This window comes from Exiguobacterium sp. FD-YE-25-4 (assembly GCF_057004685.1).
Map to the genome: position 1 here is coordinate 57,672 of NZ_JBXSGP010000002.1, position 45,167 is coordinate 102,838.

The following is a 45,167-nucleotide window of genomic DNA, read 5'->3' on the forward strand; positions in this document are numbered from 1 at the left end:
ACCGATAATCAATAAGTGAATCCAGAAGAATTTTCGAATTTGGCGGTAGTGGAAAATCCACACTGACTCGATTCGTTATCAGAATACTTTTAAAAGGAGAATCCAAAATGGACTTCCATCGTCCCCCCATCACTTTTGTCAGTCACGTTCACCTTAAAGTGTTAGATATTGAGCGCTCATTACGTTTTTATCAGGATGTCATCGGTTTTAAGATTTACGAGAGATCGTCAAAGGCTGCGAAGTTGACTGCAGATGGTACGACTGTGCTGCTATCAATCGAACAGCCAGAAGGAGTGACCCCACTATCTCGTCGTACGACAGGATTGTATCACCTAGCCCTTCTATTGCCTAATCGCTTTGACTTAGGAAGAGTTATCAAACATCTTTTAAAGCAAGGATATCCATTACAAGGAGCCGCGGACCATTTAGTCAGCGAAGCCCTCTATTTGGCGGATCCGGATGGGAACGGAATTGAGATTTATTCTGATCGTGACCCATCAAAATGGGTTTGGAGAAATAATGAAGTCGTCATGCCTTCAGAACCCTTAGAGGCTGATGAGCTGCTAGAGGCCGCGTCGGAATCAACGTGGGATGGTTTGCCGACCGCCACACTACTCGGTCATATACATTTACATGTCAATGATATGAGCAAGAATCTAGACTTCTATGTGAAGGGGCTGGGCTTCGAGGTCGTCAGCCGTTATGGTGAGCAAGCGAGTTTCATCTCTGATGGTAAATATCATCATCACATCGCTTTGAATACATGGAATGGTGTGGGTGCTCCACCCCCTATGAAAGAGAGTGTCGGGTTAAAATCCTATACGATCAACTTCTCTTCCAAAGAAAAGAGAGATGGCGTTGTTTCTCAATTAAAAGCTATCGGAGCAATGGTAAGTACGGAACTCGAAAAGTTTGTTACCACTGACCCCTCAGGAAATCGCATTTACTTGTCTTACTGATTAAGTTTGTTGATTGGATTGGAGTCTTGAATGGTCCTTCTTTCTTTTTCAAATGTTAAATCTTATCAGGTTATGTTGGAAACGCTAGCTTTGTGCTAGCGTTTTTTTGCATTACGATTTTAGGAGAACACGAGATAGCTCTACCACGTATTCTTGATTCGAAAGAGAAAATGCCACGTATTGTCATAAATAGAGGAGATTTTTACGATCAATTATTATTGCCATCTCTTTTATTTACTATTCCGACAGTTAAAAATCGAACTCTTTGTCTCCGGAACAAACACGAAGACTACTTCTTGAACGCATAAAAAGGTTCACCTTGCATATATTGCCCTTTATAACATGAACGCAGTGTATCACCAGCTGATTCTCGACGTTCTCCCAGAATGTGAGCACCTATCTGGTTGAAACATCTGGGTACGTCATCAAGAAAACAAGAATCAAATGTCAGTAGTAAGTATTCTCTTTTTTACACCAACAATATTAATTGTCTTTCTTACTTGATTCGTACCTTTTATGATTTCCTTTCCTTAAATATTCATCTATTCAATCTCAATTCTCTTATTCCAGACTTTATTGTTTCTGTAGAAATAATTTTTGCAATACGTACGTCAATTCTCTCTAAAGCGTTTATTATGCGTTTCCTATAAAATAGAGTTACTTATGTTGAAAGGAATGAGTTCAATGGGCAGAGACAAAAAAGAAGACATGAAGCAATCTGGTCGTGAATTTGCTCTGGATACTTTTTTGACCGTAGGAAGCGAAATAAGTGCGGAGGTAGCTAAGAAGTCTATCGCAAGTGCGGCAGGAGATTTAGCTGTAGATGCGGCGAGCTCATTTATCCCCGGGGTATCAGGAGCCGTTCAAGGCTATAAACGTGCTCGCTTCGAAAGAAACATGATACGTGTCGCTGAAAAGTTAAATTTAAAAGTGGAATCCATTCAGTTGAATCTAGATTCTAAAACCAGTGAACAAAAAGAACAGATTGATAGGCTGTTTCAATATGTAATAGACTCGGCGATGGACGAGCAACAAGAAGAAAAAATCAAGTACATGGTCAATGGATTTGTACAAATCACGAAACACGATTTTGTATCAGAAGACTTTGTCTTAACCTATTACGACGTGTTGAAAGAATTACGAATAATCGACATTTCGGTCTTACGGCTAATGAATTCGACTCGTTTCTGGTACCAAGAGGGTTCTAGAGAGACATTTCACGATGTCATGGAGAGACATGGGATATCCTATGAGCAGTACGAAGCAGTAAGAAGAAATTTGCTTCGGATTGGTTTATTGACAACTCGCACAGATCTAAATGTCGTTGATGATCTCAAAGAAATCTCCAAGACATTCAAAGATATTTTTACATACCTTGAAAAACTTTCAAATCCTAAGTCCAATCGTTTACCAAAATTAAAAGAACCTAAATTTAAATCTAAGGAGCAGTTCGAAATCTCAAGGTTTGGTAAAGATTTTATTGATTTCTTTTTTGAAATGAATCAGAACGAAGAGGAAGAACCTTTGTTGTGATAAGTGTTTTTATAAAGTCCGGCTTCTATCCAGACTCTTTTTTACTACCCTCAAAAAAGATGATGAATGCTTTCGTGTCTGCTTGTTTGAAATTTATATTGGATAAATCAAATGAATATGTAAGATGCTGATAGTTTTCATCATCACGTGCACAGATATTTCATTAAAAAGAGATGATTCAAGAATATACATGAATCATCTCTCCTTTGGTACATCGTTTCAAGACAGGTATTTATTTAACATACTGATTTGAAATGCACGAAGATTATCGGAAAAGTATCTATAGTTTAGAGAAGCCGCAGCTAAAATAATGACTTGTATCACAATACCGATGAAAAACAACAATGGCTCTTCGCCTGTGATCAAACTACGAACTAACAAGAAGAAGACAAGGATTAGTGACCCTGTCGCACTTACAAACAATGTCCCTACCCCATGGACAGTGCTCAGCAAATGTCTATATCGCCCTTCTAAATAAGCCCGGACCCCCTCATCCTGTTCCAACAACATAGAATGCCACACGTGCTCAAGATAGTAGTAATCCTTATTTCTATTCTTGTAGAGAGTACCAAAGGTCGCGTCTGGAGAAAATTTGTCCCCAAGCTCGGTTCTAAATTTGTTCAAACTGTCTTTTGTTCTAATACTCCAAAAACAGACAAAATAGATTTGATAAATCAGATATCCTAAAGGCACCCCTGCAACTACCAAAGATATCAGCAACGGAACATTTTTTACGAATTCGGAGTAATTATTTTGCGTGAATGAAAAATAAAAGAATAACCAAAATATGAACACCCACCCGGGAATCCCCCACCTGATCAAATATTTTGTTTCAAAATTCATTTAATCACCCTCCCTTTCTTCTTATTAGAGTATCATGTTTCAGTCGTGACACTGCTAATTAGAAATTTAATTTCAGGTCGATGTTTCTATATGTCTTTTCTACATCCACTTCTTATTTCAGACATCATTTTAATTTTAGTCCCTTTCTAAAAAAAGTGTGCGCCGGCGCACACTTCTTCTCATGTCATTGTGTCATCATCTCTTTAAGTGTTCTGTGTCAGTTTACTTGTCCTAGAAACCTTATTAGATTTAAGTGCTAAAAAAAATACAGACAAGTGCTCATTTTTTTGCACCTTGTCTGTATTTTAAAATTGAGCTAACTGGCTTCCAGAGATCAGATTGAATATCTTTAGCACGAGCGTTTCAAGACGGTTGGTCAACTTCTTGGTTGTTTTCATTAATCCGAACAAAGAAGAAATAGAGTGAAATGAACAAGAGACCAGACCCACTAAAAAGCATCAGGGTGGTAATAGGTAACGATTTTGATAAAAATCCAGCAATCAGGGCTCCTAAAGGTATCGTTGAAACCAAAAAACTATCGATAATGGAGGACACTCTTCCTAGCATCTCGCTCGAAATAGAAATTTGTATATAAGTAATGAAATAAACGTTCATGACCCCGAAAGGTATAAAGGCCAGACCGAATAAGATTATTGAGATCCAACTGTTATTAATCAAAATCGCCAATATCCATAATATAAAGCTGAAAAACGGTAAAATCGACATCACATGTTTCAAAGGGAATTTTGATAATTTATATGAAGAAATAGAACCTAACAATGCACCGAAACTCATCGCAAGAAGAAACAGACCATACGCATTCAAGTCAATTTTAAACTCGGCAAATGCCGGTAAAACTGAAGCAGTTATACCTGACATAAAATTCAATACTAAAAATGGAAGACAGATGAATATGATGTGAGGATTCAACATATGTCGAAACCCATCCATCAAATCAGCCTTGTAGTTCCTCTGTTCTTTTACCCCTGAATCGTTAACCTTCAATTCGTTTTGAATTCGCGAGAAGAATAATGCGGCTACCAAGAACATTATCGCATTGAAAATATAAATAGAGTCGACACTCATGAATAGAATAACAAAACCAAAGACACCCCTCATGGACATTGTTATTATCATCTGAGTCGAAGAGACGAACGAATTGAACTTAGGAATTTCTTCCTTTCCCATGAGCATAGGTACAATCGAGATTTCAGACGTTCCTTGAATATTACCGATAAAAGAAACTAATCCAATCACAAACAATATCAACCATACATTTTCATATTGAAAATACAATGCAACTGATATGAATCCCATTAATAGGAACTGCACGAATTGAGAGTATGTAAGGATTTTTGTTTTATCATGATATTCTACCCATGGTCCAAAAAGAAAGTTCAATGTCTTAGGAATCATAGTGAAAGCTGTAGCTAGTCCTGTATAAAAAGTGCTGTTGGTAAGATAGTAAATATGCCAAATAACGGCTATCTGATAGATGCTATCCCCCAGAGTGGAAGTAATCCTTCCACCGAGAAGCATCTTAGTATTTTTATTAATGATAGTCCCCTCCTTATTACAAATCGTTCAGATGAAGTTCTACACTCTTTAGTACTTTTGAAATCAAGTTCTCATCATAGCTTTGCTCAAACAAAGATTCACATACCTCTTCAATCGTAATTTCATTTTTCAAGAACAGATTTTTTAAACGGTAATCCAAAGTATCCAAGTCCCCTTTGTAAGACTCGTATAAGTGAATCGCAAATGAGAAAGCAATAGATTTTTGAATAGTATCTAAAAATCCAACAGCAAACGGGCTATAGATTAATACATTAAGTTTAGAGAACTCACTGTTCTTAAAACGAGTGTTCGGAAGGAGATTGTCTTCATCTCTGTGAATTTCTATAAACCTTGTAATATCTATAGGTCGACCTTCTTTAATCTCATCGATTAATCTCGACTCTGAAGAATACGTGGCGAACGATGAGATAATAAACTGATTTAGTCTATACACGTACTGAAATCTGAATGCATCGAGCTCTACGTCGTTTAAATGATTCGTACTCATTATCAATCTTCCGGTTAAAATTTCAGTGAAATGAGCTAATGTCTCATTTAAAAATACGTTACTTTTACTGTAAAAATCGGTTTTATAATAGCGATTAAAATATGAGTGTCCAATCTCATGTATTAAAAGCTGAAAATCATATAGGGAAGATATCGTTTTCATTTTGATGACAGTTTGATTATGTTCAGGAAAATAAAAAGACGTGGCACCGACCTTTTCTTGCTCTATCACTAAGTTATCACGATCTAATGCTTTTATATGTCTTTTAAAATTTATGCCCATTCTACTCTTTGTGCTTAAGTCCTTCATAACGCTAATCAACAAATCAATTGACTTTGTCTTATTAATATTAACTTCGTAATCCTTGCTAAGATAAAACAGATAATCATAATCATTTAAAGTATTTGGAAACAATCGTCCCCAAATACCTTGACCAAGAACTTCATAATTGGAAAGCATTCTTTTCTCAAATATGTTAATATGCTGTGCATTGATACCGTGTATTTGTTCGTATTCATTTTCATAGTAGTTTTGATTAATATATTCTTGTTTGATCGCTAAGATTGCGTCTAATAACTTATCAGACTCTCTATAAATTGTTTGATAAATTTTATTTTGCATTTTTAAACGTTCCTTATAATCAGGTTCAAAGTTGATTCGTTCAAGCAATTCAAATAATTCTTCTACCTCTTTTATGCCTTGTTTTACGACTTGATAGTGATCAATTAAATCCTCCAAACGATTTTCATCTTCATCAGAAAGCATTTTGATGATACTCTCAAGCTCACTATTGATTTCTTCAAGTGAAAGATATAACTCTGGAAAGGCGTTCATGATTTCAGAAACCCTGTGTAGAGAAACAATCTGATTTTCAGTTTCAGCGATTTGCTCAGTACTCATAATATTGTGTTTGATATGTTTCAACTCCTGCAGTACATCTTCCTCATCAATAAACTCTAAATCAGGTAAATGATCCTTAGACTGCAACGGGTAACTAAACGTGTATTCCCTCTTTCTGATCGAGGTACCGTTCGAAACAAACGCGAGCAAGTGCTCGACACATAGTGTTGCACTTATTGAACTATGGACTATCAATCCTTTGTTATTTGTAATAAATGAGAACGAATCTTTAAATAGTTTCTCTAAATAACCCTTGTCTTCCTGTCCTTTTAAGAAAATCGAGCTAACTGTGGAGCCTGTATATCCGTTTAATATATATGGCACGTGGAAATCTAGGCAGTACTCAAAGATTGTTTGATGAACCGACTGCTCAGCACCATCGAAACACGAATAGACAAAGCCAATGTCATTTTGGGCTATTAGGTTTTTGATGATTTCTAAGTTACTATCGTCAATTTCTGAAGTAATAGCGGTAATTTTAGTAGATGAATCATCGTAATTAATCTTATTAGCAATCACATCTACTTTTGACAGACCAATGTCCATTTTAGTGAAAATAAATTGAGAGTTAATATTATGTGATTCTACAGTGTCTTTATCAATAATATATATATTTGCAACATTGTATTTGGAGAGCATAGAACATAAGGTAGAACCGACAGTACCTGCACCGATTATTAGGACGTTCATGTCCTTAAGTCTTTTATAGTCTTTAAGACCGAATGAATATGTATTAAAAAAATTATAATATCTTCTTTCTGGATGCGACTGATTGATGACCTCATCATCCGTGATTAAAAATCGGTTATCTCGTAAATAATCGATAATATTATCCAAATCTTCTTTACTATATCCGTGTTTCGCTCTCCATTCTTTTAAAACGTTTGCGACATCTTCTTTTGTGAATATATTCAATAGCTCCCACAATGCTGCTATGTTATCAGAATACAACTCTTTTCTAACTCCATCGTTGTATTCAATGAACTCGTCTCTCTTTATTAGAGACATTGACTCATTTGTAACCATCTTATTCCCTCCATCAAATGAATTCTCACAAATCAAATAGTCTCTACTTTCCTCTTTGAAAAGTAGTTCAAAAAATAAAAATAAAAGAAAGCATCGTATAGTCAATGCTTTCTTTTATTTCATTTTTCAGCAGTTTTTTAGACAGATATGTTGGTCGCTGTTCTGGGTCGTCTTTTTAACTTTTGTCGAGAGTTTCATAATCGTTTCCCCCTTCCTATCCTGCAAACAATCGTTCAAAGAATATTAGCAATTTGTTAAACAAATGTGCTGATCACTATTTTGAGTCGTTTTTTTGACTTTAGTCGTGAGTTTCATAGGTTGTTTCTCCTTCCTATTAGATATTCAACATTTCTTTCTAATTAGCACTTTGTCAAACAGATGTGCTGATCACTGTTCTGGGTCGTCTTTTTAACTTTTGTCGATAGTTTCATGGGGTAATCCTCCTTTTCTTATTTTTATTGTTTAGGAATACAAAATGATAAACTGAATCCCTGTAACCAGCATACTACGTACCGAAAAGTCTGTTAATTTTGAAAATACACACTATTATTTAGACTTTTCGACCCGTAAATCATCGTGTTTATTAAAGAAGTTTGCCTATAATTCAATAGATGATTATTGAAGGAACTTTTTTACCATGTTTCCGCACGAAAGTTGAGGCTATTTCAAAACTATCTTTTACTTGCACGTTTGAATTCAAAAGTAGTGATCAAATATTGCTATTTGGCCATATTTAAAGGCATTCATATATACTAATAGACAATTTACTGATATTTATTTGATAGATTAATTCAATAATGAAGAAAATCTTGAGGGTTGTTTGCTTACACCTAAGCTAGAAATGAAAATCTTTATTCTTAATTTAGGTAAATAAGACCAAAAGAGTTCTCTCTTCAATAATATGGTAATATATGAATACAAGACATTATCTATAAAGAACTACTAATTGTCTCTGTACAATGGTCACAATCGCCACATCCAATAATCAAAATTCTTATGACCTAACATGATTTATATGAGTGAAACGGGGGATTAAATTGAGATTAGGCAATAGGATAAAAATAATTCGAGAGCAGAAAGGACTATCCGGGGCAGACTTTTGTCATGGAATCGTGTCACCTTCCCACTTGAGTAATATCGAAAACAATAGGTATAAACCTTCTTATGATACAATTTTACTAATGGCAGATAGATTGGAGGTGCCAAGAGACTATTTTCTAAAAATTGACGAAGAGGATTATGACCTAACAAGTTTGCTATCAGATTTAGAAAATTTATTGGAAAGCGGAGAAACAAAAAGAGTTACTCTTTTCTTAAATGAAAACGCTAGTCGCTTCAACTTCATTCCTTCCTTGAAACAAGAGTTTCAATTTGAATTAGCGAGATTTTACTTCTACATAAACACAAATCAGTTAATTGAAGCTAAGCGATTGTACAAGGAGAAAATTTCGTTGTTCGAGGTAGACTCCAATCTCTTAAATATCTCTTTGTTAGAAAAGTATAACCACGTCTCAGGTCTATATTATTACTACATAGACGATTACTCAGAGAGTTTAAACTACTTTAAAACCATATTGAAGACGAGTAAAGATCTTGATTTAACTGCTAGAATCTCTTTTAATATTGCGTTAAATCTAATTCAACTCCATCGTTATCGGGAGGCGCTTGAGTATGCAAAAAAAGCAAACCAAATTTATTTGCAGCAGCATACCTGGTTGAAAACCGGAGACACCTATAACTTGATGGCTTATCTGTACAGAGAAATAGGCAAATTGGATAAAGCTGAACTGATGGTTTCTAAAGGATTTGATATTATTGGTACTGGTTCAGAACTATTACAAGCGAGACTTCATCATAATTTAGCCCTGATTTATAAGGATAAAAAACTATTAGAAGAGTCAATAAATAATATTGAGAAAAGTATCCATCTAAAGCAAAAGAATAATAATATTGATATTTATATATCTTATAACTTAAAACATACTATTCTTCTCGAACAAGAAAACTTAATTGAATTAATGAAATCTCTTGATGAATCATTCAAATACATTAAGACCAATAGGGAAAAAGCCTTATCCCTTTTTATACAATCAAAAGCCCATTTTTTATTATCTGATTTTGAAGTGTATGAATCGAAGATTAAAAAGAGCATCAGTTTGTTTCGATCTGATAAAGACTGGAAGTATATCTATCAGGCATCTGACCACTATTCCAACTTTTTGGAGAGCAAAAATAAATACAAAAATGCACTTTATTATCAGAAACTAGCTTCGAATTCATTATTAAACATATACCAGGAGGAAGTTACATGAAAAAACTAATCTCTGTTTTCTTAATATTTTCCTTATTCATCTCAGTTGGGCCGATTTATGGCACCACGTCAGAAGGAGATCCGGGTAGGCCACACAGCATGACTAATCTGTAAGATGATATGGTGAATCAATCACACAAGGTTCTCAAACCGATCTTCCAGTTACATTGGAAGGTCGGTTTTATTACATATTTCTTAAATACATAGATCAAATTACTAAGACTATGTGCTTAAATCTAACTTCTTTATTTACCGCAAAAGTGTGCGCCGGCGCACACTTTTGCGGTATTTGAAATAATTCAAAACTTTTAGTATTAGTTCTGCTTTGTATGCTATATTTATTCTTAGAAGAGGTGATCAATATGGAGACTCAATCAACCTCCAATGGCCGCTCGCAACAACTCATCATTTCTCAAGCGGTCACGGCTATTCAAAGGCATCGTATGGAGGAGATTCTCCACAGCGTGTCTATCTTTGATATCCAGGAATTCGTCACGACACTTTATCAAGAGCACTATCAATTCGAAAATTTAGAGGCTTCTTATAAGAAGATACGTTATCATTCATTCAACAAGCTAAAGAAGCGATGGGTGCAGGCTGCCATCCGAAACTACGAAGAGGGGCGTGGCCCGAAGAAAGAATTGCGTGCCCGGTTCGAGATGATTACCGCATATCATCATTTGGTCGGCCCTGAAGCCTTCCTGAAAGAGTTTCACGTGAAAACCATCGAAGGTTATATGCAACAATGCATCCTAGAGTTGAAAGAATGGGCTGAGAATCCGAATCTGTTAATCCATACGTATCCTTACTGGTCCCAAAAGACGGTGAATCAGAAGAAGACCTCACTCAAGACGGATGTTTTGATGATCCTGTGGGAGGTCGCCAAAGAGGTCGATCTCAACCAACCGACTGCGCACCACTCTCCGACGCTCGCCGTCGATATTCCGTTCTTCGGTATGTCCGACCGCATCAAGAACCAGACAGACCTGTTGGATGAAAAACTGAACGAAGCTTCGCAGCTGAATCTCGAGCTTCAAAACTATGACACGGTAATCCCGAAATACAAGAAGGGGATTCCCGACCATCTCTCGGTCCTCGTCAGCAAAGAATTCATCCAAGAATTGAACGGGAAAGTGCCTGATCTCGACTCGAAAGATTTCGAGGCCTTCACAGAGATTCTGGCGTATCGGGACATGACGTTCCAGACAAGCCGTAAAATCATCTTCCCGCTCTCGCAGCTCGTCAAGAAGCTGTATGCGAACGATAGTGGGAAAAGCTACGATTTGACGACGCAACGTCTCATGAAGCTCGGTTATTATCGGGTCGCAGGACACAACGAGGACGGGGACTTCTTCATCCGTGGCCTGTTCTCCTCGGTGACCATTAAAAATGCGACGACATTAGCCGAGAGCCAGGTCATCGTCACGGTCAGTGAGGAGATCTACGACGACCTGTTGAAACAACAGATTGTCAGCATCTACGGGGAACAGATCGAACAGTTGAAAGGCAGTTTTGCCTATCATCTGGCCTTCGTCCTACAAAAAGAGCGGATGAGCTCCATTCAGACAGGGGAGCAGCAACCGGTGCGAAGGCATTGGCGTCAGTTCACCTATTCGATTCGATTCAACAAGGTCCGAAAGGCCGACAACCTGAAAGAGCTTGAGTTGAATCTGGATCGGATCAAGGAACATGATTTCATCCTGAAGGACTGGCACCGTTCCGGCGATTATTACTTCTTTACCTTCTATCCGTTGGAGTCTTGGGAATTGCCAGGTCATGTGGACACGTTACTGTTATAACTGTTATCGCGCAGAACCCAGTCTATCTGGGTTCTTTTTTAATTATTCTACTTCATTGTTTCACATGAATCACGACGATTCGAACTTGAAAGTGAGGTTGGAACCAACACGTCCAATCATGTCGAGTATCGTCGGACATCCTGAATTATATCTTCTCTTGTACCGTACCAAACTTACACTTTCCTTTCATTCTTCTTAAAAATGGCGCACGTTTAAATCTAAGTTCTCTAAATTTTCATCTTAAAATCCGATAGATATTCAATCAAATCGCCTTTCTTGGTGAATATGACTTTCCTTTATATCAGATTTAAACGATTTTGGTAACAGATGACCGTACCAAACTTGCACTTTTTGTTTTTTGGTAACAGATGACCGTACTGAAAGTGCATTTTCTTATTTTGGTCACGAAACACCGTACCGAAACTACATTTTTATCGATTCATCGCCCTTTAGAAAATAAATTTTTGAGACTCTTTTTGCCTTTTTGGTAACAGATAACCGTACTGAAACTACATTTCCTTCTCTTTTGGTAACAAACGACCGTACCAAACTTACACTTTTGCTTTTTTGGTAACAAAACACCGTACCGAAACTACACTTTTCTCCTTTCCATCTAAAAAAATCTACTCCATTTTCTATAGGAATGGCACTATAAAGCGGATGAATCAGTTTTGGTAACAAATGACCGTACTGAAAACGCATATTTTTCTCGGTCCAAAATGGCTTTATATCAACGTATTTTTCATTTTGGTAACAAAATGCCGTACTGAAAACGCACTTTGACACTATCTTGAAAGAGCTGGATACTGAAACTAGCATATTTTAGGATAGGGGAGGTGTAGGAGAGATGATGGAGACGAATCGACATATTTTGATTGCAAATAAACTATTGGTCGCGATGAGCGGATTGACCCGCTGGACGAAACGCCCAGATCACTATCGTTATGAGCAGCATCATTATAACATCCCGGCCTGTTTCACGGCCTTCAAATGGACCAAGTCTCGGATCCGTCATATCCTCTCCATTCTCGCCTACGCTGACGACCAAGGGAAGATGGAATTTGTAGAAGACAACACGCTTGCGGATTTTGCCTGCACGTCGGTCCGCTCCCTACATAACAACTTGAAGACCTTTGAACAGAATGGTCTCATGACGGTCGTCCGTCACTTCCCAGGAGTGATCTCAATCCAATTGACGGATTACCTTGAAAACTATCGTGATTTGTTTATAGACGGTACTGTGGTCGGTTCGAAGACCGGGTATACGTCTGTTTGGCACGGTCTCTTGTCCGAACTGATCGCACTCGATAATGTGAACACGTTGCGACTCGCGCTACGGACAATCGTCCAGGTCGAAAAAGACGTCCACGTCCAGTCAAATGAACAGGCCATCCTGACCTACGATGAGATCAAAGGATTCCTTCCTAAATACTGTGGCCATAAGCTCGCCATCCAAAAGATGATGTCTGGTCTCAAATTCCTTCAAGTGTCGCTTGTTGAAGACAGTAAGCGTTTCTTAAATATGATCAAACAGAACATCTCGCTCAAGAAACGAGTCCAAGACGTGACGCGACCGCTCTTACTTGAAGTCCAGCTATCGGCTGCGCAAGACAGTAAGCAGATCAAAGAGAAAGACCGCACTGAAGTTCAGCTCGTTTGGTTCGAGTTGCGCAAGCGAGTAGGGGAGTTCTTCGACTTTGACACTCTCAAGGTCAACCGTGATTCACTCTTCTCGATGAGCGATACATTCGGGGCCGAGACATTCAAACGGGTCGTCGAAGAGTTAAAACAGGCATTCCTACACCATCGTGAGGACTTGGTCCACTCGAGCACCCATAAGCTGTTCTTTGAGGAGCCAATTTTCTATCTCCATCAACGACTAAAAGAGAACCAGGCAAAATTGGCTATCGCATGATGGTCTATTTGCCATGTTCATTTTTGAAAATATATATGAAAACGACCCATTCTTTCAGGTATTCCCTTCTGTTTGTATTGTTTCCCATTCGTTCTAAGTCATTATTGCATACTGAATCTGCATTTTTTTACTTTTAGGAAAAAAATCAAACCAAGCAGTTAAGTAATCAAGGATTTGCTGAATTAAATCCTTTCTTGTTTTTTAATTCTCAAATCAGCGTTGAAAAAAAATGAACCTTTGTGAACGAAACAATGGCCCTTTTGAAATATCTCTTTTCACTTAAATCGTCAGAAGGATTGGTATGACTGGCTTGAGCGACCCTCTTCTTTTTCTAATTCTATTAATCTTTATTTAACTCTCACTAATCTATTTATATTTTTTTAACTCAGAAGAATATGGTTTTATCTCTTCTTCTATTATTTAAATCATGTCCAGATGTGCCACGTATTTCTTTTATAGAAAAGATCTACAAATATGAATGACGTTCGCAACAGGAACTTTGTATAAATACTTAGGCAAAAAATTTCCCTGTATACAATTCGACGTCGAAACGTATACAGAGACATTTTAGATTCAAGAATCGTATACAAATCCAAAACGTCGTTGTATACATTTTTATATTGGAATTATCATTGTCTTTGCTGTTTTTGTGTTGAATGCAAAGAGTGAATGTGACATGATATGAAAGAGAAAGGGGAGAGAAGATGAACATACTCACGTTTTACATATCGAAAGGTGGATCAGGCAAGACGACCTGTTCTTTGAATATGGCTTACGCATTGGGTGAGCTGGGACAACGAGTCCTCATCATTGATTTGGATCCCCAAGGCTCACTCAGTAAGTTGATGTTAAAAGAATCTGACACGATCAAGTATATGACGATGTTTGATGTACATACACGGAATCTCGATATCCGAGAAGTCCTGTTTGATGATGAAACGTATCACGTGAGTCTTCTCCCTTCGAATGAACGAAATGCGAGGTTGATCAATTTGATCTCCGAGCAAGACAAGCTCTTCCTATTAAAGGACATGATTGCACCACTCGAGGATGAATTTGATTGGATCATCTTAGATTCGGTCCCATCAATCAACGAGCTCTCGAAAGTCGTCCTTTCGACGTCAAACATGACAGTTATTCCGTTCATGCCGAAGAAGCTCGTGTTCGATCAACTTGCGAGTACGGTAAGGACCGTACAAAAAGTGAAGAAGTTCTATAATCCGGCCCTCGTCATCACGGGAATTCTTCCTGTCGCCATGGATGCTTCGTTAAAGGCAGATAAAGAATACTATGAAGCAATGGAACTCATCGCGAAGGAAGAGGAAATAGAGATCCTTCCGATGATCAAACGATCCACATTCATTGAGAAAGCTGCCGATAGTGGCAAGAGTGTCATCCAGTACCGCTCGAAGGAATCGAAGGGACTCGCCGAGCCGTTTCGACTATTGGCCAAACAAGTCGTTCAACAGGCAGGTGGGACGTCATGAAGGCACGGAACCGAAACATTCATAAAATTAAGCCGAGTGAGCAGCATCCGTATCAGAGCGGTTTGACGAATATCAGCGCGCTCGTTCAAAAACTTCCGGTGTCGAAAGAAGTCGAAGATCTCGTCCATGAAATCAACGAACTCTCAAAAGTTCAAACGATTTCTGTATTCGAGATCGGGAAGCGTCTCGTCATCGCCCGTTCTGAGATGCATGACAAAAAAGAATGGATTGGTTTCCTCGAAGCCGTTTCGATGTCGAGTTCTCTTGCATCCCGGTATATCAAAGCCTATGAGACGTTACATCCACTTGAAGCATCACTTGCGAGCTTGCCGGCTTCCAAGCTGTTTGAATTGATGTATCTCGACAATGTCGAGGAAGTCGTCGAACACGGACTCTATATCGACGGCGAGTCTCGAGGTATCGACGAATTGACGGTCAAACAAATCCGCGAGGCCCGTAAAACACGTGAACCTGTATCGAAGGTCAAAGTCAGCCCGTTTCAAAAAACGAAGAAACCATCTGCAGTTCTTTCGGCACGAATCCCGTCGGATCTGTCCGATCAGTTCCAACAGTATGCGCATGCACAAAACCGGAGTGTGAGTGAGCTGTTGACGGAAATCATCGAGCGGACCGTGAACGACAATACCATCGACGTCACAGACGAGAAGCGAGGAGACGAATCATGAAAAAAATCGCATTGTACAATCGAAAGGGCGGCGTCGGGAAGTCGACGACCACCATCAATTTGGCTCATGCCTATGCACGTGACGGATTACGTGTCCTCGTCATTGACGCGGATGACCAGGCCTCTTCGACGAACGGGCTCGGTCTGACAAACGATTATGAAGGCAAGGTGTTACTAGATTGCCTGCTTGAAGAGAATGATCCATTCTATACACCGATCGAACAGGTCATCGTGACATGCGAGTATGAGACGGGAACGGTCTATCTTGTTCCAACGAGACGCTCAGCCTCACCGAGTGACCTGACGAGCCAGATCGGGTACGAGTATCGACTTAGCGAAGAGCTCGCCAAGATTGATGAGCTGTTTGACATCTGTCTGATCGATTGTCCAGGATCGACTTCTGCCCTTAACCCTTATGCCCGCTGCGCACTCGTCGCACAGGATCGCATCGTGATGCCTGTACAGATGCAGAAGTTCTCAATGGATGCCGTCTATTCGGCACCAGAAGAATTGGAAGAGATGAAACGATTCCGGGAAGACATTCATATTGCTGCCTTCATCCCAACGATGGTGAGTGCCCGCTCGAAAGGGGATGTCACGACAGTCGAAGAACTCGAAGAACTTGGGAAAGAGGTCGGTATTCCGGTTTTGACGACGATTCCTTATGCGGTGAAGGTTCAGACGTTGCAGCGAGAGTCTCGTCCTGTCATTGATCACAAAAGCCCGGCAACCGATGCCTATCTACAACTTGCTGAGGAGGTACTTGCCTTATGACACGCAATCGAAAGAAGCATACACCTAAGATTTCGACGTTCAGTGCCAATCTTCCGGTAATCCATAAGCAACACGTGGCAGATACACGGACGGAACAAGTCGAAGCGGTAAAAGAGTTCTCTGCGACGACGACCGTGTCGAACCCTTATCAGGCCCTGCCGGCGACAGGACTGTCACGTATCATCACGAAACAGCTGCCGGAGGACATGGATGGAATCGTTCAGTACTACAACCACATCGACTCTATCCAAGCGACCAGTTTTATTGAAAAGTGTCGCATTCTTGCTCATGCGAACAGCCTATTCCGTGATCCCGAGACAAGAAAAGAATTTCAAAAAGAACAAGGAATGTGGAAAGACTTCTTAAATAAGATTGGGATGTCACATCCTCAAGTCAGTCGCTTCGTCTCTTTTTGGAACACATTTGGTCCGAACATCTTAGAGAGGACGCTCGAGCAAGATTTTAGTGCAACGAAACTTGCTGAGTTGTTGTCGTGGCCAGAAGATCCGAAGCTCGCGCTACTCGAGAATAAAAAATACTATACTGCTTCAGGAGATAAGACCGTGTACGAGATGACACGTGAAGAACTCCGTGAAGTAAAACGCATGTTGATCGATCGTCAAGAGCAACGTGTTATCGGAGTAGAGTCTACAAGAACTAAGTCGACAAAAGTCCAAATTCGCTTTGCTGATTTAACTGATCCTTTATATGTCGGGTTGACTCAAGTCGCTAAGAAAGAGCATGTCTCTGAAGATGAAATCATTAAACGGGCCTTGGACCAGTACCTAAAGGGTTACCAAGATTAAATGTTAAACAATTTAATTTCTATATTTTTTAAAGAGTTAGGAAAAGATTACAAACTCCCTTATTTGGAGTTATTTACTTTCGTTGTAATGATGATTATCTTTTTCTACCTTTTTTCAACATTGAAAAAATACTTCGATATGAAAGAAGAACGAAATTTGACTGCATACAATGATCAATTGGATGCTCTATTTTCTGTACATCGAAGTCTTAACAAGGACACTATGGATAGAGAAGAATTAAATGACGCGTTATATAAACTGAGTCAAGTCGGGGACAGTCAAATTGCCACAAAGTCATTCTATTGGATTAATGAGAAAAGTATTAACTATCAAGACGTGATGTCTGTTATTAACATAGAAATCAGACGCCTACATAATCTAAAAGGTAGTAGTACTGTTCCAGGAGGTTTTCTAAGAGATCTAGAAGACCTGTATCGGCTGACTCTCAGCTTTGTTCGTCCTGCACTTTTTGCCTTTTTACTATGGATGTTACTTATGAGCTTCATGAGTCTATGCATGATGGTTTGGTTAGGTAATATACAGATGCTCGACTTCATTGCGGTCGTTTCAATACTGTTGATTGCTCTTCTCTTGTTTAGTTTAATAGGGATCATCTTGCGCTCCCTGTTTAAAAAACCTCGTATTAAAAACTGGAGGAAAGTGTTATTAATCATTTTCATAGGCGGAGGTGGGATCATATCTTTGTATGTAGCCTCTACAAATAAAATTGATGAATTATTAGATTCGTTGGTAATTTTATCGCTTCATCTTGCTTGTTTGATTTTTATGATATATATCGATCAAGAGACTTTCCCTGATAGGAAAATCGGTTGAATTATAAATTACAGGTAAAAAAATCGAATAAATTTCTTATACATGACACCACTACTTACTAAAAAAAAGAATGGTGTCTTTTTATATCGAATAAATATTAGACTCCTACTGATACATAGTATCGGATTTGACTACAATGTTATTCAATTAGTTTGTAGACTGATACAAAGAGGAGTATAATCGTATTAGAAGGAAGGTGTCATCATGAACTCAAATACAATCATCGTGAACAATATAAAAACATGGCTACAGGATCATCAAAAGTCGCAACAATGGTTGGCCCAAGAAATCGGGGTCAGTAAAGCATTGGTCGGTCATATGTTGAATGAGAGCCGTGTCATCCAACCACAACGTATCGTTGCGATTGCGAAGGCATTAGGTGTATCGGTCAACGAATTGACAACTGATTCTTCAATGAGAGAAGAGCGTATGACGGTCGAATTGCGCGGGACACTCTCAAATCGACGGTCCAAAATGGAGCTTGAGCGCCTGAAATTTGCGATAGAGGATTACGTCGGTCTCAAGGGTGATTTATGATGAAGCCAACTACAAAATTTGCGGAAGACACGGCAGAAGCGTTTGCAGCCGATTTTTTAGAGCAAGTTATTGATAGCCAGGTCTTCATTGGCGCTTATATCGAACAGGTATTGGCTAAACGCGCAAATCTCATCTTTCAATATGTCGAGGACGACTTGTATTATGGTGTCGCGATTAAGCATATGTCTGGAGAAGAGTTCATCGCATTGAACTCTTACCAACCGCTGCGCATGCGCTACTTTACCGCGGCCCATGAACTATGGCACTTGTCTGAAGCGAGCGAATGGCAGGTCGATGGATTCGATCACGAGCGGGCGGCTGACCGTTTCGCAGCTGCGATTATGTTGCCGAAGGGTACGACTAAAGAAGTGTGGGAGAAACTGAAGGACGGCTATGATACGAAGTCCGCCATCATCTATTTGGCAGATATGGCCCAAGTCCCATATGTCTCGGTCGTCCGACGACTCCGAGAACTCAATTATCGATTCTCTGACTTGAGTGAACAGGAAGCCGATTGGCGTGAGGAACGGAACCGTCTCGGGATTGCCCCGAGTCCATTGGATCAAGCCCAACGTTTCGAGTCATTTGTAGCCTATGAACAAGTGGTCGTCAAGGCAGTGGAAGAAGAACGGTTGACACGGTTGAACGCTGCTAACAAACTTTCTGTCTATCGACCGGATCTGGCTAAAACGTTGCAGGGAGATGAAATCAGTCGTCTACAAGAGGACACCACCCATGATTAAGGAACCGGTGTTCATCGATGCGAACATCATCATTCATGCGGCAAGCTTTCGACAAGCCGATGTCTTCGATTGGATCAACAGCCTATACGGTCAAGTCCTTATCCATGTGGAGGTGTTGAATGAACTGATGACATCTTCGGTAAGAGAAAGGGTCGACGCGTTCATCAACGACGGGAAGTGGGTGCTGTTCGATCCTGAATCGGAAGCATCGATTGCAACAGATGAACTCTATGACCTTTATCTCGTTTATCTGACAGAAGTTCGCCTTGCGTTTCAACAACTGGACGAAAAGAAAGTCCGTGAAGGACGGCCACTCAAACATACTAGCGACTTGGGTGAAATCCATAGTCTGGCTGCTGCGAGATTGATCAGTGCTGGATTGATTTGTAGTGATGACGCGGACATTCGAGAAGTCATCACAGACGCTGAACTGTACATCTTAAACCAAGATGAACAGGAAACACTCATTCGTCAACATACGCTTCTAGACTTTTGTATACATTTGAAGCGATATGAAATCGTGAAAAGAAGCGAGGTTCGAAAGTTTTTCAAGACAGTACGTCCTCACGATTTGAATCTGCTCGACAAGTATATCGATGAGATATAGACAGAATATTGTCTTATGTAAACTAAAAAAGTACCCGGAGTACGTCGGTTTAGACGCGTCCTGGGTACTTTTCTTTATGTTAGGATTTATCTGACAGCTTGTCTCGCTCTCGAAGAATGGCGAGCTCGACCTGTTCCTGTAAACGCTTCTCGAACGTCTCTTTTTCGCGGCGAAGCAGCTGGACTTCCAAATGGAGCTTCTGATTCTCTTCTTCAAGTTGATCGCTTCGTCTCGTCCGTGCCTTCAACTCGTCAAGCGAGTCCATCAGGCTCTGGTTCTGACGATTGAGCTGACTACGTTCATCTTCTAGTTTCTTCATATCTCCCTCTAAATGAAAGATAGCTTTTTTATGATTCTTTAACTCTTCCTTGTTGGAAACACGTTCTGCCTCCAAAGTGTCTTCGGTGGCTTTCTTTTCAGCGATCAATTGGTTAATTTGATCTTGAAGTTGAGTGAGTTTGCTTTCATGTGACAACATATTCTGTTCGTAGTCTTCTTTAAGTCGTTCAGTTTCCGAAATTACGCTTTGCTCAAGCTCTTGTATTGTATTTTTATAGCGAGAGCTGATTCGCTCATGTTCTTTGTGTTGGTTTTCAAGTCTTATTGCGCGTTCATTGAACAGGGCAAGCACTTGGTTCAATGCAGATTCAAGGACCTCATTCTCTTCGACGATTAAAGGATCGGGTGACTGTTTGTCGGCCAACATAATCAGCTCTTCCAATAACTGATTTGTTGATAGTTGCCGCTGTTCCGTCAAACGCTGAATATGTTCTTTTACTTCTTGAGAGATACGAAATGACGTTACTTTTGTTTCGCTTGGTTGCATCGTATTCACCACTTTACCGTTTTATGTATATATAATTTTATATCAACCGAATAGCTGATGTTCGTTTCCTAATTAGATGTGTTCTCTATTAATAAGATTTTTGACATAAATGGAATAACGTAAACATTTCGACGTCGAAATGTTTACAAGATAGGACATAAATTTGATTTTCTAGAAACAGAAAAGATGAAGCCTTCTAGTATGTACATTCATTTTACCACTCTTCTCTTGTGTTTAGATATGGACTAAATTCTCATTTTGTATACACTTTAATATTCCCTATCGTATTACTACTTCGCATAGGATTGATTCAAAAAAAATTAATGATTAGTATCTATATTAGGGATTTTTATATTTACAATTCTCTTTATTTGACACTAAACTGTTTTTGCAATTATAGTTATAAGTGAGTCATCACCACGACTTTGAAAAACACAAGTCATTTCACAATGATGAAAAGGAGAAAATAAAATGAATATTGATACTAAAAAAACAGCCTTGCTGATTATCGACCTTCAAAACGATAATTTATCCCCTGGTGGTAAATTCGAAGGCTCTGGTGCGGTCGAGCATGCGATTAAACAAAATGTGGTTGAAAACATCAAACAGATTGTCGCAAAAGCGAGAGAATTAGAAATTCCAATCTTCCACAATCATTTCGTCGTGGAAAAAGGAGCGAAAGGCATCGGAGATCGCGCTCCAATTTTCCGAGCTATTGCTGAGGCAGAAAGTATCGTACGTGGGACATGGGGTGCTGCTTCTGTGGAGGGTGTTGAACCTCAAGAAGGGGACTTTGTGATTGAAAAGTCTAGAATGAGTGCGTTTAACGGTACACCACTGGATACTCTTCTAAGAGGTTTAGGAATTGAGACTTTAATCGTTACTGGCGTTTGGACAAATATGGCGGTTGAACATACGTGCCGTGATGGGGCTGACCATGGTTATAATGTGATTATTGCGACAGATGGCACCTCTACAATCAACGACGAGTGGCAAGAGGCGGCATTGAACTATGCAATGAACAATATTGCGACGAAGCTCACAACGTCAGAAATCCTTGATAGCCTTCTAGTAAGTCAATATAAGTAAAATAACAACGACGATGAATCAGTTCGATTCATCGTCGTTGTTATTTAAAGAGCCGAAAGAAGAACCTCAGTGATGTTATAATCGGGGAGGAGACTGAAACAATGTGCAGGAGGAATTCGAATGAACGAAGTAGGGACCTTAAAAAAGGGACTAGAGATTTTATGGCTAATCATTGAAAGGGGAGGGATGAACGTCCAAGAGATCATGGGAGAACTTCCCTATAATAGAAGCACTACGTATCGCCTCATTAATACGCTAGAGCAAAATGATTTCATCTACAAAACAGAGAACAGTGAATATGTGGTCTCGAGTCGTTTAGTGGAGACCATCAAAGGACGAAAATCACTTCTCGATTTCGAGTCCAACCCTAAACTTTTGGCAGCGGGTGAAAGGTTTAGAGAAGAGACTGGCGAGACCATTTATGTGGGAATTCTGAAAGGTGAGCACGTCATCGCCACGCACGTCATACCCGGAAGTTATTCGACCAGGACCCATTTCGAGAAAGGAGAAGAATTACCAGCCCTGGTGAGTGCTGTAGGAAAGACGATTTTAGCGGAGAAGGACGAAACGGAAGTGCAGTCCTTCCTAAAAGAGTATCCGAGCGAGGACCGAGATAAGTGGTTAAGCGAATTGAGAAGGATTAGCATACAGGGTTATGCACTGGACAACGAAGAGACCGAGGCAGGCGTACGTTGTGTAGCCGCACCAATCCTTTACGAAGGGTCGGTCATAGGTGCCATTGCGATTTCAGGACCATCAGCAAGACTCTCTGAAAGAACAGATAAGGCGAATAGTGAACTGGTCAAACGATTCTCAAAAGAAATCACTGACGCGATTTCTTGAGGTTGATCTCGATTGGTCGCTTTCCATGAAGTCAACAATGACATCCGGCTCATTTAGAAGCTAGGGTGTCATTGTCGTGGACAGAGTTATCACTCAAACAAATTGAATGGAGGATAGGCCTGTTCTTTACCCACCCTCACAAGGTCGGGTGAGAAGAACTTTCGAAAATACTTCTGCACCTTCCAATGAAGGTTCGGATCATACCAGTCGGACAAATCATGGGAGTGAAATAACTCGGGCATTCCCAGGTTTTTCGACCGCGATCCGCTAGAGCCATCGCCGATCAACATGGTATCAATCCATACAGTATCCACGATTCCCTGAAGTAAGGTCGGAAACTCGCGGGAAAAAGGGAGGACAGGTGATATTGACCCTTGGGTCTTGATGCCATTTTCGTGGAGCAAGCGCAGGGCTTTCACACGTTGTGTGATACCGGGTGCATAGGGAGAGAAGATTTGCCGAATGTCATCTCGGTCCGTCTCGATGGTCATCGATATTAAAAGCGGACATCGATTTGAAAGTAGGGTCAACAAGTCAATATCTCTAGTCACCAACGGGCTTCGTGTCTGGATTTGAAGAAAATCAGGAGGATCGAGAATCATCGCCTCTAAAAGCGCCTTCGTAATACCTGCTTCCCGCTCAATTGGTTGGTAAGGGTCTGTCACAGACGACATGAACAGACTAATCGTCTTTCCTCGCTTCCTCAAAAGTTGAATTTCTTTTCTATAGCATTCTACGGCATTTGTTTTGATATCTATCCATTCTCCCCAAGGAGTTTCACGAAATTGTTGAATAGGCATCTCCCTCACATAACAATAGTTACATGCAAAGGCACATCCACTATAAGGATTCAATGAGTGGGTGAAACCCACATCGAGATACCCTTTGGCCTCGGTCAATATCTTACGAGCGGTGATTTGTGATACATCGATGGACAAAAGTCCTCCTCCTTCTTCTCAATCCTCATATCTTTTGATTTTGTATTGAATGCGGGCAAGTAGATAGTTAGAACCTATAGCCAAGACAGCTGCTAATAGGCTTCCCCAGATGATTTTAGTTGAATTTAAGGTTCGTAAGCCATCAAACAATAGAACACCGATTCCTCCCGCGTTGATAATAGAAGCAATGGTTGCAATGCCTATTGTAGAAACGATGGCCAAGCGAATCCCTGTCAAAATAGGTTGTGTAGCCATCGGGAGCTGTATGTGTATCAACATTTGAATGCGCCCCATTCCCATTCCTCTGGCCGCCTCTAAAAGTGCAGGAGGGACCTCATTTAAGCCGGTCATGATATTTCGGAGCAACAAGTATTGATTATAAGCGACGAGTACGAGGATGGCAGTCGTTTCTCCGAGACCGGTCCAAGGAATGAGGAGGGCGAACAAGGCGATGCTAGGGATTGAGTAAATGACCGATAGTACGTATATAAAAAGCGCCGAAATGCTTTTTGAAAAGATCATAAGCACCGTGAGACAACTGGCTAAAAGTAGTGAGAAAAATAAGGAAACAAAGACTAGATATATATGCTCGATGAGAGCATTTAAAAGTTTATCAGGATAGGTCAGCATGTAATCAATCATCGAATGCCCTCCCATAACTCATGTTGTTCTCTGACGGAGGACAATAAACCATCAACGAATTCGTTTGCCGGTTGCGCGATAATTTGGCGCGGAGTGTCGAACTGGACAACTTTTCCTTCGTTCATGATGAGCACACGGGTTCCAAGCTTCAATGCCTCGCTGATGTCATGGGTGACAAAAAGAAAGGTCTTATCCATGTCACGATGGATGCGTAGGAGCTCATCTTGTAAACTGGCGCGAGTGATTGCATCGAGTGCTCCAAAAGGTTCGTCGAGTAACATCAGTTTCGGATCGGCGGCCAGGGCCCTGGCCAATCCGATCCGTTGCTGCTGCCCACCAGATAATTGCGAAGGGAAGCGATGACCGAAGTCTTTCTTCGGGAGGCCGATGAGCTGGAGGAGCGAATCGGTTTTTTCATCAATTAATCGCTTTTTCCATTTGAGCATTTTTGGAACGACCGCAATGTTATCTGCCACTGTCATGTGCGGAAACAACCCGACTTGCTGAATCACATATCCAATCTGGCGTCGCAGTTTGATAGAATCCATTTTTGCGATATCTTCGCCGAATAATGATATTCCTCCACTATCTGGTTCATATAATTTATTGATCATTTTGAGGAAGGTTGTTTTTCCCGATCCAGAAGAGCCCAATATCGTGATGAACTCTCCCTCCATGATATTCAAACTGACATTATCCAGGGCTTTATAGGATGCACCTTTAAATTGCTTGGTCACACGATTTGCTTGAATGGCTATACGTTTCATCAAACTCTCCTTGTCAGTTGATGGATTCGAAATATTCTTTCGCGACTTCTTCATACTCACGTTTTTCGACATCCACCTCTGCGTTCAAAATCGTGATGGTCGCTGTGTCAAGTGTTGCAGAGACTTTGTTGATGACCTCAGCGATCTCCGGATTCGCTTTTAGAATCTCGTTTCGGACGACAGGGGCTAGATTATAGGGTGGCCATACTTGTTTATCGTCTTCTAAGAGCGTGAACTCGTCCGTGTTACGTAATTGTCCCTCCGTCGTATATGCAGGAGCAACGTCAGCCTCATCATTCCGAAGGATCTCATATTTCAATCCATTGTCATAAACTTTAGAGGATTTCCAATTGAAAGCACCGTATACTTTTTCCAACGCAGGAATGCCATCTTCGCGTTGGTCAACCTCTCCTTGAGAGGCGAAACGGATTTGATCCGCATGTGCTTGTAAATCACTGATGGTCTTGATGCCTAATTTCTCTGATACCGCTGTACGAATCACCAGACCTGCACCATCGTTTGCTTCTGAATAGTCGAGCCAGGTCACGTCGAACTGTTTTTCATATTCTGACTTGACGGTGTCATACACCTCTTGGGGATCTGTGAGTAAGTCTTTTTTCAGAATCGTCAAAAGACCGGTTCCTGTATACTCGGGATACAAATCGATTTCATCATTGACAAGAGAAGTATGAATGATTGAACCTGCAATGTTGGGAACTCGTTCTACTTCAAATCCAGCGTCTTCGAGTGCGAGTGAATACAATTCACCCACAATGAGATTTTCAGTAAAGTCTTTTGTGCCAATACGAATCGGTTCTTTATTGGAATTCCCGCTATCAGCCGTTCCACAGGCAGCAAGCCCAAAAATCATAGTTAGCGCAGATACGCCGATGAATGCTTTACGAAATCTGTTCATGTTAAAACCTCCGATTCAAAGTTTGGAATTAATGCGTGAATTTATAACGGGTGAAGATTCGTTCGATTAAGTCAAACAGTAGGGTGGCACAGACAGCCAGCAGGGCCACTGCCAAGCCGCCTGTAATTAACATCTCTGGGCGATTTAACCCGAGTCCTGTAAAGATGACTTCTCCTAGGCCGCCCGCACCAATTTTGGAGGCGAGGGTTGCACTTGCAACTACCTCTACCGCCGCGATCTTTATCCCATTCAGAACATGGGGCAAGGCTAAAGGTAAGATGACTTGAAGGAATATTCGAGGCCGGGTCATGCCTAGTCCACTGGCGGTCTCTCGAATGAACAACGGCACCTCCTGAATACCGATGATGGTACTCATCAAAATTGGTGGGACGGCAAGAATCGTTAATGCAATGATTGCAGTGTCAGCCCCGGGTCCGAGAACGGGGAGCATGAGTAATAAAATGGCTAAGCTCGGGATAATTCTAAGGGTTTGGAACAACGAAACCACGTGAGACTCGATGGATTTATTTGCCGCACAGAAGATTCCAATCGGGATGCCTATCATCGACGCGATTAAAAGGGCAATCAGACTGATCGAGATGTGCTCATTTACTGCCAACCAGATGTCGGGACCGTTCTGCCGTAGATAATCCAACACCTGTGTGCCAATATCTTTAGTCACTGTGTTTCTCCTCTCATCATCGATTCAATCACTCGGCGTTCACGACGACGATTTTCCCATTGGCGATATTACTCTCCATTAAGATATGGGCAGACGATATTTGATCTAAAGTAAAAATATGAGCAATTGGTGGGACGAGTTCATGCCGCTCTATATGGTCGAACAAGCGCGTCAACAGTTCAACATCGAAGTTGACCCCGCTATCGAATTGAGTCAGAAAAGTACCTGACTTGATATCCAACATCGGTTCAAAATGATCAAGGACCCATTCGCCACCAAGTATCCCGGTCATGCAGAGGATGCCGGAAGGAGCAAGTGTCTGTAACGAGTCTTTCAAGGTCTTTGTCCCGACTAATTCAAGCACTTTGTCGACGCCTTCCGGGTATCGTTGTTTGAGAGTATCTCCAAGCGTTCCATCATCGATAAGTACCGTGTCAGCCCCTATGGAACGTAAAAATTCGACTTTTTCAGGACGGCGTGTAGTGGTCATCACTTTGACTCCGATTGATTTCGCCAATTGTGTTGCTGCGATTCCGACCGAACTTGTCCCGCCTCGTATGAGCAGGCTGTCACCATGCTGCAAATTCAATACTTTGAAAAGAGAAGCGAAGGCAGTGTAATACATCTCTGGTATGGCGGCGAGTTCTGGCCAATCGATTGTTGTGTCAACCGGATAGACTTGGGTAGCTGGAATCAGGGCATATTCTGCATAACTTCCATCGAATTCCCTTCCGAGCCCACCCATGAGTGAGACAACACGTTGGCCTATAGTGAATCTGCTGTCAGACGGATGGGCAATCTCACCGACACATTCAATCCCTAAGATACGTGGTAACTTGACGGAAGGCGATTCACCCATTCTCGTAAAGAGTTCGGAACGATTGAGTCCGAATGCTTTGACTTTTACAAGTACCCATCCGGGTTTGACTTTAGGAATGGGAACGTCTTCAACATACAATGCTGATGCCTCACAGGCTTCTCTTAAAACTACAGCTTTCATTGTCATTCTCCTTTCTTTTGATGCAGGACATCTCGATAGACGCTCTCATCTTCGAATGAGAATACGTTAAAGATGATACGGTCAAACGAATGGTCATGGGTGGACAACCAGCGATTGACAGAATGGAGTGCGATAGAGGCAGCCTCTCGTTTGGGAAAACCGAACACACCGGTTGAAATGGCACAAAATGCTACACTCTTGATGTCCCCGACCTTATGAGCCAGGTCGAGGCATGATGTGTAACAGGAAGCGAGCTCCCGCGCTTGTGAAGGATGAACTTCACTGCCTCGAGGGATGATGGGTCCAACCGTGTGTATGACGAAATTTGACGGAAGATTATATGCTCGGGTGATTTTGGCAGTCCCTGTGCGTTCGAGATGCCCTTGAATTCTCATAATGGTCGCACAATCTTCTCTGAGTCGAGGACCTGCTGCTGAATGTATGGCATTATCGATACAAGCATGAAGTGGTTGGAAACATCCGAGCATATACCTATTGGCCGCGTTGACAATCGCGTCCACAGCGAGGTGTGTGATATCACCTCTCCAAATCGAGAGAAGGTGCGCGTTCTCAATGTCCGCATCTTTATTCGTTTGGGAAAGCGTCAAGAGCTTCGATGGCGTCACAATTGTTTTTTGTTTCAATTCAAGTTGGAGTAAAGAATCCATTTTATCCATGAAATCGGCACTCAGGACACCGGGTTCGACTTGATTCAATTTTCCTCTCAACAATTCTCTGAACGAGGTATATTGGACAGAAAGGGTGGTATCATCAACCTCAAGTATTTTTAAAAGAGCACTGACCAGTTCGGGAGTTGGGTGATTCGCCACCGGGGGGGAGAAGGGTTCCCTCAAAAACACAGCCCGATCATAATGATTCAGGTCCATGTGGACACCTCTATCTTGTTCTTCAATAAATCGCTTATCACGTGATCCATATTTTCTGTAAATGAAATCGTTTTTGATTTGTTTTCATCAAATCCCTCGGGGTGACCTTGATTCAGGCGTATCAATGTGACGTTCGGAGCATGATGTGTGATTCGCTCGAACGGATAACGTATGATTCCAGGTGTGTTGAATCCGACACCAAGCTCAATAAGCACTAGGTTCTTGGTCACGGCGTGCTCTAAAAATGACTTATAACGTTTGTCGAACTCGTACCAAGCCTCATCTTGTACGAAAAACTGATTTTTTCTCAAATTCACATCCATCGCGCCCCCGCATTCAGGGCAAACAGGAACCAGTGAAGAAGGAACCTTACAATCTATGGTCTGTTTGACCATTTCTCTGACGAGTTTTTCGTTGTAGTACAGTTTATCGTGACAAGCGGTCGCACATTGCAAGAATCCATAGTCTCCTTGAATCTCAAAAACCTTGTCGGTCGGAAATCCTGATTTTGTGAATTGGCTTTCGACATTCGTAGAGATTACAAAAAGCTGTTTATCATGCATGATCCGAAATAGTTTCGTATAGAGTGGGGTCGCAGCGGTCTCATATCGATTGAGACTAATATGCTTTGCCCAATACGCCCAGTTTTCTTCTTGCGTCTCAAACGGATAAAAGCTCGAGGAATATAAATCCTTAAACCCGTATCTAGTGATAAATGGGGCGAAATGATCTGTGAATCGTTTACCTTCATAAGTCAGACCCGCTGCGGCGGAAAGACCTGCACCACCGCCAATCAGTACAAATTCAGCTTCGTTGAGTGCCGTAATCGCCTTCTTGATCCTGGTTTGATAACCCTCAGTCATACTAGTTTCTCCTTTCACCGTATTTGAGAAAATGTCATAACAAGACTTGAAAACCGCATCCGTCATCTATCACCTGTGCAGCGAGATATTCGCGCTCTCCTTGAAGCAATGGTAGCGAGAATAATCTCTTTTTAAAAGTAGGCACCTTTTAGTTTTATAGGAACCAAATGGTAACCATTGCATGCTGCTCAACGAAAAAGAGTCCAGGGTCAGCGCCCCGAACTCGTCTCATGCTTTCAATCTAACTGCTCTCCATTGGAAGCGATCACTCGTTTATACCAATGGAACGATTTCTTTTTAATACGTCTTCGTGTTCCTCGACCCATGTCATCTTGATCTACATAAATATAGCCATAGCGTTTTGAGATTTGGTTAGTAGAGGCACTGATCATGTCGATGCACCCCCAGCTGGTATAACCAAATACATTTACGCCGTCACGAATCGCCTCTTTCATCTGTCGAATATGTTCTCTTAAATAAGAGATACGATAGTCATCCTCAACGATGTCTCCCTCTAAAAGTGTATCCATCGCGCCAAGACCATTCTCTGCAATGAACAAAGGTTTTTGATAACGGTCATATAACTGGTTGAGAGCAGTGCGTAACCCTTTTGGATCGATCTGCCATCCCCATTCACTGGCGGGAAGGTACGGGTTTTTGATACCGCCGACCAACAGATTTCCGACTGCGCCTTCTAGTTGTTCGGGGGTCGCACTCACTGCGCTCGACATATAATAACTGAACGATACAAAATCGACAGGATATTCTCTTAAGATCTTTTCGTCATGTGCTTCAAATTCGAGCGAAATCCCTTTCTCATCTAACATACGAGCGGCATAAGCTGGATAGTATCCTCTCGCCTGAACATCACTGAATAGAAGGGCATCCCGTTGTTTTTCGGTAGCCTGTTGCACATCTTCAGGCGCACAGCTGTATGGGACAAACACGGTATAGCTCACCATACATCCCATTTGTGCCTCGGGGTCGATTGATTTCAGTGCCTTTGTCGCAAGGGCGCTCGCAACAAATTGATGATGTGCCCCTTGATACTTGGCCTGCTCAAGGTTAGGATAACCTTCTTCAATCAAGCCTAGGCTGACGAAAGGATGATGCTTGCATGAATTGATTTCATTGAAGGTCATCCAGTATTTCACTTTTCCCTTGTATCGATTGAAGACCACTGTCGCATAATTCACAAAAAAGTCTACAAGTTTTCGGTTAGCCCATCCCCCATACTCGGTTACCAGATAGAGCGGCATTTCATAGTGTGATAATGAGACGATCGGCTCAATATCATACTTTTTTAATTCATCGAAGACACGATCGTAAAATGCCAATCCTTCTTCACTCGGTTGAACTTCATCGCCATTCGGGAAAATTCTTGTCCAAGCCAAGGACATACGGAACGATTTAAAGCCCATCTCGGCAAATAAGGCGATGTCCTCTTTGTAATGGTGATAAAAATCGATGCCATGCTGTTTTGGGTAATAGTTTTTCGAATCAGGATTTTGCGCTTCTTTGACTTGGTGATGCGTCATTTTTAGCCACTGATCAGACCATTTCTCTTTCGGCAGATGTTCGTCGAACGTGTATACGTCAGAAACCGACAATCCTTTTCCTCCGACGTCACTGCCTCCTTCAAATTGGTTGGCCGCGGTGGCGCCACCCCATAAGAAGTTTTCAGGAAATCCTTTATTTAGATGCAGCATGTAATAATCCTCCTTGATGGTTTGAAAGTCCAAAATTAATGAGCGTAGCATGCGCGACATGTTTTGTGGTGATAGTAATACAATCTTTCATATCAGGCTTGTAGCTCCATCAACATTTCTTTCTCGATTGTCGCTTTAGGGTGTGCGCATTTTACTTCAGAGAACCTTTGGCTGTTGGTTATAATCACTGGCGTGATCGTATCATATCCGGCTTTTCTGATCGCATCTAAATCGAACTCAATCAAGAGGTCACCAATTTTCACTTCGTCTCCCTGTTGGACATGAGCCTTGAAGAATTTCCCTTCTAGTTTTACAGTGTCAATCCCGATATGAATTAGAACCTCAGCCCCTGCGTCACTCGTCAATCCGATTGCATGATTGGTGATGAAGAGTGAAGTCACGGTACCGGCTACAGGAGAAACGAGTCGTCCTTCTGACGGCTGAATCGCGACGCCTTCACCCATAATTCCGCTCGAGAATGTGATATCGTCAACCTCGGCCATCGGTTTGATTGTTCCATTTAGCGGGCTCAAGATGACACTTGAGAGTGTGGTAGCGGCGACTTGATTCTCTGTCGGAACATCAATACGTTCCTCAATCTCTGGGTCTTCGAATTTGAGGACAATCGTCATTACCATAGACACCACAATCGAGATGAGAATCCCGATGATGGCATAGATAAAGGTCTCGCCAAAGAACATCGGTATTCCTTGCAAACCAGTTTTGACGAACATGTACGCTTTCGTCTGGAAAATCATCATAAATGTAGAGCCGGCAGCACTACCGATGATGGCTGCGATGAACGGCTTTTTCAAGCGGAGGTTAACACCGTACATGGCTGGCTCGGTAACACCGAGCACCCCAGTGATACCTGTGGAGAAGGCCAGTGATTTTGTTTTCTTACTTTTGGCCACAAAGAATACGGCTAATGCTGCGGCACCCTGTGAAATATTGTTTACTGTCAAAATCGGTAAGATGTAATCGTAGCCATTGGTGGCGAGTGATTCCAAAAAGATTGGAACGAGGGCGTAGTGCATGCCCGCCATGACGAGAAACGGCATCGCGGCTCCGAGTAAAAGTCCGGCAAGAGGGCCCGCGACTTGGAACAAGAATGTGACACCTACCGCCAACCATTTCCCAAGGATTGCACCCATCGGTCCAATCGCTACGAGGAAGACAGGGACCGTTACAAGGATGGTGACTGTAGGAACCACGATAATTTTTAAAGCTCCTGGGGTGTAGCGATCAATAAATCTCTCTACATATGAGGCGAACCAAATCGTAAAGAAGATTGGGATGACTGAAGCAGAGTAAGTAGCTGGAGTGACCGGGAGACCGAGGAACGAGAGACGCTCACCCGCCTCTTGAGCAGTCGCCATCAAGGCCGTAAGACTCGGATAAAGCGCGACGGTGGCGATTGCTGCTCCTACATACATGTTCATTCCAAACTTTCTCGCGGCGCTGAATCCTACCAGGATTGGTAGAAAATAAAACGCCCCGTCTGCAATGGCATTGAATATCTGATATGACTGACTTTCTGCAGATACGTATTCGAGGACTAACAATAGTGAGAGTAGTGCCTTGATCATCCCAGCCCCGACAATCGCAGGCAAAATCGGGGTGAAGACCCCGGCGAGCGTGTCGAGGATGTTGTTTAGGACTCCCTGTTTCTTCTTTTTGTCACGAGAGGTATGTTGCTCGGTGATTCCCGCTACATTCACGAATTCTTTATAGAGCGTGTTGACGTGGCTACCGATGATGATTTGGAATTGGCCGCCCTTGTTAGCGACACCCATGATATCCGGATTTTTTTCAAGCGCCTGTTTGTTGGCTAGTGTGTCATCTTTCAGATTGAATCGTAAGCGTGTCATGCAATGCGTGACTTGTTCAATGTTTTCTCTGCCACCGACATGGGTCAATATTTCCTTTGAGAGTTGTTCGTGGTTCATGTTCGTACCTCCTTTAGTGTGTGAAACGAAACAAAAAACCTAAGTCATATACCGGTGAAAAAATGTTCACCTTGTGTATACAACTCAGGTTTTGCCTTTGACAGTTACAACCCCAAGATTGTGTTCAATTGTTCGTGCGATCTGTCACCCGCTGGATGTGAAGCATGAGATATACCATCTCGGCTTTTGACAGAGAGACGTTTACAGCTTTGTTTACATATCGATCAATAATTTCTACGCAATCAAATACCTTCGGATATTTTTCTTTCACAACTTCAAATAATTCATTGTTTTCGTGCGGGTTCGTCTGCTTTTCTAGCAACCTTTGACCGAAAAATCGCAGATGTACAACAAATCTGCTGTAGTTCAATGAATCCTCGTCTAAATCAATACCGAAATGATATTTGACAATTTGAAGAATATCTTGGACCATTTTAGTGATTTCGATAGTTTGATTCATTTCGTGAGTACCATTTTGCGCGTTCACAAGATGAAGCGCGATAGATCCGGCCTCGTCGTCAGGAAGTGTGATTCCGAGCTGATCTTGGACCATTTTAATCGCAGTCTGTCCGACTTTGTATTCATTCGGATAGATTTTTCTTATCTCCCACAGCAATGGATTTACGAGAACCTGTCCTTCTCTTACTCTTGTGATTGCGAAGTCCAAGTGATCTGTCAGTGTCAGATAGATGTAGTCATTCAATTTTGTGGATAAATGAGATTTGGCGTATTGGATAATTTCATCTGCCAAATCAAGATGGGCTTGCGGCAACTCTTTGAGAAGTTCGGAGAGTTTATTCGAGAGTCCTTGGAAGAATTTTTTATCGACCTTGCTCTCGTCGATTGTGTCGCCGGCTTTTTTTTGGAACGCAATCCCCCGGCCCATCAGTATCAGTTCATTCTCGTCCTCTTCGACAGCCAGGACGACATTATTATTAAAAATCTTTCGTATAATCATCTTATCGTCTTCACCTCCTTCATATAGGGCAATAAAAAAACCTAAATCGATGGCAATACTGCAATCATGCAGTACTCTCATCAACTTAGGTTTTGCCCATGTGGTCACAATCCAACGTTGGTGTTTATTTGATTTTCTGTAATTGCCTATAATATAACGCCTGTTGAAAGCGGTGTCAATTTTTTATTTCACGATTTTTTTGATTTTTGATGCTCATTGGTATCTAATAGGGGGGAATCACCAAGTGGAGTATAAAGCATCCTTTTGGAAACTATGGAGGACGATGTATGGAAATTAAAAAAGAATTGCCCCTTTGTCCGGTCGCGACAACAGTGGGTCTTATCGGCAACAAGTGGAAGATTCTCATACTGAGAGAATTGTTGACAGGCACGAAACGATTTGGAGAATTGAGAAAAGGAATTGAAGGTGTCAGTCAAAAAGTTCTCACACAAAATTTAAGAGCGATGGAGAGCGATGGGATCATCGAGCGCTTCGTATACGCTGAAGTCCCACCTCGAGTTGAATATGCGTTGAGTGACCTTGGACTCACATTAAAGCCTATTATCAATTCCATGGCTGAGTGGGGGACCGGATACCAAGAGTTGGCCGCGATCCCGTCGGATGAGACATAAATGTACGCAAAGAAGGCGATCAAGTCTAATGACCCGATCGCCTGTTTTTATTGCTGTACTCCCAGAGTAGAGAAGCGAGGTTAAAAAATGTTTCTGAGCTCGGCGTCTGAATGGACGGAAATATAAATGACCGCTGGCTCGTCACCGATGTTTTTAACATTGTGAGGAACACTTGCATTCCAGCTGAATGAATCACCCTTCTCAACGATATAAGAATCCTCACCCTGTTCGGCCAAAACTCTACCTTCGAGGACCAAGTGACTCTCTTCACCCTCGTGTGCATGGGGGAGTCCGATTGATTCCCCAGGAGGAAATTCGACAATCATGGTTCGAAGTGACCCTTTTGAAGCCAAATGTTCCACGTTCAAATTCTTGTAAGTTGAGATTTGCCGCTCGTTTCGCCTTACAACACGCATGTGTTGCTTCTTCTCAAGAAGTAGATATGGGAGAGGAACCCCGAGAAAATCTGCGATGGTTTGTAATGTGTTGATTGAAGGAGAGGTATTGTCGTTCTCAACGTTACTGATAAAACCTTTTGATAAGCCAGTCCCCTCACTGACCTGGGCGATTGTTAGTTTTTTTCGTTTTCGAATGGTTCGAATCTTGTGACCGATTTCCATCATTTCACCTCTTCATTAAAAAAATTCATCGGAATAAGTTCGCTAATATGCAACTAAGTTAAATATAACAAATAAATGTTTGACTTTCTAGGCTCCGCTTGTTATCTTTTAAAAAACAAATATCTCTATATCAAAACTTATTTTTTGACTTTTAGTTCACAAATATGAATAAATGTTATCTATAAAGAAAAATATATGGACATCTTTAGTTGGAGTAAATCCTCAATGCGATGTCCCGGGACGAATCATAAGGAGTGGAAAATATGGAACAAGTCAACCTCAACGAGAAAGCGCTTGACGTGCTAAAAGAAAAAATACAATGGGTGGACCAAGACGACGAGAGATTATTCTTGGTCGGACCAATTCATTTGCCGGTCAATCTACATGGAGAAACAGTCTCCTTCAACTGGTATAGCTGGTTGAAGACAGATCAGCAAATGACGAGTCCGGAAGAAGTTATAGCAAGTCTAGCAACTGCCAACCTTGCCGAGATGCAGCAATCGAGCGTGTTGGTACACGGGGATTTTGCCGAATCTGATGAAGCACTCGTTCGTATGCATTCGATTTGTCACACCGGTGATATTTTCGGAAGCAAGCGCTGTGATTGTGGGTATCAGTTGAAACATTCGATGCAGGCCATCAAAGAGAATGGGTCCGGCGCCTTGTTCTATCTGGCCGATCATGAAGGCCGTGGAATCGGTTTGTTCAGCAAAGCGATGGCATACGTATTGCAAGAAAACGGGTTTGACACTGTCGAGGCGAATGAACATCTCGGTTTTGAGGACGATACGAGAAATTATGAAGATGCCATCTCGATTCTGAAGTTGTTGCGAGATAAGCCCGTCACGTTGATGACGAACAACCCTAAAAAAGTAAATGCTCTGAAACATGCCGGCCTTCCAATCAGTGACCGCCATGCCATTTGGGGCGATGTTTCAGAATTCAATGAAAAGTATCTTCAGACAAAAATTCATAAGTCTGGTCATTTCGGCGAGGGGAGTCTCTACCGCGATGCACTCTGATACGTTTTACATGAATCTTGCCCTAGAAAACGCGAAGGCCATGAAGGGACAGACAGATCCTAACCCGCTCGTTGGAGCCGTGATTGTCAAAGATCAGCGAATCGTCGGGGTAGGCAGTCACATGAGAGCAGGCGAACCACATGCCGAGATTCATGCGCTCCGGATGGCCGGCGAGGAGGCACGCGGCGCGACCATCTATGTCACCTTGGAACCTTGCTCCCATCATGGTCGGACCGGTCCGTGTGCCGTCGCGCTTGTGGAAGCAGGCGTGCGCAAGGTGGTGGTCGCGACACTCGATCCCAATCCGTTGGTCGCAGGGAATGGAATCAACATCTTACAGCAGGCCGGGATTGAAGTCGTTGTAGGGGTCGAGCAAGACGCGGCGACAAGCATGAACGAGGTCTTTAACAAGTTTATCCTGACTAGTATGCCGTTCGTGACAATGAAGTCTGGGATGACGCTCGACGGCAAGGTGGCGACGTATGCCAACAGCAGCAAATGGATCACTTCTCCGGAATCAAGAGAAGATAGTCATCGACTCAGACATGAGCACGGAGCAATCTTGGTAGGTGTCAATACAATCGAACAAGATGACCCAGAGTTGACGACGCGCCTGAGTCACGGACGGAACCCGTTACGTGTCGTCATGGACTCGAGGCTGAGAATTTCATTGAGCTCTAAAGTCGTGAGCGACCAGAAAGCGGAGACGTGGATCTTCACGAGCACACAATATGACGAAGATAAGAAAAAGGCTTTGGAAGACCTTGGAGTGACGGTCGTCCCAACCTCATCGAAGACACACGTCGATCCGACAGAAGTGTTGGCGTATTTAGGCGCACATCAGATCTCGTCGGTACTGGTCGAAGGCGGTGGGACAATCAATTCGGCTTTCTTTGAGAAAAAACTAGTCGACAAGGTAATCGTCTATTTGGCGTTGAAACTCGTGGGAGGGAAAAATGCCCCGACCATACTCGAGGGTACTGGAATCGAATATATGGGCGAGGCCGTATCTCTTGAGAACGTTAACATTGAATCGTTTGGAAATGACATCCGAATAACCTGCTATCCAAATTATTGATTTCCAAGCTACAGTAATCTCTTGTTGTTATCAATACGTAGATTTCAGTGACATTATATGAAGAATTAATTTCTTGAAATTGTGACAAATCGTTTAACATATCAAATTGTAGACTGAAAGCGTTGACAGAGGCTCAAGCGCCTGTTAGATTACAAAGAGCAAATAACAACTTAATGATTCCTGCGCAGGAATGTTACCTTAAGTGGGCATAACCTGATCTGATAGGTGTACGTCGAGAGGCTTAATTTCTCGTCCGCCACCTCATCGGATCAGGTTTTTTATTTGAATAAATTAGGAAAAGAAAGAAGGAAAAGAGATGAAGTACGAAAAATTAGCCAAAGACATCATTGAGAATGTCGGCGGAAAAGAAAACGTCTCCAGTGTCGTTCACTGCGTCACTCGACTTCGCTTCAAACTTAAAGACGAGGACAAAGCAAATACAGATGTGTTAAAAAATATGGACGATGTCGTGACCGTGATGAAGAGCGGCGGACAATATCAAGTCGTCATCGGTAACCATGTTCCAGACGTCTACAAGGACCTTGTCACAGTCGGTGGGTTCCAAGATCAAGCACCAAAAGAGAAAGAGAACGCGGAAACGCCAAAAGGATCGTTCTTCAATAATTTGATTGATGTGTTGTCGAGCATCTTCACACCAATCCTCGGTGTACTCGCCGCAACCGGTATGATTAAAGGATTCAATGCCCTCTTCCTCGCGCTCGGCTGGTTGACTGACACATCAGGGACGTATCAACTCTTGAACGCGACTGGCGATGGATTGTTTTACTTCTTGCCAATCTTCTTGGGCTATACGGCCATCAAGAAGTTCGGTGGTAGTCCATTCATAGGGATGGCCATCGGGGCCGCTCTTGTCTATCCCGCCCTTTCTACACTCACAGCGGGTGATCCGATGTATACGTTGTTTGAAGGGACGATGTTCCAGTCACCGGTTCACGTGACATTCTTAGGAATACCGATCATCTTGATGTCGTATTCGTCTTCAGTCATTCCAATCATCATCTCAGCGTTCTTTGCGGCCAAAGTAGAGAACTGGTTGAAAACGGTCATTCCAGATGTCATCAAGACCTTCGTTGTACCATTATTGACTCTTGTGGTCATTGTTCCGTTAACGTTCTTAATCATTGGACCGATTTCTACATGGGCCGCAGCACTACTTGGTAGCGGGACGTTGGCCATTTATAATATGAGTCCTGTCATCGCAGGTATCTTCCTTGGGGCGCTCTGGCAAGTATTCGTCATCTTTGGTCTCCATTGGGGATTGATTCCGATTGCCATCAATAACATCGCCACCATGAATTTCGACCCGATTTTAGCTCTCGTTTTCGCAGCATCATTTGGTCAAATCGGTGCGGTTTTAGCTGTATTCTTCAAAACGAAAAATCAAAAAATCAAGACACTCAGTATCCCAGCATTTATTTCAGGTATCTTCGGTGTTACCGAGCCTGCGATTTACGGTATCACGCTACCGCTTAAAAAGCCGTTCATCATGTCATGTATCGGTGGTGGTGTGGGAGGAGCAGTCGTTGGAATTACGGGTACAAAGCTATATATGTTTGGCGGGCTTGGAATTTTCCAACTCCCATCATATATCGGACCTGAAGGATTGGACTTAGGGTTCTGGGGTTCGGTCATTGCGATGGTTGTCGCCTTCGTTGTCGCCTTCGTTCTGACTTACTTCTTCGGAGGGGTCAATAAAGGAGAAGAAGCTGCTCCAGTTTCAGATGCAGTCGCGTCACCATCGACAGCAAAAGAGGTATCTGTCACGACTGCAGTAGCTGAAGAAATCGTAAGTCCCTTGAATGGTGAAATCAAAGCATTGTCCGGGATTGAAGATGCGGCCTTCGCATCAGGTGCGCTCGGGCAAGGCGTTGCAATCGAGCCTTCTGAAGGCAAATTATTCTCACCAGTAGCAGGTACTGTCTCTGCCTTGTTCCCGACACATCACGCAATTGGTTTGACAACGGACAGTGGTGTAGAGATTCTCATCCATATCGGGATGGATACCGTTCAACTTGAAGGGAAATACTTCAACGCCCACGTGGCACAAGGCGAGTATGTCGAAAAAGGTCAGTTGTTGATCGAGTTCGATATCGAGCAAATCAAACGAGCGGGCAAGCCGTTGACGACGCCGGTGGTAATCACGAACTATAGCAACTTCTCGATTGAGATAGCTCAAGAGGGTGTAGTCAACGCAGGCGGATTCCTCTTTGATGTGAAAAAGTGATTTTGACTATATGAATGCTAACGACTGAAGAAAGTGGGCATCCCACTTTTTCAGCGTCATGAAGAAAGGATGTTTTTTGCATGGCATTTCCAACTGGATTTTTATGGGGTGGCGCCATCGCAGCCAACCAAGCCGAAGGTGCTTATCTAGAGGACGGGAAAGGACTCACAACGGTCGACTTGTTACCGACTGGAGAGAAGAGATGGGACGTGATGTATGGAAATCTGTCTTCACTTGAACCAAGTGAAGGGGAATTCTATCCATCTCATGAAGCTATTGATTTTTATCATCGATATAAAGAAGATATCGCCTTATTTGCGGAGATGGGATTTAAAGCACTCCGTCTCTCCATTTCATGGGCTCGGATTTTCCCAAACGGTGATGATGCACAACCGAACGAACTTGGATTGAAGTTCTATGATGATGTGTTCGATGAGCTACACCGATATGGCATCGAACCTGTCGTCACGATTGCCCACTTCGATGTGCCGATCAATCTGGTCAAGAATTATGGTAGCTGGCGCAACCGCGAACTCGTCAATCTTTTTGAAAAGTACGCGACAACGTTGTTTGAACGATACCAAAACAAAGTGAAGTACTGGATGACGTTCAATGAAATCAATATGTTACTTCATTTGCCGTTCGTAGGCGCTGGACTCGTCTTCGAGGATGGGGAGGATAAGCGAGGGGTGAAATATCAAGCTGCCCATCATCAACTGGTCGCAAGTGCCCGTGCAGTTAAAGCGGCACGCGCCATCAATCCGGAGATGAAGGTAGGTTGCATGCTTGCGGCTGGACAGACTTATCCTTATTCCTGCAATCCTGACGATGTACTCGATGCCATGGAGAAAGACCGTGAATCATTCTTCTTCATTGATGTGCAGTCTCGAGGAGAGTATCCGGGATATGCGAAACGGTTCTTGAAAGAGAATGGAATCGAGATTCAAATGGATCAAGAAGATGAGACGTTACTCAAAGAGTATACCGTTGATTACATCGGGTTCAGTTATTATGCGAGCCGGACGACCAGTGCAGATCCTGAAATTAATAATACGACGGCCGGGAATGTGTTCAGCACATTGGAGAATCCATACCTTCAAAAATCGGAGTGGGGTTGGACAATCGACCCGAAAGGGTTCCGAATTACAGCAAATCAATTATATGATCGCTATCAAAAGCCTTTGTTCGTCGTCGAGAATGGTTTAGGTGCAATCGATACACCCTCGGAAACTGGAGAAATTGACGACAGTTATCGAATCGATTATATGCAAAAGCACATCGAACAGATGCGTGAGGCGATTAAAGATGGTGTCGACATTATCGGGTATACGAGCTGGGGCCCAATCGATTTGGTCAGCGCATCAACCGGTGAAATGAAGAAACGCTATGGATATATCTATGTCGATAAAGATAATGATGGCAACGGAACGCTCGTTCGTTCGAAAAAGAAAAGCTTTGACTGGTATAAACAGGTCATCGCGACAAACGGTGAGCATTTATCGTGAGACAAAAGAGAAGGGGAGCCACTCATGCTCTCCTTCTCTCTTTTCATTGTAAATGCGGTCTCATATTTGAGAGAATGAAAGTATGATAATGACAAACTTGTGGGTGATGTAAATGAAAATCTCGAAAGTTTACAACAACAATGTAATCAGTACCTTCAATAAGAAGAATGAGGAACTCGTCGTCATGGGGCGTGGGCTTGCATTTCAAAAAAAGCCAGGCGATTTTGTGGATGAAAGTAAAATCGAAAAGATTTTTACCTTGAATGACACTGGGGTACATGAGCGATTGAAGATCTTGTTGGCAGAAATCCCAGTGGAGTACATGGAGCTCACTGATGAAATCATTCGTTTGATGAAGCATCGTCTAAACCGAGACGTGACTGACACGATGTATCTCGCGTTGATGGATCACCTCCATTTCGCCTTGACGAGACATCGAGAGGGCTTTGAGATTAAAAACTTTCTCCTTTGGGAAATCAAGCGATTCTATAAAGACGAATTCATGCTTGGGAAAAAGGCGCTAGAAATCATCGAGGATCGATTCCACGTCAAGTTGCCAGAGGACGAAGCTGGATTCTTGGCCATGCATATGGTGAGTGCGGGCCTCAACGAAGCAATGCCGAATATATCCAATATAACCAAACTGACTCAAGATATCTTGAACATCGTCAAGTATCACTTTAATATCACGATCAATGAGGACTCATTAAACTTTTATCGCTTTGTCACTCACTTGAAATTCTTTGCCCAACGTATGTATGCACGCACCTATTTTGAAGAGGATGATACGTTCTTGTATGAGGCTTTTGTTCAAAAACATGGTAAGACCGCGGAGTGTACAGAAAAAATCTCGAAATATATACAGGCCCAATTTGATTATGAACTGCAATCGAGCGAAAAATTATATCTCTCCCTTCATATTCATCGTGTCGTAGATGCGACAATCAAAGAGAGCAAGGAGTAGTGCCACTCCTTATTTTTGAAAGCGATAACAACGGCTGTTTTATAGGACCTTTATCCAACATCGGATAAGGTCTTTTACTTTATTTTCGAAAGAAGATGAGATATTCTAATTATAGATTATCGATAATCTATAATGTTTGATATCAAATAAATTCTACTCTCTCGTTCATTCTCATGTTGAAACAAGTACAATATGAAAGAGAAACGTATTGAGGTGGTTCGATGGGAATGAACAAAGTATCAATCAGTAAAAAAACAATGGCAGAACAGGTTGCAGAACAATTGTTGACGCGCATTTTTTCTGGGCACTATCATCAAGGTCAAAGACTTATCGAAGCAGAGATTGCGAAGGAATTGCAAGTAAGCCATGCACCTGTCCGAGAAGCGCTTTATTTGTTGCAGAAAGACGGTGTTGTCGAGAAAGTGCAACATAAAGGGGTTCATGTGAGAGTGATCTCTGACAAAGAACTGGGTGATTACTTAGAGACTCTCGATTATTTAGTCCAATTCGTGTTAAAAGAGTGTGAACCGGACTGGGGAGAGCTTGATCAAAAGAAATTAAATGAGCAGTTAAAGGTCATTCAAAGTCGAAAAGATCAAGCCAGTATCTATGCATATGTGGAGTCGGTTGCCGATTTGCTGCAACTGTTTTTTGATCGAGTAGGGAACTTGGCCATGCTCCGTTTCTTTAAAGAAACAACGTTTGTCACAAATGTCGCTGCGCAAACGAAGTGGAAGATGGATGCGATTGAAGCACATCATGAATCGATTCGCCTCTTTGTCCATTCGATTGAACAAAAAGACTTTGATAGTGCCCGTTCTGCCATTCAAAAAGTGATCTTATGGGTCTCAATTTGACGAACGGGGGAAAAAGCATGAAAGCTGCTGTATGGCATGATGTAAAAGATATTCGAGTCGAGGAAGTCGAACTGAAAAATGTAGGTGAAAATGAAGTAAAGGTCAGAGTAGCATGGGCCGGAATTTGTGGCAGTGACCTACATGAGTACCAACATGGGCCAATCTTTATCAATACCTCTGAACCGGACCCTTTCACGGGAGACCTTGCACCTGTCACGATGGGGCATGAATTTGCAGGTGTTGTCGAAGAAATTGGTTCAAATGTGACCTCGGTGAAAATCGGTGATCGAGTTGCAATCAACCCCACCATCACTCATGGCGTGAAACATGAGTCGGTCGACCGCTACGATGGCATGAGTTTTATTGGACTGAATGGTCATGGTGGATTTACTTCACATGCGGTCGTTCCAGAATCGAACGCATATCTGATTGGCGAAAATCTTACATTAGAAGATGGTGCGTTGGTGGAACCGATGGCTGTCGCGGTACAAGCCGTTTTAGACGCCGGCGTCAAATTAGGCGACAGCGTGGCTGTTTTCGGAGCGGGTCCAATCGGACTATTAACGATTCTTGCGGCGAAAGCAGCAGGAGCTAGCGAAATCTTTGCTATCGACCTCGCTGATTTCCGTCTGGAAAAAGCGAAAGAGCTTGGTGCGACCTATACAATTAACTCCGGGAACGAAGATCCGGTTTCAATTGTTCGAAACATGCTCCCGGACGGGGTCGATGTGGCGTTTGAGGTCGCTGGTGTAGCGCCAACGTTCAAACAAGCCATCGACGTCGTACGTGCAGGGGGTGTCATGGACGTCGTTTCTATCTTTGCAAAAGCCATCGAATGGAGCCCGATGCAATTGACGAACTCGGCTGTGACGTTGAAAGCTTCAATCGTATATTCTCCGTCCACGTTTAGAAAAACAATCGCGGCCATGAATGCTGGTCAATTGACACCACGTCAAGTCGTGACAAGTCGCACGAATTTGGATGGTATCGTTGAATTTGGATTCGAAGCGCTGACCAACGATAAAACACAGGCTAAAATTCTTGTCGAATTAAGTGGAGAAAAGTAATTCCGACTGATCATGGTCAATTAGATTACATGATTTTAGACAGGGCAACTACATGTTTGGGATAAGGGGTATTCACGCTTTCAACGGCGTGGATATCTTTTTTTCCTATCAATCATTTGAGCGTAACTGCAAGGAGGGTATCCAGGCTGTAAAAAGTATTAATTCCTAATAAAGAAAAACTGTCGATTCGATAATAAATGTGGTATATTAAGCATGTAAGCGTTGACATGAAGTTGACGCGTAAAAGGATTGTTACTCTTTGAGATTGTTGCTCTTTGAGGCATTACCTTCTTTATTTGGTATGCTTCAAGGAGTTTTTCTATTCAATAATCGGTCAAGGAGCTAAAATATGCGGGCAATCAAAAAGATTAATAATAACGTTGCAATATGTACTGATGGAAATAACAAAGAACTGATTGCTTTTGGTAAAGGAATCGGGTTTCCAAAAATGCCTTATGAAATTCGCGACCTGAGCTCGATTTCTATGACGTTCTATCGAATTGACAATCGATTTTATAATCTGATTGAAGAGGTACCGGAGAACGTCTTTGAGGTGGCGGCCCTTATCGTAGATAGGGCGCGGAAAACATTGATTTCTTCCCTGAATCCTAATCTCTTGATTGGGCTTGCAGATCATATCAATTTCGCTATCGTACGGTTGTCGAAATACAAGAAGATGCGCATGTTGTTCTCATATGATGTGGAGCAGCTTTACCCCAAAGAAACCGAACTAGGTCGATATGCAGTCACTTTAATCAAGACCAAACTTGGAGTCGTCCTTCCGGACAGTGAGATCACGAACATTGCGATGCATTTTGTAAACGCCCAGGAAGAGAATGAACTGGTGACAGAAGGTGCTGATACTGAAGCCCTTGTTACTGAGACCGCGAATATGATTGAGAAATTTTTTGGTGTTACGATTGACCAAAACAGCTTCAACTACAATCGGTTCGCTATGCACCTTCGATATTACATTAAGCGGGTTCAGGATGGGTCTCAGTTCATGAATGACAATTCTTCCATCTTCAAAGCGATGAAGGAAGAGAATGAAGATATTTATGAATGTGCATTGGTGATTGGTAGATTCATTGATGGTACCCTAGGTTCTCAGACAACCGAGGATGAGATTTTGTATCTGATGATGCATATTAACCGTATCATCAAAAATAACATCAATTAAATATCAGGGATTGTTACTCTCATGAGGCATTACCCAAAGATAGCGTGGACTTTTCCATGTTATCTTTGGGTTTTTTATTTGAACAAAACGAAGGAGGAATTCAA

Annotated in this window: 40 protein-coding genes; 24 read left to right on the forward strand and 16 right to left on the reverse strand. The window is 42.1% G+C overall.

Annotation, left to right across the window (positions count from 1 at the left end; genetic code table 11):
• Positions 1 to 107: 107 nt before the first annotated feature.
• Together AC13H5_RS15485 and AC13H5_RS15490 are read left to right on the forward strand one after the other, a co-directional pair.
• Positions 108 to 959: a VOC family protein gene (locus tag AC13H5_RS15485; RefSeq protein WP_483546572.1), complete on the forward strand. Its 852-nt coding sequence runs from the start codon at positions 108 to 110 to the stop codon at positions 957 to 959.
• Positions 960 to 1,643: 684 nt separating this feature from the next.
• Positions 1,644 to 2,492 carry a hypothetical protein gene (locus AC13H5_RS15490; protein WP_483546573.1) on the forward strand — a complete coding sequence of 283 codons (849 nt, stop codon included), beginning with the start codon at positions 1,644 to 1,646 and terminating at the stop codon, positions 2,490 to 2,492.
• 219 nt (positions 2,493 to 2,711) lie between these two features.
• Here the strand turns inward: AC13H5_RS15490 and AC13H5_RS15495 are convergent, their stop codons facing one another.
• The 3 genes from AC13H5_RS15495 to AC13H5_RS15505 all read right to left on the reverse strand — a co-directional run bounded on the left by AC13H5_RS15495 (position 2,712) and on the right by AC13H5_RS15505 (position 7,326).
• Positions 2,712 to 3,335 (reverse strand): BA5345 family protein, encoded by a 624-nt coding sequence (locus AC13H5_RS15495; RefSeq protein ID WP_483546574.1) that lies wholly within the window; start codon positions 3,333 to 3,335, stop codon positions 2,712 to 2,714.
• A 363-nt stretch (positions 3,336 to 3,698) separates the two neighbouring features.
• Positions 3,699 to 4,874 (reverse strand): MFS transporter, encoded by a 1,176-nt coding sequence (locus tag AC13H5_RS15500; protein WP_483546575.1) that lies wholly within the window; start codon positions 4,872 to 4,874, stop codon positions 3,699 to 3,701.
• A gap of 34 nt (positions 4,875 to 4,908) precedes the next feature.
• Entirely contained in the window at positions 4,909 to 7,326 is a 2,418-nt protein-coding gene (locus AC13H5_RS15505; protein WP_483546576.1) for a ThiF family adenylyltransferase, read from the reverse strand.
• A gap of 1,019 nt (positions 7,327 to 8,345) precedes the next feature.
• Between AC13H5_RS15505 and AC13H5_RS15510 the strand changes: the two genes are divergently transcribed.
• The 11 genes from AC13H5_RS15510 to AC13H5_RS15560 all read left to right on the forward strand — a co-directional run bounded on the left by AC13H5_RS15510 (position 8,346) and on the right by AC13H5_RS15560 (position 19,824).
• Positions 8,346 to 9,638, forward strand: coding sequence for a tetratricopeptide repeat protein (locus AC13H5_RS15510; RefSeq protein ID WP_483546577.1), 1,293 nt, complete (start codon positions 8,346 to 8,348; stop codon positions 9,636 to 9,638).
• Between the two features lie 463 nt (positions 9,639 to 10,101).
• Complete coding sequence (locus tag AC13H5_RS15515; RefSeq protein WP_483546578.1) at positions 10,102 to 11,436, forward strand: hypothetical protein; 1,335 nt, start codon at positions 10,102 to 10,104, stop codon at positions 11,434 to 11,436.
• A gap of 847 nt (positions 11,437 to 12,283) precedes the next feature.
• Positions 12,284 to 13,351 (forward strand): hypothetical protein, encoded by a 1,068-nt coding sequence (locus AC13H5_RS15520; protein ID WP_483546579.1) that lies wholly within the window; start codon positions 12,284 to 12,286, stop codon positions 13,349 to 13,351.
• 704 nt (positions 13,352 to 14,055) lie between these two features.
• Positions 14,056 to 14,838: a ParA family protein gene (locus AC13H5_RS15525; protein ID WP_483546580.1), complete on the forward strand. Its 783-nt coding sequence runs from the start codon at positions 14,056 to 14,058 to the stop codon at positions 14,836 to 14,838.
• A complete protein-coding gene (locus AC13H5_RS15530) occupies positions 14,835 to 15,524 on the forward strand; it encodes a hypothetical protein (protein ID WP_483546581.1) in 690 nt (229 codons plus the stop codon). Before AC13H5_RS15525 ends, AC13H5_RS15530 begins: the two co-directional genes overlap by 4 nt.
• Positions 15,521 to 16,297, forward strand: coding sequence for a ParA family protein (locus AC13H5_RS15535; protein ID WP_483546582.1), 777 nt, complete (start codon positions 15,521 to 15,523; stop codon positions 16,295 to 16,297). Before AC13H5_RS15530 ends, AC13H5_RS15535 begins: the two co-directional genes overlap by 4 nt.
• Entirely contained in the window at positions 16,294 to 17,103 is an 810-nt protein-coding gene (locus AC13H5_RS15540; protein WP_483546583.1) for a hypothetical protein, read from the forward strand. The genes AC13H5_RS15535 and AC13H5_RS15540 overlap by 4 nt, the downstream gene beginning before the upstream one ends.
• Complete coding sequence (locus AC13H5_RS15545; protein ID WP_483546584.1) at positions 17,104 to 17,937, forward strand: hypothetical protein; 834 nt, start codon at positions 17,104 to 17,106, stop codon at positions 17,935 to 17,937.
• A 204-nt stretch (positions 17,938 to 18,141) separates the two neighbouring features.
• On the forward strand, positions 18,142 to 18,474 hold the full coding sequence (locus AC13H5_RS15550; protein ID WP_483546585.1) for a helix-turn-helix domain-containing protein: 333 nt from the start codon (positions 18,142 to 18,144) through the stop codon (positions 18,472 to 18,474).
• Positions 18,474 to 19,217, forward strand: a complete 744-nt coding sequence (locus tag AC13H5_RS15555; protein ID WP_483546586.1) for an ImmA/IrrE family metallo-endopeptidase — start codon at positions 18,474 to 18,476, stop codon at positions 19,215 to 19,217. Before AC13H5_RS15550 ends, AC13H5_RS15555 begins: the two co-directional genes overlap by 1 nt.
• Positions 19,210 to 19,824: a PIN domain-containing protein gene (locus AC13H5_RS15560; protein ID WP_483546587.1), complete on the forward strand. Its 615-nt coding sequence runs from the start codon at positions 19,210 to 19,212 to the stop codon at positions 19,822 to 19,824. Before AC13H5_RS15555 ends, AC13H5_RS15560 begins: the two co-directional genes overlap by 8 nt.
• 79 nt (positions 19,825 to 19,903) lie before the next feature.
• Here AC13H5_RS15560 and AC13H5_RS15565 read toward each other — a convergent pair whose 3' ends face one another.
• The gene (locus AC13H5_RS15565) at positions 19,904 to 20,650 is read right to left on the reverse strand and encodes a hypothetical protein (RefSeq protein ID WP_483546588.1); all 747 of its coding nucleotides are present in this window, start codon (positions 20,648 to 20,650) and stop codon (positions 19,904 to 19,906) included.
• A gap of 471 nt (positions 20,651 to 21,121) precedes the next feature.
• On the opposite strand from AC13H5_RS15565, the gene AC13H5_RS15570 reads away from it, so the two are divergent.
• Positions 21,122 to 21,739, forward strand: coding sequence for a cysteine hydrolase family protein (locus tag AC13H5_RS15570; RefSeq protein ID WP_483546589.1), 618 nt, complete (start codon positions 21,122 to 21,124; stop codon positions 21,737 to 21,739).
• 120 nt (positions 21,740 to 21,859) lie between these two features.
• Positions 21,860 to 22,582 (forward strand): IclR family transcriptional regulator, encoded by a 723-nt coding sequence (locus tag AC13H5_RS15575; RefSeq protein ID WP_483546590.1) that lies wholly within the window; start codon positions 21,860 to 21,862, stop codon positions 22,580 to 22,582.
• 89 nt (positions 22,583 to 22,671) lie between these two features.
• Here the strand turns inward: AC13H5_RS15575 and AC13H5_RS15580 are convergent, their stop codons facing one another.
• The 11 genes from AC13H5_RS15580 to licT (AC13H5_RS15630) all read right to left on the reverse strand — a co-directional run bounded on the left by AC13H5_RS15580 (position 22,672) and on the right by licT (AC13H5_RS15630) (position 33,893).
• Positions 22,672 to 23,520: a radical SAM protein gene (locus AC13H5_RS15580; RefSeq protein WP_483546591.1), complete on the reverse strand. Its 849-nt coding sequence runs from the start codon at positions 23,518 to 23,520 to the stop codon at positions 22,672 to 22,674.
• Between the two features lie 18 nt (positions 23,521 to 23,538).
• A complete protein-coding gene (locus tag AC13H5_RS15585) occupies positions 23,539 to 24,162 on the reverse strand; it encodes an ABC transporter permease (protein WP_483546592.1) in 624 nt (207 codons plus the stop codon).
• The gene (locus AC13H5_RS15590; RefSeq protein ID WP_483546593.1) at positions 24,159 to 24,929 is read right to left on the reverse strand and encodes an ABC transporter ATP-binding protein; all 771 of its coding nucleotides are present in this window, start codon (positions 24,927 to 24,929) and stop codon (positions 24,159 to 24,161) included. The genes AC13H5_RS15585 and AC13H5_RS15590 overlap by 4 nt, the downstream gene beginning before the upstream one ends.
• Positions 24,930 to 24,942: 13 nt before the next feature.
• On the reverse strand, positions 24,943 to 25,845 hold the full coding sequence (locus AC13H5_RS15595; protein WP_483546594.1) for a glycine betaine ABC transporter substrate-binding protein: 903 nt from the start codon (positions 25,843 to 25,845) through the stop codon (positions 24,943 to 24,945).
• A gap of 28 nt (positions 25,846 to 25,873) precedes the next feature.
• Positions 25,874 to 26,527, reverse strand: coding sequence for an ABC transporter permease (locus tag AC13H5_RS15600; protein WP_483546595.1), 654 nt, complete (start codon positions 26,525 to 26,527; stop codon positions 25,874 to 25,876).
• Positions 26,528 to 26,555: 28 nt separating this feature from the next.
• Positions 26,556 to 27,527, reverse strand: coding sequence for a zinc-binding alcohol dehydrogenase family protein (locus tag AC13H5_RS15605; RefSeq protein WP_483546596.1), 972 nt, complete (start codon positions 27,525 to 27,527; stop codon positions 26,556 to 26,558).
• Between the two features lie 2 nt (positions 27,528 to 27,529).
• Positions 27,530 to 28,414 carry a protein-ADP-ribose hydrolase gene (locus AC13H5_RS15610; RefSeq protein WP_483546597.1) on the reverse strand — a complete coding sequence of 295 codons (885 nt, stop codon included), beginning with the start codon at positions 28,412 to 28,414 and terminating at the stop codon, positions 27,530 to 27,532.
• Positions 28,405 to 29,277, reverse strand: coding sequence for an SIR2 family NAD-dependent protein deacylase (locus AC13H5_RS15615; protein ID WP_483546598.1), 873 nt, complete (start codon positions 29,275 to 29,277; stop codon positions 28,405 to 28,407). The genes AC13H5_RS15610 and AC13H5_RS15615 overlap by 10 nt, the downstream gene beginning before the upstream one ends.
• A gap of 236 nt (positions 29,278 to 29,513) precedes the next feature.
• Entirely contained in the window at positions 29,514 to 30,986 is a 1,473-nt protein-coding gene (gene ascB / locus AC13H5_RS15620; RefSeq protein ID WP_483546599.1) for a 6-phospho-beta-glucosidase, read from the reverse strand.
• A gap of 92 nt (positions 30,987 to 31,078) precedes the next feature.
• Complete coding sequence (locus AC13H5_RS15625) at positions 31,079 to 32,935, reverse strand: beta-glucoside-specific PTS transporter subunit IIABC (protein ID WP_483546600.1); 1,857 nt, start codon at positions 32,933 to 32,935, stop codon at positions 31,079 to 31,081.
• A 124-nt stretch (positions 32,936 to 33,059) separates the two neighbouring features.
• On the reverse strand, positions 33,060 to 33,893 hold the full coding sequence (gene licT, locus AC13H5_RS15630; protein ID WP_483546601.1) for a BglG family transcription antiterminator LicT: 834 nt from the start codon (positions 33,891 to 33,893) through the stop codon (positions 33,060 to 33,062).
• A 287-nt stretch (positions 33,894 to 34,180) separates the two neighbouring features.
• Between licT (AC13H5_RS15630) and AC13H5_RS15635 the strand changes: the two genes are divergently transcribed.
• Complete coding sequence (locus AC13H5_RS15635; RefSeq protein WP_483546602.1) at positions 34,181 to 34,525, forward strand: winged helix-turn-helix transcriptional regulator; 345 nt, start codon at positions 34,181 to 34,183, stop codon at positions 34,523 to 34,525.
• Between the two features lie 80 nt (positions 34,526 to 34,605).
• Here the strand turns inward: AC13H5_RS15635 and AC13H5_RS15640 are convergent, their stop codons facing one another.
• Positions 34,606 to 35,145, reverse strand: a complete 540-nt coding sequence (locus tag AC13H5_RS15640; protein ID WP_483546603.1) for a helix-turn-helix domain-containing protein — start codon at positions 35,143 to 35,145, stop codon at positions 34,606 to 34,608.
• A 263-nt stretch (positions 35,146 to 35,408) separates the two neighbouring features.
• Between AC13H5_RS15640 and AC13H5_RS15645 the strand changes: the two genes are divergently transcribed.
• From AC13H5_RS15645 to AC13H5_RS15680, 8 genes are all read left to right on the forward strand, one after another.
• The gene (locus AC13H5_RS15645) at positions 35,409 to 36,167 is read left to right on the forward strand and encodes a GTP cyclohydrolase II (protein WP_483546604.1); all 759 of its coding nucleotides are present in this window, start codon (positions 35,409 to 35,411) and stop codon (positions 36,165 to 36,167) included.
• On the forward strand, positions 36,157 to 37,245 hold the full coding sequence (gene ribD, locus AC13H5_RS15650; RefSeq protein ID WP_483546605.1) for a bifunctional diaminohydroxyphosphoribosylaminopyrimidine deaminase/5-amino-6-(5-phosphoribosylamino)uracil reductase RibD: 1,089 nt from the start codon (positions 36,157 to 36,159) through the stop codon (positions 37,243 to 37,245). Before AC13H5_RS15645 ends, ribD begins: the two co-directional genes overlap by 11 nt.
• 316 nt (positions 37,246 to 37,561) lie before the next feature.
• The gene (locus AC13H5_RS15655; protein ID WP_483546606.1) at positions 37,562 to 39,490 is read left to right on the forward strand and encodes a beta-glucoside-specific PTS transporter subunit IIABC; all 1,929 of its coding nucleotides are present in this window, start codon (positions 37,562 to 37,564) and stop codon (positions 39,488 to 39,490) included.
• Between the two features lie 80 nt (positions 39,491 to 39,570).
• Complete coding sequence (locus AC13H5_RS15660) at positions 39,571 to 40,995, forward strand: 6-phospho-beta-glucosidase (protein WP_483546607.1); 1,425 nt, start codon at positions 39,571 to 39,573, stop codon at positions 40,993 to 40,995.
• Positions 40,996 to 41,107: 112 nt separating this feature from the next.
• Positions 41,108 to 41,959, forward strand: coding sequence for a BglG family transcription antiterminator LicT (gene licT / locus AC13H5_RS15665; RefSeq protein ID WP_483546608.1), 852 nt, complete (start codon positions 41,108 to 41,110; stop codon positions 41,957 to 41,959).
• Between the two features lie 227 nt (positions 41,960 to 42,186).
• Positions 42,187 to 42,816, forward strand: a complete 630-nt coding sequence (locus AC13H5_RS15670) for a GntR family transcriptional regulator (RefSeq protein WP_483546609.1) — start codon at positions 42,187 to 42,189, stop codon at positions 42,814 to 42,816.
• Between the two features lie 17 nt (positions 42,817 to 42,833).
• The gene (locus AC13H5_RS15675; protein WP_483546610.1) at positions 42,834 to 43,883 is read left to right on the forward strand and encodes a 2,3-butanediol dehydrogenase; all 1,050 of its coding nucleotides are present in this window, start codon (positions 42,834 to 42,836) and stop codon (positions 43,881 to 43,883) included.
• A gap of 349 nt (positions 43,884 to 44,232) precedes the next feature.
• Positions 44,233 to 45,063 (forward strand): PRD domain-containing protein, encoded by an 831-nt coding sequence (locus tag AC13H5_RS15680; RefSeq protein ID WP_483546611.1) that lies wholly within the window; start codon positions 44,233 to 44,235, stop codon positions 45,061 to 45,063.
• Positions 45,064 to 45,167 lie beyond the last annotated feature (104 nt).

What these genes read in the sequence shown, in the direction of transcription:
- AC13H5_RS15485 (WP_483546572.1), top strand. Translation starts at nt 108, where the DNA reads ATGGACTTCCATCGTCCCCCCATCACTTTTGTCAGTCACGTTCACCTT.
- AC13H5_RS15490 (WP_483546573.1), top strand. Translation starts at nt 1,644, where the DNA reads ATGGGCAGAGACAAAAAAGAAGACATGAAGCAATCTGGTCGTGAATTT.
- AC13H5_RS15495 (WP_483546574.1), bottom strand. Translation starts at nt 3,335, where the DNA reads ATGAATTTTGAAACAAAATATTTGATCAGGTGGGGGATTCCCGGGTGG.
- AC13H5_RS15500 (WP_483546575.1), bottom strand. Translation starts at nt 4,874, where the DNA reads ATGCTTCTCGGTGGAAGGATTACTTCCACTCTGGGGGATAGCATCTAT.
- AC13H5_RS15505 (WP_483546576.1), bottom strand. Translation starts at nt 7,326, where the DNA reads ATGGTTACAAATGAGTCAATGTCTCTAATAAAGAGAGACGAGTTCATT.
- AC13H5_RS15520 (WP_483546579.1), top strand. Translation starts at nt 12,284, where the DNA reads ATGATGGAGACGAATCGACATATTTTGATTGCAAATAAACTATTGGTC.
- AC13H5_RS15525 (WP_483546580.1), top strand. Translation starts at nt 14,056, where the DNA reads ATGAACATACTCACGTTTTACATATCGAAAGGTGGATCAGGCAAGACG.
- AC13H5_RS15530 (WP_483546581.1), top strand. Translation starts at nt 14,835, where the DNA reads ATGAAGGCACGGAACCGAAACATTCATAAAATTAAGCCGAGTGAGCAG.
- AC13H5_RS15535 (WP_483546582.1), top strand. Translation starts at nt 15,521, where the DNA reads ATGAAAAAAATCGCATTGTACAATCGAAAGGGCGGCGTCGGGAAGTCG.
- AC13H5_RS15540 (WP_483546583.1), top strand. Translation starts at nt 16,294, where the DNA reads ATGACACGCAATCGAAAGAAGCATACACCTAAGATTTCGACGTTCAGT.
- AC13H5_RS15545 (WP_483546584.1), top strand. Translation starts at nt 17,104, where the DNA reads ATGTTAAACAATTTAATTTCTATATTTTTTAAAGAGTTAGGAAAAGAT.
- AC13H5_RS15550 (WP_483546585.1), top strand. Translation starts at nt 18,142, where the DNA reads ATGAACTCAAATACAATCATCGTGAACAATATAAAAACATGGCTACAG.
- AC13H5_RS15555 (WP_483546586.1), top strand. Translation starts at nt 18,474, where the DNA reads ATGAAGCCAACTACAAAATTTGCGGAAGACACGGCAGAAGCGTTTGCA.
- AC13H5_RS15560 (WP_483546587.1), top strand. Translation starts at nt 19,210, where the DNA reads ATGATTAAGGAACCGGTGTTCATCGATGCGAACATCATCATTCATGCG.
- AC13H5_RS15565 (WP_483546588.1), bottom strand. Translation starts at nt 20,650, where the DNA reads ATGCAACCAAGCGAAACAAAAGTAACGTCATTTCGTATCTCTCAAGAA.
- AC13H5_RS15570 (WP_483546589.1), top strand. Translation starts at nt 21,122, where the DNA reads ATGAATATTGATACTAAAAAAACAGCCTTGCTGATTATCGACCTTCAA.
- AC13H5_RS15575 (WP_483546590.1), top strand. Translation starts at nt 21,860, where the DNA reads ATGAACGAAGTAGGGACCTTAAAAAAGGGACTAGAGATTTTATGGCTA.
- AC13H5_RS15585 (WP_483546592.1), bottom strand. Translation starts at nt 24,162, where the DNA reads ATGATTGATTACATGCTGACCTATCCTGATAAACTTTTAAATGCTCTC.
- AC13H5_RS15590 (WP_483546593.1), bottom strand. Translation starts at nt 24,929, where the DNA reads ATGAAACGTATAGCCATTCAAGCAAATCGTGTGACCAAGCAATTTAAA.
- AC13H5_RS15595 (WP_483546594.1), bottom strand. Translation starts at nt 25,845, where the DNA reads ATGAACAGATTTCGTAAAGCATTCATCGGCGTATCTGCGCTAACTATG.
- AC13H5_RS15605 (WP_483546596.1), bottom strand. Translation starts at nt 27,527, where the DNA reads ATGAAAGCTGTAGTTTTAAGAGAAGCCTGTGAGGCATCAGCATTGTAT.
- AC13H5_RS15610 (WP_483546597.1), bottom strand. Translation starts at nt 28,414, where the DNA reads ATGGACCTGAATCATTATGATCGGGCTGTGTTTTTGAGGGAACCCTTC.
- AC13H5_RS15615 (WP_483546598.1), bottom strand. Translation starts at nt 29,277, where the DNA reads ATGACTGAGGGTTATCAAACCAGGATCAAGAAGGCGATTACGGCACTC.
- ascB (WP_483546599.1), bottom strand. Translation starts at nt 30,986, where the DNA reads ATGCTGCATCTAAATAAAGGATTTCCTGAAAACTTCTTATGGGGTGGC.
- AC13H5_RS15625 (WP_483546600.1), bottom strand. Translation starts at nt 32,935, where the DNA reads ATGAACCACGAACAACTCTCAAAGGAAATATTGACCCATGTCGGTGGC.
- licT (WP_483546601.1), bottom strand. Translation starts at nt 33,893, where the DNA reads ATGATTATACGAAAGATTTTTAATAATAATGTCGTCCTGGCTGTCGAA.
- AC13H5_RS15635 (WP_483546602.1), top strand. Translation starts at nt 34,181, where the DNA reads ATGGAAATTAAAAAAGAATTGCCCCTTTGTCCGGTCGCGACAACAGTG.
- AC13H5_RS15640 (WP_483546603.1), bottom strand. Translation starts at nt 35,145, where the DNA reads ATGGAAATCGGTCACAAGATTCGAACCATTCGAAAACGAAAAAAACTA.
- AC13H5_RS15645 (WP_483546604.1), top strand. Translation starts at nt 35,409, where the DNA reads ATGGAACAAGTCAACCTCAACGAGAAAGCGCTTGACGTGCTAAAAGAA.
- ribD (WP_483546605.1), top strand. Translation starts at nt 36,157, where the DNA reads ATGCACTCTGATACGTTTTACATGAATCTTGCCCTAGAAAACGCGAAG.
- AC13H5_RS15655 (WP_483546606.1), top strand. Translation starts at nt 37,562, where the DNA reads ATGAAGTACGAAAAATTAGCCAAAGACATCATTGAGAATGTCGGCGGA.
- AC13H5_RS15660 (WP_483546607.1), top strand. Translation starts at nt 39,571, where the DNA reads ATGGCATTTCCAACTGGATTTTTATGGGGTGGCGCCATCGCAGCCAAC.
- licT (WP_483546608.1), top strand. Translation starts at nt 41,108, where the DNA reads ATGAAAATCTCGAAAGTTTACAACAACAATGTAATCAGTACCTTCAAT.
- AC13H5_RS15670 (WP_483546609.1), top strand. Translation starts at nt 42,187, where the DNA reads ATGAACAAAGTATCAATCAGTAAAAAAACAATGGCAGAACAGGTTGCA.
- AC13H5_RS15675 (WP_483546610.1), top strand. Translation starts at nt 42,834, where the DNA reads ATGAAAGCTGCTGTATGGCATGATGTAAAAGATATTCGAGTCGAGGAA.
- AC13H5_RS15680 (WP_483546611.1), top strand. Translation starts at nt 44,233, where the DNA reads ATGCGGGCAATCAAAAAGATTAATAATAACGTTGCAATATGTACTGAT.